The sequence below is a fragment of the Thermobispora bispora DSM 43833 genome (assembly GCF_000092645.1).
Lineage (GTDB): Bacteria > Actinomycetota > Actinomycetes > Streptosporangiales > Streptosporangiaceae > Thermobispora > Thermobispora bispora.
Map to the genome: position 1 here is coordinate 1,711,471 of NC_014165.1, position 57,671 is coordinate 1,769,141.

Sequence of the window (57,671 nt, forward strand, 5' to 3'; positions counted from 1 at the left end):
CCGGACGCCCGGAGCCCTCGGCACGCCGCGACGAGGCCCGGCCCGGGAGGCTTCGGGGAAACCCCGGCGACGGGGCCGCGGGCGGGGCCGGTGCGCCCACGGTAAGGCTCGCCCGCCATCGAGACCCCGGCTCGTGAGTCCCGCCCGGGAGGCCCGGCCACCAGCGGGTCCGGAACGCGACCGGCCCGGGCGGGGCGGCACCGCGGGCGGGGCGGCGCCGCCTTCAGCGGCGGCCCGCTCCCCGCGCTGATCGCCGCAGCGCCGCGGCGAGCGCGGCGCCGTACACCGCGTGGGCGGCCGCCATGACCAGGGGCCGGCCGGGGCGGGGGTCGCGGGAGGCCGGCGGCAGGATGTTCAGGGCGGGCAGCCAGCCCTGGTAGCTGCCGGCCCAGATCAGCAGCCCGTAGGCCACCCCGAGCGGCAGCCGGGCCGGTACCCGCCGCGTCAGCAGGCCGAACACGGCCCCGGCCGTGGCCCCGAAGCCGAGGTGGGCGAGCACGGCGAGCGGCCGCTCCCCGGCCTTGGGTCGGCGCTTGTGCCCGGGGAGCAGGGCCCGGACGATGTGCTTGGGCGGCTGGCCCGGCATGAGCCCCGTCTTCTGCCCGGCGAGCATGACGCCGCTCATCGCCGCGGTGGCGAGCGCGCCGCTGGCGGCGCCGCGGGCGAGCGTGGAGATCATGGGCGCTCCTTTCCGCACGCGATCCGGCCCCGGCCGGGCCGGCACCGCCCGGCCGTACGGCGCGGCGGCCTCCGCGGCCGCACCGCGCGCCTGGACCGCAGGCCGTGGGCCGCGCGCCCTCCGGCGGGTGCGCCGGGATGAACCGCTCACGCCACCGGGGTACTCCCCCGTGGCGCGGACGTCATTCCTCGCCCCCGCCGGCGGGGGGCTGCCGCTCCCCGGTGCCCGCGAGCCGGTCGTAGGGGAGCACCGGCCCGTCATGGCACGCGCGCAGCGAGCCGTACGGCGTGCTGATCCGGCAGCGTCCGCAGGTGCCGCTGGCGCAGCGGAGCATGGAGTGGACGGCCACCTGGATCGACGAGGCCGGCATGCCCCGCTCCACGAGCACGGCCGCGGCCGACCGGGCCATGGGCAGCGGCCCGGCGAGCAGGGCGGCGCTCCGCGCGGGGTCGAACGCCGCGGTGCGCGCGGCGGCCGCCATGTCCGGCAGCCCGTCCGCCTCGATCGTGGCGTTCGCGAGCTCCGGCCACGGGCTCCCCCCTCCGGAGCCCGGGGCGGTGCCGCCCGCCCACACCCGCACCCGGCCGCCGCCCGCGCGTTCGATGACCGGCCGGGTCAGCGGCAGGCCGCCGTCCCACGCGATCACCAGCACGTCCTTGCCGGTGACACGTTCCAGGTTCCAGCCCTTTCCCAGCGGGCCGCGCACCTCCAGGCGCTCGCCCACGGCGCCCACCGGTGGCCCGCACGGCACCCACAGGGTGAGCACCTCGATCAGGGACGCGTCCTCGCCCGAGCCGTTCCCGGCGGGGGTGACATCGACCACGGGGATCCGGGCGCCGCCGTGGGCGGGCAGCACCCAGTACTGCCCCGGGACGCTCCGGGCCGCCGCGGTGCCCGGCGTCCCGCCCGTGTCGCCGGCCAGCCGCAGCCTGACCTTCCCCGGCCCCTCCACCGAACGGCCCACGATCCGAAAGGGCCGCTGAGCCGGTGCCCTGCTCAGCGGCCGGCGCTCACCGCGCATGCCCAGCCCTCGTCACTGGTCTTCCCTCCGTCTCGATCCGGGGACTCCGGCGCCCCAGGCTGACGATCCCGCCGCCCGGGCACAAGGGCCGAAAGTCCTTGAGTGGTCTCCGATGCCGCCGAGCCGCCGCGGTCACGGCGGCTACGTCCAGGGTTCATTCCCCGGTGCCGGCGCCCCGCCGACCCGCCGGGCGCCCCGGGAACGCCCAGGCCCATGACCGCCCCGACGCCCGCCGCCCGGGCGTGGAGCACCGGTGATCCGAGGGGCGGTCGTTAGCATCGACACCGAACGATCACGTCCGACGAGACCGAGAGAAGACCATGATCTTCATTACCGCGAAGTTCCGGGTCCGGCCTGAGCACGCCGACGAGTGGCCGGAGATCACCGCCGAGTTCACCCGGGCGACCCGCGCGGAACCGGGCTGCCTGTGGTTCGACTGGTCGCGCAGCCTCGACGACCCCAACGAGTACGTCCTGGTGGAGGCCTTCCGGGACGCGGACGCCGGGGCGGCGCACGTGCAGTCCGAGCACTTCAAGCAGGCCCAGCAGACCCTGCCGCGCTACCTGCAGGAGACGCCCCGGATCATCAACACCACGATCCCCCAGGACGACTGGTCGCCGCTGACCGAGATGGCCGTGCCCGAGCAGGGCTGAGCCGGCGACCGGACGCCAGGGGCCGCGGGAACCGGGCCCCTGGCGTCACCCTGTCCGGCCGGTCAGCCGGAGTAGCCGAGCCCCTTCAGGTCGGGCTGCCGCCAGCCCGACTGCGGGATGTCCCCCCGGTACTCGCCGGTGATCACCGGCGGGACGAAGGCCTCCTTGATCGCGCGCGGGCTGACCCACCGGATCAGGTTGAAGATCGAACCCGCCTTGTCGTTGGTGCCGGAGGCGCGGCCGCCGCCGAACGGCTGCTGGCCGACCACCGCCCCGGTGGGCTTGTCGTTGATGTAGAAGTTGCCGGCGGCGAAGCGCAGCCGCTCGGTGGCCTCGGCGATCGCCTTCCGGTCCTGCGCGATGATCGACCCGGTGAGCCCGTACGGCGCGACGCCCTCCATCTGGCCGAGCACCGCGTCGTAGTCGGCGTCGTCGTAGACGTACACCGCGAGGATCGGGCCGAAGTACTCCTTGACGAAGACCTCATCGGCGGGGTCGGAGCACTCCAGCACCGTGGGCCGGACGAAGTAGCCGGTGGAGTCGTCGTAGGAGCCGGTGAGCACGGTGATCGAATCGACCCCGCGGGCCCGGTCGATCGCGGCCTTGTTCTTGTCGAAGGCGCGGCGGTCGATGAGCGCGCCCATGAACGTGCCCGGGTCGCTCGCCACGTCGCCGACCGTGAGGGACTCGGCGAGCGACACGAAGTCGTCCCGCATCCGCGTCCACAGGGAGCGGGGCACGTACGCCCGGGAGGCGGCCGAGCACTTCTGGCCCTGGTACTCGAACGCGCCCCGGATCAGCGCGGTGGTGAGCACCTCGATCGAGGCCGACGGGTGGGCGACCACGAAGTCCTTGCCGCCGGTCTCGCCGACCAGCCGCGGGTAGCTCCGGTACCGGGAGATGTTCTCCCCGACCGTGCGCCACAGGTGCTGGAAGGTGGCGGTGGAGCCGGTGAAGTGGATCCCGGCCAGGTCGGGGTGGACGAGCGCCACCTCGGAGACGGCCGGGCCGTACCCGGTGACCATGTTGATCACGCCCGGGGGCAGGCCGGCCTCCTCCAGCAGCCGCATGGTGAAGTGCGCGGCGAACTGCTGGGTGGGGGACGGCTTCCACACCACCACGTTGCCCATCAGCGCGGCCGAGGTCGGCAGGTTCGCGGCGATCGAGGTGAAGTTGAACGGCGTGATCGCGAGGACGAAGCCCTCCAGCGGCCGGTACTCCATCCGGTTCCACATGCCGGGGGCCGACAGCGGCTGCTCGGCGAGGAGCCGCCGCGCGTAGTGGACGTTGAACCGGAAGAAGTCGATCAGCTCGCAGGCGGCGTCGATCTCGGCCTGGTAGGCGGACTTGGACTGGCCGAGGATGGTGGCCGCGTTGAGCGTGGCCCGCCACGGGCCGCTGAGCAGGTCGGCCGCCTTGAGGAAGATCGCGGCGCGGTCCTCGAACGACATGGCGCGCCACTCGGCGGCCGCGCCGAGCGCCGCGTCGATCGCCGCGCGCACGTCGTCCGCGGTGGCCTCGGCGGTACGGCCCAGCAGCGCGGCGTGGTTGTGCGGCTGCACCACGTCGATGGGGGCGCCGCCGGCCATCCGCCGCTCGCCGCCGATGGTCATCGTGAGGTCGAGGGGCGACCCGGACAGCTCCTTGATGCGGCCGTCCAGCGCGGCGCGCTCCGGGCTGCCGGGCGGATAGCCGTGGACCGGCTCGTTCGCCGGGACCGGTACCTCAGTGATCGCATCCATGGCTAACCTCTCACAGCGCGCAGGAAGAAGGCGACGTTGGCCGGGCGCTCGGCGAGACGGCGCATGAAGTACCCGTACCAGTCGTCGCCGTAGGGAACGTAGACCCGCACCCGGGCCCCGGATTCGATGAGCTCCCGCTGGCGGTCCGGCCGTACCCCGTAGAGCATCTGGAACTCGTAGGCGTCCCGGTCGCGGCCGTGCTGGCCCGCGAGGACCTCGGCGATGGCGATCAGGCGGTCGTCGTGGGTGGCGACCATGGGGTAGCCCGTGCCGGCCATCAGCACGCGCAGGCACCGCACGTACGCCCGGTCGACCTCGGCCTTGCTCTGGTAGCCGTGCGACGGCGGCACCCGGTAGGCGCCCTTGACCAGCCGCACCCGTGCGTCCGCGAGGTCGCGGCAGTCGGCCTCGCTGCGGTAGAGGCAGGACTGGATCGCGACACCGGTCTCGGGGTAGTCGGCGCGCAGCGCCTGCAGGGTCTCCAGGGTGGCGTCGACGGTGGTGTGGTCCTCCATGTCGAGGGTGACCATGGAGCCGCAGGCACGGGCCGCCGCGCAGATCTGGCGGGCGTGGTCGAGCGCCATGCCCCGGTCGAGGGTCTGCCCGATGGCCGACAGCTTCACCGAGACCTCGGCCCGCTGGCCGAGCCCGAGCGGCTTGAGCGCGTCGAGCAGCGTGACGTACGCCTTGGTGGCGAGCACCGCGGTCTGCTGGTCGGTGACCTCCTCGCCGAGGTGGTCGATGGTCACGGTGAGCCCCGCGCCGGTGAGCCGCCGCACCACCGTGATCGCGTCGGCGGTGGTCTCCCCGGCGACGAACCGATCGACGACCCTGCGGGTGGCGGGGAGCTCCGACACGGCCTTGCGCATCAGCGGGCTGCGCGAGCTCGCGAGAAGCAGGGAGCGAAGCATGAGCTCAGGCTAGGTCCGCAGGTCACACGGGGCCACGGACAACCGCAACAGCCTTTTCATACAGATGTATGACAATGGTGGGGTGCAGCGGATAGCCGAGGAGATCGCCCGGCTGCTCGACGCGTCGGTCACCCTGGAGGACCGCGCCTTCCAGCTGCTCGCGTACGGCGCGCAGAGCGACGACATCGACGCCGTGCGCCAGGAGTCGATCCTGCGCCGGCGCGCCTCGCCCGAGGTGCGCGCCCACTTCGAGTCGTACGGCATCGCTACCGCGACCGGCCCGGTCCGGATCCCCGGCATCCACGGCATGCGGGGCCGGATCTGCGTGCCGCTCCGGCACGGCGGGGTCACCTACGGGTACCTGTGGCTGCTCGACTCCGGCACGATCACCGACGAGCGGCTCGCCGCCATCGCCCCGCTGGTGGACCGGGCCGCCGCGATGCTCGCCATGGAGGCCCGCGGCCGGCACGTGCCGCTCGCGGACCTGTTCTCGGCCGACCCGGCGCGGCGGGCCGCGGCCGGTGAGGCGATCGGGACCCGGGTCGACGGGCCGGTCTGCGCGCTCGCGGTGCGGACCGGGGCGGCGGGCGCCGGCTCGCTCTTCGTCGGCGCGCTGCGGACCCTGCCCCGCGGCGTGCTCATCGACCCCAGCCTGGACGAGCCGGTGCTGCCGGTGCTCGCCCCCGCCGCGCACGCGCCGCAGGCCGCGCGGATCCTCCGCGACCAGCACGGCACGGCCGCCGGGATCGGCGGGCCGCGCGACGACGTGGAGGAGGCGTGGGAGAGCTGGCGGGAGGCCCTGCTCGCGCTCCGGGTCGCCGAGCACGTCGAGCGGCACGCCCCGATCGCGGACTGGCCCGAGCTGGGGATCTTCCGGTTCCTCGCCCGGCTGCCCCGCCGGGACCTCGCCGCCCTGGCCGCCGAGTCGGCGGCGCTGCGGTCGGCCGGGCCCGAGCTGGCCCGCACCGTGGAGGCGTACCTCGACCACGCCGGGCACGTCCAGGAGACGGCGGCCGCGCTCGGCGTGCACCGGCAGACCCTCTACTACCGGCTGGGCCGGGCGGAGGAGCTCACCGGGCTCGACCTGGCCCGCGGGGAGGACCGCCTCCTGCTCCACCTGTCGCTCAAGGCCGCCGCGCTGACCGGCCCCCCGCGTCCCGGGGAGCCGGGCGGGCGCGGGCAGGCGCAGTAGCGGGCGGCGAGCCCCATCGGGCGCACCGGGGCGCCGCGCGCGGGCGGGGTGGCGGGCGACAGCGGTGTGCCGGGCACGCGGGCGGTCACCGGACGCGAACGGCGCCGGGTCACCGGCCGGCTCGTGGCGCGGCCGGGGTGTCACGCGCAGGCCTTCTCGTAGACCCGGAGCAGCTCCATGCTGATCCGCTCGAGCGAGTAGCGGGACCGGGCCCGGTCCGCGGCGGCGTAGCCGATCGCCGTCCGGAGGGTGGCGTCCCGCAGCAGCAGGCGGATCCGCTTCGCCACCTCCAGCGGCCGGTCCGGGCGGATGAGGAACCCGGTCACCCCGTCCACGATCGAGTCGAGGTGGGCGCCGGTGGCCGAGGCGATCACCGGGACCCCGCACGCCATGGCCTCGAGCGCCGCGATGCCGTTCGGCACCGTGGGGGAGAGCGAGAGCACCAGGTCGGCGCTGCGGATGAGCTTCGGCATGGTGGCGTGCGGGACCGTGCCGAGCAGCTCCACCCGGTCGGCCACGCCGTGGCTACGGGCGAGGTCGCGGAGCCGGCGGATGCTGAGCTCGTCCCCGCCGGCGATGAGCAGCTCGGCGTCCGGCACCGCGATCAGCGCGTTGACCGCGGTGTCCGCCCCGGTGTGCCCGATGTGCAGGAGCCGCGGCCGGGTGCCGCGCGGCAGCGCGGGCCCGTGCCGGCGGAAGCGCTCGACGTCCACCCCGTGCGGGACGACCGAGATGTTCGTGCGGGGCACGCCCATCTTGATGAGCTCGGTCTTCTCGTCCCCGCAGACCGCGATCACCGTCTTGGCCCGGCGGCCGATCGCGCACTCCAGGCGGCGCACCGGGCCGGGCGCCCGGTCGCCCTGGAGGATGTTGAGGGTCTGGGTGACCGGCACGTCCAAGCCCTCCGACCCCGCGATGGCGGCGAGCCCGCTGGTCCACGAGTGCGCGTGGATGATGTCGGGCCGCTTCTTGTGCCACCGCCGCCGCAGCGCGGCGCTGAAGTCCGGCAGGTAGGGGAGGAGATCGCTCTCCGACAGCTCGACGTCCGGCCCGGCCGGGACGTGTTCGACGCCGGCGCCCTTCACCTTGGCACGCGTGTACACGGTCACCCGGTGGCCGCGCGCCAATTGCCGGGCGATGGCTGGCGTTTCCGGGCTGAGCCCGTGAGCGCAGACGATCGCAATGTCCATGGCACACCTCACGGCACGAACCGCTCGTCGGGGAGGCGCTTCGCCCGGGAGTGGCCGTCAGCAGGTCATAAAGTCTCTTCCATGCCCTGATTCGCCCTAAACGTCCTTTCTGGGAAAAAGATGGAGTTCTGTCGGGAGTGCGAGGTCTGTGTCGTGCCGTAAGCCCGGGCCGTTGGGGCGCGTCAGGGTGTGCGTCACGGTGCGCGCGGAGGGTAACGGCGCCGTCGCGGGTACATACCGGGAATTTCACCGGCCGTTCGTGAGCCGGCCGTACATCTGGGTAGGAGGGGCGGTCCATGAGGAGTCAGTCGGATCCGCGGCGACCGGAACGGGGGCGTGGCTCTGGTGAGCGGGCGCGGCACCTGCGCGTGTGCCGGCGGTGCGGTGCGTGAGATCACCTTCACCCGCACCGAGCTCCGCGACGTCCGCCGGATGGCCGCGGCCGAGGCGCGCCGCCTCGGCATGGACGAGGACGCCACCGCCGAGCTCATGGTCGCGGTGAGCGAGGTGGCGACCAACGCCGTGCTCCACGGGGCACCGCCGGCCACGGCGCGCGTCTGGGATGAAGGCGGCGAGCTCGTGGTCGAAATCCGCGACGAGGGCCGCACCTGGCGGCCGGAGGCGCCACCCGGGCTGACCCGCCCGGCCGGCCTCTCCACCGGCGGCATGGGGCTGTGGGTCGCCCGCCGGCTCTGCAAGGACCTGAGCGTCGAGACCGGACCCGGCGGCACGACCGTCACCATGCGTTTCACCCTGCGGAGCGGGTAAGGGGTCGCCATGACCGTCCCACGCATCCTCATCGTCGGCGGCGGATACGTCGGCATGTACACCGCCCTGCGCCTGCAGCGCAGGCTCCGGCCCTGGGAGGCCCAGGTCACCGTCGCCGACCTCGACTCCTACATGACGTATCAGCCGTTCCTGCCCGAGGCCGCGGCCGGCAACATCGAGCCCCGCCACGTGGTCGTCCCGCTCCGCCAGGTCCTGCCCCGCTGCCGGATCCTCAGCGGGCGGGTCACCTCGGTACGGCTCGCCGACCGGGTGGCGGAGTTCAGCCCGCACGACGGGGCGGACTTCACGATCGAGTACGACTACCTGGTCTTCGCCCCCGGGTCGATCTCCCGGCTGCTGCCGATCCCCGGGCTCGCCGAGTGGGGCATCGGCTTCAAGACCGTGGAAGAGGCCATCCACCTGCGCAACCACGTGCTCGGGCAGCTCGACCTGGCCGCCTCCACCCCCGACGAGGCGGTGCGGCGCCGCGCGCTCACCTTCGTCTTCGTCGGCGGCGGGTACGCCGGCGTCGAGGCCCTCGCCGAGCTGGAGGACATGGCGAGCGACGCCTGCAAGTACTTCAAAGGCATCCGCAACAGCGACATGCGCTGGGTGCTCGTCGAGGCAACCGACCGCATCCTCCCCGAAGTGGGGCCGGACATGGGGCGGTGGACCGTGCGGCAGCTGCGCGCCCGCGGCATCGACGTCCGCCTCCGCACCCGGCTCGTCTCCGCGGAGAACGGCCACATCGTGCTCGACGACGGGGACGAGTTCGACGCCGATACCCTCGTCTGGACGGCCGGGGTGAAGCCCAACCCGCTCGTCTACGAGGGGGACCTGCCGCTCGACGACCGCGGCCGGGTCCGCGCGGACGCGTTCCTCCGGATCGTGGGCACCCGCTTCGCGTTCACCGCCGGCGACGTGGCCGCCGTGCCCGACCTCACCCGGCCTGGGGACTACTGCCCGCCCAACGCCCAGCACGCCGTACGGCAGGGCAAACGGCTCGCCGACAACCTCATCGCCACGATCCGCGGCGAAGAGCTCAAGCCGTACCGGCACCGGCAGCTCGGCTCGGTCGCCACCCTCGGGCTCTACCGCGGGGTGGCCCAGGTCTACGGCAAGGAGGTCCGCGGCTTCCCCGCCTGGTTCCTGCACCGGACCTACCACCTGGCCCGGATGCCCACGCTGAACAAGAAGAGCCGCATCCTGGCCGACTGGACCCTGGGGCTGTTCTTCCCCCGGGAGATCGTGTCCCTCGGCGCGATCCAGCACCCGCGCCAGGAGTTCACCCTCGCCGCCCGCACCACGGGGCCGGGCCGTACCGCCGGGCAGGAGGTGCGGACGCGGTAGCGGCGGGCCGGTGGCGTTGTTACGGCGCGGGCGTCCGCAAGATCAAGGTAAGGCAGAGGAAGAACACGCACAGCGGAAGCCAGGGGGACGGCACCGCCGGGCCCCTGCTCATCCTGCGCCGTGCCGTCGCGGGCCGCGAGCGGTGACGCGGCCGCGGGCCTGCGGGCCGGTCCGGGCGTGCGGGCGAGCGGCTGCGGTCCGTGAGTCGGATCGATCGTGCGGGCAAGCGGCGGCAGGCCTGTGGACCGGTCCGGTCGTGTGGGCGAGGCAGCTGCGTGCCGCGGTGCGGTGGTGGGCCTGCGCGCCGTAGGGACGGCCTGGAGCACCTTGTGAACGGAAACCGCACCCGGCGCGGGGTACCGCTCGGCCGCCGATCGGCGGTGAGGAGGAAGCGGCGGTGCCGCTCAGCCGGGCAAGGGTGAGAAGGCATCGGCGGTGCCGCCGGCCGGCTATAGGTGGGCCGGTTAGCGGTGAGGGGAAGCGGCCGCGGCCGGCACGGCGGTCAGGAGGCGCGGCCGGGGTAGAGCGCCCGGTACCAGATCGCGCTCAGCGTCTCGATCGCGGTCTCGTCGTCCGGCGGCGCCACCCCCGCGTCGCCGCCGGCGGCGAGCCACACCCAGCAGAACGACTCCAGCATCGAGACGATCGCGGAAGCGAGGATGCCCGGGTCGAGATCCAGCCGGTGGCCTGATGCCTCGGCGTCCCGGATCACCTCGAGCACCGTGCGGATGCGCGCAGCCCGCAGCTCCCGCCAGCGCTCGGCGAAAGCCGGGTCGGTCATCGACAGCTGGAACAGGCCGACCATCTCGCCGAGATGCGCGCGGTAGGTGGTCCAGTACGCCCGGACGGCCGAGCGGACGGCCTCCCGGGGATCGCCGGTGTGGGCCGGTGGCTCGGCGGGCGGCAGCCGGTCCAGGAGCGCCGTGAGCAGCTCTTCCTTGCCGTCGTAGTAGGTGTAGAAGGACCCGGAGGACTTCCCGGCCGCCCGCGTGATGTCGGAGATCTTGGCGTTGAGGAAGCCCTTCTCCGCGAAGACCCGGCGGGCGGCGTCGAGCAGCGCGGCCTCGGTGCGCCGCCCCTTCGGCGTGGCCGGCGCGAGCCGGTTCCGGCGCGCCGCCGGGCCGCTCGGTGCCTCCCGGTCTGGGCCGGCCGATCTCACGCGCCGTCCCCGGGCGAGGCCGTACCGGATGCCTGTTGCGCGGCCGTGTCGGACGCGTTCTGCTGGGCGGCCTCGAGCGCGGCACGGGCCTCGGCGAGCACCCGGGCGATGTGCGAGTCGCCGCCCGCGGGCACCTCGCGGAACCCGTGCTCGGGGTCGTAGGTGATGTCGAGATCGTTGCTCACGAGCCGGTCCGCCCAGCGGAGGGCCGTGTTGAGCTTCTCCTTCGGGATGGTGCGGCCCTGCGCCACGGCCGAGAGGTTCCTCAGGTTGGTCGCCGGCCCGCTCTGGCTGTGCTCGCGCTTGAGCTTCCACGGCAGCGCCCGGCTGTGATCGGTCATCGGCTTCGACAGCCCGGCCGCCCGTTTCGCCTGCAGCACCCCGGACTCGGTCACGCCGAAGTACTCGGCGATGCGCGCGTTCGACCAGCCCTCTGCGGTCAGGCGCCGCAGCTCGTCCTTGTCGATCCGGGGCTTCCTTCCCACGGTCGCAAGCCTAGAGGACGCGGCCGCGCCCTGATCGGCGGATGGCGCATACCGTCACGATCTGCGGGAACACCGGGAACAAGCCGCGGCTGCGGAACGCTTCAACCGCTGGGAGCGGCCTGCGGTACGCAACAGGCCGGAATCTGCGCTAAGGTTTGGTGCAGCCGGTAGTACACGCCGGACGGGACGTGGCGCAGTTTGGCAGCGCACTTGACTGGGGGTCAAGGGGTCGTCGGTTCAAATCCGGCCGTCCCGACCGCAGTTCAGAGGCCGTTTCCCACCTGGGAGCGGCCTCTCCCATTTCTCTGGATGTCCGATTTTGGGAGCAAGTCACCGGCATCGTACCGGCGGAGGAACTCGTCGCCGGACATGCCCAGCTCCGCACGCGTCACCTCGTCGAAGAACTTGCGCCCCTCTTCCTCGGTGAGCTCGACCACAGCGCACGAGCTGGCGTTCGATGTGGTGCTGGACATGACGTCGCTTCCTCTACAGCGGGCCTACTTGCATCGTCGTCGCGGATTTGCCTTTCCTGTCGAGCAAGGTGGAGTCTTCGGCCAGCCGTAATCGGGTTTTGTGCCGGTTTGATTCCCTTGCGTCGTCCTTATCGTGCCCCCCTGGTGGTGCCGGCCTGTGGGGGTGGCCCCCGATCGGCCGGTGGTTGCACCTGCTCGCACCGTTCGCCGTGTTGTCCGGCCGGCCGGGGCCTGGCACGCCCATAGAGCGTGCCTCATCGGGGGTGGATCAGGGTGGTGGTGGGATCTCCGTGCCAGGTACAGGCTGGTGCTCCCCGTACATGCGCACCAGGGTGCGCACGTGCAGGGGGCATTCCGCGCGGGTCTCTACGCGGCCGCTGGTGTCCTCCTTGGTCGCCACCCATACGTTGCCGTAGATGGTGTATCTGGCGATGATCTCCTGGTCGCAGAAGCGGCACGTGGCCCGTGTCCCGTCGGGGACCACTCGCTCGGGGGCGAGGCGGTAGAGCTCGTCCGACCGGTCCCCGCGGGGAAGCCGGTCATCGCGTTCCACCCTGCGCGTTCGCGGCCAGGCGTTCCTGCTCGGCGATGACCTCGCGCAGCTGGTCGACGGTGCGCGCGGCGCCGATCGCCTCGGCGGCCTTGGGGAACGGCTGGTGCCGGGTCGCCCACCAGCGGCCGGCGTCGGACCGCCAGATGCGCCAGCCGGGCACGGTGGCGTGGTTTGCGGTGGCGGGGTAAGCCACGGTTGCCTCCGGTGTGCTGAACGCACCGCACTGGGACCGTGCGGGCGCGTGCGTTACGCAACATCAGGGCAACGCCCTGTAACACCGGGTGGAGGGTAATCTCGAACCCCGCCGGGAAGTTGCAGGGAGGAAACCCAGCTACTACACCACGCCGATGCGGTAGGCCAGGCCGCGGAGGTCCCGCGCGCCCGTGGCCCTGCGCGCCCGCTCAAGCTGCGTCGACACCAGCTCACGTACCAGCGGGTTGTGGTGCACCCGCGGAGGATCCAGCCGTTCGGCGGCGCGCAGCTCCTGGACGAACTCCCGCGTGTTGCCGAGCATGGCGTGCGCCCGGGCGAGCTCGATATGGAGTGCGGAACGCCGCCCTTGGGGGAGCATGGACAGGTCCGCGGTCTCCACGCGCTGCAACGCCCGCCCAGGCTCCCCGGTTTCGACGGCGAGCATGCACTGCCAGACGGCCACGTTGGCCGGCCCGAACCACTGCCATGCGTCCGCGTGGTCGCCGATCCGGTCGGCGATGCGGGCGGCCTCGTCGGCCTGCTCGCCTGCTGCGGTGTGGTCGCCGTCGATCACGGCGGCGAGGGCGGCCGACAGGCGCAGCATCCCGTACACCTGGTGCGCGCGCCGGTCGTCGCCGAGGTGGGCTTCGATCGAGTCGGCGACCCGGCCGGTCTCTCGCAGGGCGCGTGAGCGGCCCACCGAAAGCTGCGCGTGCGCCGCGGGGAACGCGGCTTCCGCGGCGGCGATGGGGTCGCCGAGCATCTCGGCGGCCTGGACGGCGCGGTCGGCGGCGATCCACGCGAGCTCCCACCGGCTGTTGTTGCGGAGCAGGAAGGTTGCGGCGGCGCAGGCGTCGATCAGCAGTCGCAGCGCCCGCGCCTTGGTTTGCTCGTCGCCGGTGTTGACGTGGACGTGCAGCTCGGCGATCAGGTCCGGCAGGAGCCGGCTCTGGGCGATGTGGTCGGAGGCGCGCCGGGCGGCGAGTAGGGGCCCGTTTGCGACCGCGGTGAGCTCTTCCAGCGGGCGGGCCGGCACGTCCGGTGGGCTGGTGAGCCGGGAGCCCAGCAGGACCTCGCGCAGGCGGGTGAGGTCGCCGTACCCGCGCATGCGCGGGATCATCGACGCGCCCTCTCCGAGCAGGTCGGATGCGGACACCTGGAGCGCGTCTGCGATCGCGGCGATGTCGCGCCGCTTCTCCAGGGGGAGGACCCCGTTCTCCACCCGGGACAGCCAGCTCTTGGATCGGCCGATGAGCCCGGCTAGCTGATCGAGGGTCATGCCCCGGTAGTGGCGGGCGCGGCGGACGTTCTCGCCAATGCGTCGGTAGTCCGTGTTAGCCTCGGGCATAGCAGGCCCTGTCCTTTCCGAGGTGCTGACACCCCTCAGGCTAAGGCCAGGGCCTTTTCCATGCCATGTGTTGACCGCATTACGGTCTCGCACGTTGGCGTTGCGGCCGCCGTGCTAGTGGGTGGGGTGGCGGTTTGTCGGGTTGATGCGTGAGTATGGCACCGGGGCGGCACGCCGCAAAGTGCCGCAGAGGACACCCGGAAACCGGCCTGACCTGCGGAAGCGACGGATTACCTGGGCCGACGTTTTGACCTTTTCTTTACTGGGGGTCAAGGGGGCGTCGGTTTAAATTCGGCCGTCCCGACGCTGGTCAGAGGCCGTTCCCGAGATGGGAGCGGCCTTTCTCGTTTCTTTAGATGTCCGGTTTTGGGAGCAGAATGGGAGTGGAGGCTTGCTCCCATGGGAGCGGCACGGCTCGCGCCCACTGAACGGCCCACGCCGACCTGGCAGCCTGGACCAGGGTGACCTTGCCCCGGAGCGACTGCAGCAGCCGATCCAAGAATGGAACCGGTGATCGGCGCGGTACCCCGAACTCACAGTGCTCGTACTCCTCCAGGGCGGCCCGGGCGGTTCAGCTTCGATTACGACCCGAACCGCTGGACCGTTCCCTGGGACGCCTGGGGACGCCTGTTCGCCGAGGCGAAGAAGGACATCGGCGTGCTGGTGTACGCCGGGCTGTTCCTCGCCGACGACGCGGGCATCGTGCGCATGTTCGCCGAGAAGGCGGCCGCCGGGGTGCGGGTGCGCATCCTGCTCGGGGACCCCGACAGCCCCGAGGTCGCCCGGCGCGGCACGGACGAGGGCATCGACGAGGCCATGGCCGCCAAGATCCACAACGCGCTCGTGCTGTACCGGCCACTTCTGGGGCGGGAGAACGTCGCGATCCGCCTGCACCGCACCGTGCTGTACACCTCGATCTACCGCGGGGACGATCAGCTCCTGGTCAACACGCACGTGTACGGCACGCCCGCGGCCAACGCCCCCGTGCTGCATTTGAGAAAGGTGCCCGGCGGGAACATGGTCGCCACCTACCTGGCCAGCTTCGAGCGGGTCTGGGAGCAGGCCCGCCCGGTAGAGTCGTGACCCATGGCCGGCCGGATCGACTACTACGACGACCCCGACGCCCCCGCGCCGAACAGCCTGGTCCCGTCGGTGAACGTGGTGGTCACCAACGACGCGGGGGACATCCTGATGATCCGCCGCTCGGACAACGGCAACTGGGCGCTCCCCGGCGGGGCGATCGATCTGGGCGAGTCGCTGAAACAGGCCGCGGCACGGGAGACGTTGGAGGAGACCGGCGTCCGCTGTGAGATCACCGGCCTGGTCGGGATCTACACCGATCCCAAGCATGTGATCTTTTACACCAGCAACGGGGAGGCCCGGCAGGAGTTCTCCATCGTCCTCACCGCCCGGGCGGTCGACGGTGAGCCCACGCCGAGCAGTGAGTCCACCGAGGTGCGCTGGGTGCCCCGCGACCAGGTCGAAGGCTTGCCGATGGACCGGTCAATGCGCCTGCGGATCGGCCACTTCCTGGCCGGCACCGGTTTGCCGTACCTGGGCTAGGGGCCGCCTCCACGGCGCGGGCCGCGGCGAGGATGCACGGCGTGGCCGCGGCGATCGAGCGGCTGACCAGGTGGCCCGGGCCGTAGCGGGAATGGATCTCGGCCAGCCGCTCGGGCACGGACAGGTGCCGCCCATCGGGGCCGGTGGTCATATCGCAGTAGGTCAGCGCATCGGCCAGCAGCGACCGCTCCGGCGGGGGGAACTCGCTGAGCAGGGTCTCGGCCAGGCCGCGTTCGGTCGCCTCGAAGGTCGCACACGAGTGATGGGCCACCAGCCGGCACAGCATCGCATCCGCCCCGGCGACATCCCGCAGGTAGCGGGCGCCGTCGAGCGGGTGGAACCCGGTCGTGGCCAGGTCGGGCGCGTACCCGATGTCGTGCAGGTAGGCGGCGGCGGTCAGCGTGCCGGCCTCCTCACCGAGGATCGGGGCGAGCATGGCGGCCCGGGCCGCCACGCCCTGGGTGTGCGCCCACCGCCGGGGCAGCCGCTCGGCGAGCAGCCGCCGCGCCAGTTCCCGCGCCCACTCCACATCTGCCACGTGTCGACTGTAGGCTTCCCGGCCTGGCACCGGGCTAGGCCGGAGGGTCAGACGTCCCAGGACGTCTTGGGGGTGGGCAGACGAACCGGCCCTTCCCGTGGTGGGAGACGATCAGGCCGGCGCGTTCCAGCTCTGCGAAGGCGTGCCGTACGGTGTGGCGCGACACGTCGTACAACCAGGCCAGCTCGGCCTCGCTCGGCAGCGGATCCCCGGCGCGAGATCGCCCCGTTTGATCTTCTGCTCCAGCTCGCTGGCGATCACCTGGTACCTGTAGGAGGCGGTGACGGTCTGGGCGCCCGCCCGGACCAGGCGACCTTTGGGAGGGGACGGTCAGGATCAGCCCGTCGGCTTCCAGGGCTTCCAGCGCGCGGCGGATCGTGTTCCTGGCGACGCGGAACTCCGCCGACAAGGCGGCCTCCGACGGCAGGATCGAGCCCGCCGGGTACGCCCCGGTGGTGATGCGCTCGCGCAGCGGGCGGCGACCTGCCGGTAGACGCGCCATCCGGTCAGCCAGCCACCCCGCATCTCAGGCTCCATGGGCATCGGCGACCTTCGACAGGTCGATGCTGAGCTCGCCTTGTTCTCCCTCGCGCCAGCCGTCGCGCGCCGCCTGCTCGATCCGGTCGGCCGCCGGCCCCAGGCGCAGGCAGGATACGCGCTCGTCGTGCTGGTCGCCCCAGTAGAACCAGAAGAAGGCCGTGTGCACGTAGACGCGGCGGGGCTTGTCGGTGCGAGCGCGAAGCGTCTTCCCATCGGTGCAGATGAGTGGCCCGTTTACGCGTTGCAGCGTCCCGCCTCACCCGCACAAGGGGCGCGTCCGATCGATATCGGTCCAGGTGCAGGTCCAGCGCTTAGCCGCGGGCTACGCCTCCTGTCGCTGAAGACAGTGTCGCAGACTCGCCGGCTCACTGCTGATCCACAGAAAAACTATTGTATCGCAGAAAATCTGTGAGTACAGTCACGGGTGTACGCCACAGAAAGTGACGATCCGATGACATGCAGTTGACTGCGGAAGCAGCGGGATTCTGTACGCGCAGGTCATCGGCGATCTGGAGGTAGGCGGCCTGTCCCCGTGCAGCCACCGCGCACATCCTCCTCATGAGATCGAGATTGGGGTCGTGGATGACCGACGGGTTCGGACTGGTGGTCCGCTTTACGTGTAAGGATCAGACGAGTGCTGAGGCGTTCGATCGGCTGGTCGCGGAGACGGCGGAGAAAATCCGCGCGCACGAGCCGGGGATGCTTGTCTACGCGGTGCACCAGGTGGAGGGGCGGCCGCTGCAGCGGATCTTCTACGAGCTTTATGCCGATCGGACCGCCTTCGAATCGCATGAGGCGCAGCCTCATGTGCAGCGGTTCCTGGCAGAGCGGGAGCAGTATCTGAGCGCGATCGAGGTCGACTTTCTTACCCCGCAGGTGGCCAAAGGGCTTCCCGGCGGAGGGAGTGACAACCAGTGACCGATCTCGAAGGGCTGACCTTCGGCGCGCGCGTCAAGGAGCTGCGGCAGCGCAGGGGCATGTCGCAGAAGGAGCTGGCCGCCGAGGTGGGCCGGTCCGAGAGCTGGGTGTCCCAGGTGGAGCGCGACGTGCAGCCGGTCGAGCGGCTTTCGGTCATCCAGGCTCTGGCCAATGCGCTGGGTGTCTCCGTCCAGGTCCTCCGTCCCGAGGCGAGCTCGTCCGCCCCGGGATCACAGCAGACCGTGGAGAAGAATGATCTTGATGGTCTGCGGATGGCACTGACCGGGCACCCGGCGCTTCCCGTGCTCATTGAGGCAGAAGAACCAGCGCAGGTCATCGACGTGGATGCCTTGTCGCATGGGGTCGACCGGGCATGGGCACTGGCGCATGCGTCCCGGTTCGCGGAGCTGACGGAGACCCTTAAAGAGCTACTGCCTCGCCTGGAGGTGGCTGGCCGGCAGGCGCTTGAAGAGCAACGGACCCGGGTCCACCGGCTTCGAGCACGCACCTATCAGGCCATGGCCGCGGCGTTCGCCCAGCAGGGCGAAGCCGATGCCGCATGGGTCGCCGCCGACCGGGCGCTCGCCGCCGCGGAGCAGTCCGGCAACTCCCTTGAGGTGATCGCCGGGCACTTCCGCATGGCACACGCCTTCGTGGGACTGCGGCGCTACGAGCAAGCCGAACGCGTCGCCCAGACCGCCATCACCGCACTGCGCCCACGCATCGTACGTGAAGACTGCAGGCCGGAGGAACTGTCGCTGTTCGGCGCCATGCACCTGGTCCTTGCCGTCATCGCGGCCCGGGAAGGAGCACGAGCCACCGCACGGGCGCGCATCGACGAAGCCCGGAAGATCGCCGACCGCCTCGGGCAAGACCGCAACGACTTCAACACCGAGTTCGGGCCTACGAACGTGCGGATTCACGCCGTCTCGGTCGCTGTCGACCTTGGGGACGCCGGTGAAGCCCTTGAACTGACAGAGGAGGTAGATCCATCCGGTCTCTCCTCGGAACGACAAGCCCGTTTTCTCCTCGACGTCGCTAGAGCGCACACACAGCGGCAGCACATCGGCGAAGCGGTCGCCACACTGACCCGCGCCGAGGAACTGGCCCCGGAAATGGTCCACGGACATCCTCAGTCGCGGAAAACCATTCGCGATCTAATCCAGCTCTCCGGCCGACGAGTGCCCGCGGAGTTGACCATGCTCGCCCGCCGCGCAGATGTCGCGCCCTAGGCCAGAGATCCGTTACAGCTTTCCCTACGTCTTCAAGCCGCTGCTTGCGCGGCGGGGCAGGGCCCGAGGCACTCGAGAGAACGGGGAAGAGCGCAGCACGGCTCCGGTGCGCCACTCAGATCCACGGCCGGCCAACTTGCACGTGCCGAGCTGAGCCACCTTTGGGCCGCGCGACCTGCCTTCAGCGGGCGTGTGGCCTCGTTGGGGCCGATCCCCCTCGGCGCGCGCGCCTCGTTCTCAGGCAGCATTGCCGAGTGGGCATTGGGCTCTGCCCAAAACCCCGGGGCGTCCGGCTCCGAGAAGCCCTCAAGATCACGAAGAAGCATTCAGGTGGTGCCCATGCATGTGCCGGGGGAGAGGTCCTGATATTCCCGCCCGTCATCGACTCGGGCAAAGCCCAGAAGGACCGGCTCCTGCGGGTCAAGCCCGGCTGTGCTGGCAGGGCAACCGGCGCGCGTGGAAGGTTACGGGTCAAGTACACACGAATCGGGGCTTGACCCTCCGTCGCCGGCCTGTTGTCCCTGGGGCGGGGCGACGGCAGACGGGAAGATCAGACATGGGTGTCCCACTTAGGGTGCTGGTGACGGATCATCCCCCCGCGCACGGGGAGCACTTCCTCGACGAAGCGCGTGATCTTATAGCCACGGGATCATCCCCGCGTGCGCGGGGAGCACTCGCCGAACCGGGATGCGGCACGAATCTCGAGGGGATCATCCCCGCGTGCGCGGGGAGCACGTATGAATCGCTCCAATCGCCTACGAGCTCACGGGATCATCCCCGCGTGCGCGGGGAGCACGTCCTCGCCCCGCAGCATGATCGTCAGAGCCAGGGATCATCCCCGCGTGCGCGGGGAGCACCCTGGCGAAACGGTGCCGGGTACGACGTCGTGGGGATCATCCCCGCGTGCGCGGGGAGCACCCGCCGCCGATTGCTAACCCCAATGGGCCCTCGGGATCATCCCCGCGTGCGCGGGGAGCACCACACCCGCCCCGGTGACACCGTGCTCGACCCGGGATCATCCCCGCGTGCGCGGGGAGCACACAGGGTGGCCCCGGGGAGGGCGTACAGGCCGGGGATCATCCCCGCGTGCGCGGGGAGCACCTAGTCCTCTCCGGAATTACTCAGGATCATCCCCGCGTGCGCGGGGAGCACCGGAATCGGGCCTCTGAGCGCCACGCAGAGGCGGGATCATCCCCGCGTGCGCGGGGAGCACACGGTGGTGCTGCCCTCCCTTGTGCGGTAGAAGGGATCATCCCCGCGTGCGCGGGGAGCACACAGGGTGGCCCCGGGGAGGGCGTACAGGCCGGGGATCATCCCCGCGTGCGCGGGGAGCACGACGTCGACCTGGACCTGCGGGAGATCCAAGTGGATCATCCCCGCGTGCGCGGGGAGCACGACAAGCGCGAGTCCTCTCATCTGATCCCCCGGGGATCATCCCCGCGTGCGCGGGGAGCACACCGGCGTGCCCGTTAAGGGTGGGGGTGCCCGGGGATCATCCCCGCGTGCGCGGGGAGCACCCGCGCGCCGTCTTCGGTTTGTCCTGGCCGGCGGGATCATCCCCGCGTGCGCGGGGAGCACACGTTGACGGGTGCGAGCAGCGTGGACTTGGCGGGATCATCCCCGCGTGCGCGGGGAGCACACGTTGACGGGTGCGAGCAGCGTGGACTTGGCGGGATCATCCCCGCGTGCGCGGGGAGCACGGAATCCGCCACTTCGTCGAACCCTGCGGTCCGGGATCATCCCCGCGTGCGCGGGGAGCACGCGAGGACCTTGGGCTGCTTCCACACGCCGTCGGGATCATCCCCGCGTGCGCGGGGAGCACCTCGACGACGCCCCGGCCGGCACCCCCCAGCGGGGATCATCCCCGCGTGCGCGGGGAGCACGGGTCGTCTGGATCTGCGAGGGCGAAAAGGATGGGATCATCCCCGCGTGCGCGGGGAGCACACTCGGTAAACCCCGGAGTCTCTAAGAAGACTGGGATCATCCCCGCGTGCGCGGGGAGCACCTGCCTCGATCGCCCGCATCCAGGGAGTCTGAGGGATCATCCCCGCGTGCGCGGGGAGCACCGGTCCGGCCAAGTGGTGTCCGTGACCGCGGAGGGATCATCCCCGCGTGCGCGGGGAGCACCCGGTGCGCTGGCGTTCACCGGCTCGTAGATGGGGATCATCCCCGCGTGCGCGGGGAGCACGTGCTCGCCCGCCTCGCCGAGACCACCACCCGGGGATCATCCCCGCGTGCGCGGGGAGCACCAGGCGATCGCCGAGTTCCGTGCGGGGTACCAGGGATCATCCCCGCGTGCGCGGGGAGCACTGCGGCTCGGGGTCGTTGATCAGTTTGTATCCGGGATCATCCCCGCGTGCGCGGGGAGCACGCGAGGACCTTGGGCTGCTTCCACACGCCGTCGGGATCATCCCCGCGTGCGCGGGGAGCACTCGACGAGGATGGCGTTTTGCGCCGCCACCGCGGGATCATCCCCGCGTGCGCGGGGAGCACCCCGCATGCGCGGGGAGCAGGTAATTGCGTTGGGGATCATCCCCGCGTGCGCGGGGAGCACTCCGCCTGGAGCACCGGGACGGGGATGACGCGGGGATCATCCCCGCGTGCGCGGGGAGCACACCCCGGTCGAACCGGTCAAACCGGTGATCGAGGGATCATCCCCGCGTGCGCGGGGAGCACTTTGTGCGGGGCCTGCGGGGGGGCGGGCAAAAGGGATCATCCCCGCGTGCGCGGGGAGCACCGGGGCTTGGGCCGGCCGCAGGGTGACCGGGCGGGATCATCCCCGCGTGCGCGGGGAGCACACACTACGACAAAAGACCGACACCTGTCACGGGGGATCATCCCCGCGTGCGCGGGGAGCACGTGTCCCGGCTAGCGCCATCTCCTGCCGTCCAGGGATCATCCCCGCGTGCGCGGGGAGCACTTCGGGTCTCGGTTAAGCGGCTTGGGTGCCAAGGGGATCATCCCCGCGTGCGCGGGGAGCACGTTCCAGCACTTCGCGATCAGTCTCAGCTCCGGGGATCATCCCCGCGTGCGCGGGGAGCACCGCTACTTCGACCTCAAGCCCGCCCACCGTCAGGGATCATCCCCGCGTGCGCGGGGAGCACATCACTTGCCAATGGCACATGCAGTTTGGTGCGGGATCATCCCCGCGTGCGCGGGGAGCACACAGCCCACCCCTCACTCTCGTGGGCCCGGCCGGGATCATCCCCGCGTGCGCGGGGAGCACCACCCGGCCTCGTTCTGGTACGTCAAGGCGCCGGGATCATCCCCGCGTGCGCGGGGAGCACTGCGCGCCTGCCGGGAACGTCGGGTGCGTAACGGGATCATCCCCGCGTGCGCGGGGAGCACCTCCCTCGACGACGAGCGCTCGCCAGCCGGAAGGGATCATCCCCGCGTGCGCGGGGAGCACAGGTAGGGGGTGAGCCGCAGCCTGGGTTTGACGGGATCATCCCCGCGTGCGCGGGGAGCACGATACGCCCGTAGCCGGTGGCAGATCACCACCGGGATCATCCCCGCGTGCGCGGGGAGCACAGGTGCCGTAGCTGGTGGTGACGATCATTCCGGGGATCATCCCCGCGTGCGCGGGGAGCACACCACCTGCAACGTGGCGTGCCGCAAGGCGGCGGGATCATCCCCGCGTGCGCGGGGAGCACCGCTCCTGGCGGATCTGCTCGGCGAGCTCGTGGGGATCATCCCCGCGTGCGCGGGGAGCACAGTTCAGCTCCGGACTGAACGCTCTGGCGTGGGTGGATCATCCCCGCGTGCGCGGGGAGCACAGTTCAGCTCCGGACTGAACGCTCTGGCGTGGGTGGATCATCCCCGCGTGCGCGGGGAGCACTGGAGACCGGCAAGAGCGGGGGAACCGTCGAGGGGATCATCCCCGCGTGCGCGGGGAGCACCTCGGCCCGGACCCGGCGAAGCTCGGCCTGCCGGGATCATCCCCGCGTGCGCGGGGAGCACAGGTGCTGGGCGCGGGTCATGGCGATGGCCCCGGGATCATCCCCGCGTGCGCGGGGAGCACGACTGGGAGATGGACGATGCCGAGTTCGAGCGGGGATCATCCCCGCGTGCGCGGGGAGCACTCGTGCGGTGGATGGTGCGGACGGACATGCCGGGGATCATCCCCGCGTGCGCGGGGAGCACACCGGCGAGCGCTCGAGCGCTCATGAGCGGTCGGGATCATCCCCGCGTGCGCGGGGAGCACCACTTCACCCAATCCTGGTAGGCAGCCACCGGGGGATCATCCCCGCGTGCGCGGGGAGCACCCCCCGGCAGCCGGCCGGGTCGACGCCGAGACGGGATCATCCCCGCGTGCGCGGGGAGCACCTTTGCGCCCTCACTCCGCACAGCCGCGCCGAGGGATCATCCCCGCGTGCGCGGGGAGCACTTCGATTCCCTCGACCAGGGCCAGCAGCTCCCGGGATCATCCCCGCGTGCGCGGGGAGCACACGTCCACCGGGGAGGTGGACATCCAAGGGCGGGGATCATCCCCGCGTGCGCGGGGAGCACCCAGCTGCTGAACCGTCATATCCCTCCTCCCTGGGATCATCCCCGCGTGCGCGGGGAGCACGACCGCTGCCACTCCTCCCACTTGTCCTGGAGGGGATCATCCCCGCGTGCGCGGGGAGCACGCCCGGGCTCACGGCAGCAAACCCGCGCCGGCGGGATCATCCCCGCGTGCGCGGGGAGCACCGCGCTCCAAGAAGCAGGAGGCCGTGTACCGGGGGATCATCCCCGCGTGCGCGGGGAGCACAGGAACAGGTCGCCCGGCTGGGTGCCCGTGGGGGGATCATCCCCGCGTGCGCGGGGAGCACCCCGCTCTGAGCTGGGCAAAGACGGCGAGAAGGGGATCATCCCCGCGTGCGCGGGGAGCACGTCGACGGCACCGAGGAGGCGGCGGGCCTCGTTGGGATCATCCCCGCGTGCGCGGGGAGCACGTCGTATCGGGGGAGCCCATGAGGCGCTCCCCGGGATCATCCCCGCGTGCGCGGGGAGCACACGATCGTCCGCAAGGACGACCCCGAGTTCGAGGGATCATCCCCGCGTGCGCGGGGAGCACCTCCCGGGGCTGACTTGCCATCGTGAGCCATCGGGATCATCCCCGCGTGCGCGGGGAGCACCCGCACTGCCGCAGCGAACACGTACCGACACTGGGATCATCCCCGCGTGCGCGGGGAGCACATGACGGTGGCGCGTCTGCCCCGCCAGCTGAAGGGGATCATCCCCGCGTGCGCGGGGAGCACAGCTTGGCCGCCTGCCTCGCGGCCTTCATCAGGTTGGGATCATCCCCGCGTGCGCGGGGAGCACCGGGAACCGCTGGAGTTCACCGACCTGTCGATGGGATCATCCCCGCGTGCGCGGGGAGCACGCCGGATGCCGGACAACGTCGTAGCAATCGACGGGATCATCCCCGCGTGCGCGGGGAGCACGCTTCCCGACCTGCGCGTTTATCGCGCGCAGGCGCGGATTTCCACCACTTTCAGAGGATCGGACATTTTGGACTATTAGGAGAGGGGGTCGTAGCTGGGGGACGGTCGTTCTCGATGGGCGGCGCTGAGAGCACCGTGGACACGAGCCACTCTCCCTTAGCGTCGGCCGTATCGGTGCCGGCGCGCGGCTTTGCTCCAGCCGCTCGGGGGAGGGGTTGCGGAGACGGCGGGCTGTTCTTTCGGGCGCCGGATCAGAATGAGACCGTCGTGATCGACGGGCTGCCATTTATGATCATGAGTCTTGAAGGTGAATCCTTGCTCATTGTCCGTGGTATAGGCGAGAAGAGCCCGCCCCGTGTTCGCATACCTGCACACTTCTCGCCATAGTGCTTCCCGGATCCGGGCCGACGGCCCGCCGATGAAGACACCGGGGGAAATCTCGATCAGCCAGCGAGTCACGAAGCCTCGCAGCCCGGCCGGACAGCGGGTCAGGATCAAGACCGTCACCAGGTCACCTCGCCGCCCTCGCCGAGATCGGTGAAGAGGATGTCGTCGGCATAGTTGCGACCCGATTCCACCTCAATGCCGTGGTCGCTTTGCAGCATCACCCGGTCCATGTCCTCCTCGGTGGGATCAGCCCCGCCTTCGGGGAGAAGCAGATCCTTGATGTCCTCCACACAGCGTTGGAGCAGGCCGATTTTGTTGACCTTGTCTCGGATCGCCCGGCGGGTGCGGGAGCCCACGTCCTGTGCGCTCTCCGCGGCGACCTCGAACGCGACAGGAATGGCCACCTCGGTCTTGTAGAGATCGGCGATATCCAGCACGAACGCCAGTTCATGCCCCGAATGAATGAAGCCCAGGCCGGGAGCACAGCCCAAAGCCGCCACCGCGGTCTGCGCGATGCCGTACATGCACTGGGCGGCCGCCGTGATCGCCTGATTGACCGGATCACTCGAGCCGAAGTCTCCGGGCACGTACTCCCGGCCCTTCCAGCGGATCCCGACTCTCGCGGCCTCTCTGCGGTAGCACTCCCTGACCCGCCGCCCTTCTCGGCCGAGGAGCTCCCGCCGGGTGAATCCGGCCGGATCCTCATCCGGGAAGCGCTTGCGGTACATCTCCCGGGCCACGTCGAGCCTGGTCCGGTGGTTGGCCCACTTGGTCGCCTGCGCCTCCACCAGCGCGGAGGAACGGGTGAGGGATCTGCCGCCCGAATAGAACCGGACCCCGTTCTCCCCGACCCACACCACCCCCGCCCCGCTGTCGCCGAGCAGGCTCATCGCCTGATGCGTGACGCGGGTACCCGGGCCGAGCAGGAGTGTTCCGATCGTGGCCGACGGGATATGGATGACGCCCTCGGCGTCCTCAGCGGTGAGGGCGTTGTCCTCCCGGTGGATGGTGCAGCGCTCGAGGTAGACGAACGAGAGGCGGTCCCCGGCGCGGGTGAGCTCCCACGGGGAGGACGCACCCCGCTTGCCGACGGTGGTCATGAGTCACACCGCGCCAGGGTCAACAGGCCGCAGCCGTAGGCCTTCGCCCGGCCGAGCCCTCGGGTGAGGGTCCGGCGGAGGGCGTCCGGGTCTGTCACCTCGAGCAGCCCGTCGTAGGTGACGGTGACCAGGGTCACCCTGTCCCGGCCGTTCCGGGTGAAGGTGAGCCTCTGCCGTTCGTGGATGACCAGCTCATGCTCATCGCCCTCGGGGAGCAGCCGCTTCTCCGGGGGCTTCTCGACCACTCTGAAGCCGGCGGCGTCCTGGCGTTGCAGGAGCCAGCGCACCTGGTGGCGAGGGCTGACGTGAGCGGTGATCTTCGTGGGCTCGGCGTCCGTGCGGCGGGCGAGGTGAACCGGGTTGGCGGTGAGCCGGAACGCCCAGCGGTCGCCCTTGGCCAGCCGGGAGAGAAACGGCGCATAGTCGTAGGTCTCCCATCGGCCGGTCTCGGGCCAGCCGGCCTGCTCGACCAGATGGGTCAGATCGGGCTTCGCCGGGCTGACGATGAAGAGGTAGGTCTCGGCCCGGCTGTTCCGATCGACCCGCCACAGCACCCGCGGCCCGCCGGACGGAGCGGGTGGCGGCTCGGCGAAGGCGGACATCACCGCCGCATGCAGCCGTTGCGGGGAGGAGAGCAACCGGCGAGCCCCGACTCGCGCGGTGTTGAAGCGGAATCGGGTGAGGTACATCACGCATCCCTCAGGACGGATGTCGGGTCGTGGTCACGGCGGGCGGCCGGGTTGCGCACCGTCGCGCGCGCGTGGCGGATGCCGCGCAGCGCGTACCGGCGGTGCAGGGGGTCGAAGGTGATCGGCTGGTCGCGCAGGCTGCCGGTCTGCTCCTCGGCCACCGCGGGCTCGATGAGGAGCTCCAGATCGACCTCTGCCTCGCGGTGGCGTCGCTGGTACCAGCGCGCCGCCCGCCACTCCTCCGTTCCGAGCGCCTGTTCCAGCGTGAGCTCGTGCCGGACGCCGAGGCTGATCGGCCGGGCCGGCGGGCACGAGCGGCGCCCCAGGTAGGGAAGGAAGACCGGGTGGAGCAGGGACCGGTGGAGCTCCTCGATGATGCCGGGCTCGCCCTCGACGCCAGCGACGAACACGGCGTCCGCCAGGTAGAAGCGTTCCGAGATCGGAAGCGCGGCCCCCGTGTCGAACCGGTGGGCGGTCTGGAAGTCGCGGAGCAGCGTGCCCGGCTGGTCGATGCGCACGCCGAAGCGCAACGCGGCGAGGTCGGCCAGATCGGCGGACCGGGGACGCCCTTGCGCGGCGGCGAGCAGGCCGATCACCCCGCTCTTCGTGGGGGCCGCCTCGGTGGCTCGCCGGGCGAACCGTGACGACGACCCCCACGACTGGAGCGGGCCCGCGAGCTGCATCAGCAGGACGCTCATGCCCCACCCTGCCGCCGGACGACCTCGGCGCCGACCGCCGAGACCAGCTCCGAGATCGACGCCACCTCACGTCCCAGTGCGGACAGCTCGTGAGTGTTCTTGCCGACCCGGAGCACCCAGGCCGGGACGTCCGCCTCCCCGTAGGCGCGCTCGATCTCGGGCACGTAGGCCGCCAAGGCTTGCGATGCCGCCTTCAGGTAGCCGCCGGTCTCCGGGTCGACCGGGCAGGGCTCCTCGAAGGCGCCGACGAAGCTGATCGGCCGCAAGGAACGGATCTTCACCACGACCGCGTCGGGCAGGGTGTGGTTCCCGAAGGTGTTGATCTTGCCGGTGGGCAGCGAGGTGACGAAGCACCGGACGAATGCCTCCACCGCCCGGCGGACCGGCTCGGTCACCGGCTCGTCCTCGCGCAAGCCGGCCCCCAGGTTCGCGCGCAGCAGGTCGACGTCGACCGCCGCGTACCGGTAGAGGGTCGCGGAGTTGAACTCCACCGTGCCGATCATGCCGGCGCCCAGGTCGTCGGTCTCCTGGTGGTCGTCGACCGCCGTGAAGTAGTCGGATTCGTTGTCGACCCGGTGGACGCTGATGGCGTGCGCGACCTGAGCCGCGGCGTCGACGTTGATATCCGCGCCGTCGGCCACCATGCGGCCGAAGAGCGCGATGTCCACCGAGTGCCGGCTGTTGGCGATCTGCTTCGCCTGGTCCTTGGCGGCCTTGTCCTTGAAGAACGCCTTGATGTCGTCGCGCCCCTTGAGCGCGAGCTCCGCCAGCCCGCCGAGCTGGTGGGCGCTGAGGAACAGCAGGTACTTGGACTCCGGCGCCACCGCGCCGTCACCCTTGTCCTTGCGCTTGGGAATCTCGGTCTTGGACCCCGTGGCGGTTTGGATCGTTTCGGCGGCCAGGGCCCATGCCTCGGATGTCTCGATCGACGGGTCGAGCTCTTGGATCCGTCCGGCGAGCACCTCGGCGACCCTCCGCGTGCGGACGCCGAGCTCGCTGGGGTCGAGCAGCTCGTGGAATGCCTTACGGATCGCCCGCTTCCAGGCCTGGCTGGAGACCCGGGCCCGGCGGACCCCGCCGTACACGGCGGTCTTCGGGGTTCCGGTGTCGTCCCGGTTGACGCAGCTCGGGGGAACGGTCTGCAGGGCGTGAATGTCGAGAATGGTCCTGGTCATGCCGCTTCCTTGTCGCTGGGGGTGGGTTTGCTAGGGGTGGCGGGGGACTCGCCGGGGGAAGCGCTCTTGGCGCGGTGGGCGTGGAAGCTGCGGCCCCAGCGCTGGCGAACCTGCCGCAGCCCGTCCGGCGTCTGCGCCAGGTAGAGCTGCCCGGCGAGCAGCCCGTAGTCGAGCGGGATCGCGTCCCGGCGCAGCAGCGTGATGATCTCCCGCAGCCGGGTGGCCAGGGCGTCGCGGGTGGCGGCGGTGCCGACCCGGACGAAGCGTCGGCGGATCGGCTCGTCGATCTCGTCGCCCATGAGCCGCCGCACGGCCTCCCCGAGCTCCACCCCGGGGCGGTGCATCGGCTCGGCCTGGGACTGCTGGTGCAGGGCGTACAGGGTGACGGCGAGGAACATCGCCGTCTCGGCCTGGGCCGCCTTGGCCTCGCTCAGGGTCTCGTCCGCGAACAGCCGCTCCGCACCGGTCATGCCCCACAGCTCGGGCACGTCCTGGGGGAGCTTGCCGGCGCCCCGCCGGAGCTGGGCCAGGCTCGCGACCGCCCAGCTCTGGTCGGCGAGGTAGCCCGCCTGAAGCTCGCTGACGTACTCCCCGGTGATCCGGCCGACGAACTCCTCCACGCGCTGGCGGGGGACGGGTTTGGCCGAGGTCACGACCATGCTGCCTCCAGATGGTGCCGGTCACTCTCACCGCCGGGCGGCTCGGGCTTGGGCTCGTAAGCCGCGGCGGCGGGCAAGGCCTTGTTCAGTGCCTTCCGGAAGAGCAGGTCCGCGTGCGCTGCGGTCAGCCAGATCGTCCGGCCCTGCTCCGTCGTGATGGTGCGGCCGTCCCACGCGGCGTCACCGGCCGACCGGAGGAGCTCGTCCCCGAGCCGGCTGATGATCCGGTAGGCTCTGCGCTGCCACTCCGCCCGCTTGTCCTGCGGGTCGTCTCCGGGGCGCAGGTGGGCCAGCCAATCCCGGAACGGTCCATCGAGCGCGGCGAAGCCGCGGGTCCGTGCCTCCGCCTTCGGCGGGCCCTCCTCCGCCCCGGCGGCGCGGGCGAGGTACGCGGCGAGATCGCCCAGCGCGGTGACGGCCTCCTCGGCCTTCGTGACCGCATCGATCGCGGCCTCGCCGAGGGCTTGGTCCCGCTCATGCAGGAGCACCACCGGCATCGCCACCGCATCGTCGATCATCTCGTCGATGACGGACTGCTGGGTCCCGTAGATCGCGCCGAAGAGCCGGGCCCGGATCAGGAAGCCGGGCGGTAGATAGCCCAGGACGCAAAGCCGGGCGATCCACTCGATGATCAGCGGCCGGAGGGCCGGCGCGGCCTCCCGGCCTTGCCCGGAGGCATTCCCGTAACCGGTGATCAGGGAGGCGAGCCCGCGCCAGGCGCTCTTGCTGGGGTCGTGCGGCTGCGGCAGGTAGACCGGGGACCGGCCGAGCTTCTTCTCCAGGTTGGCGCTGCGCCGCCAGCCCGTCATCGGCTCGAGCAGGTGCTTATTGTGCGCCTCCAGCGGATCCCCGTAGGCGAGGACCACGCCGTGGACCCCCTCGGCGTCGAACACCAGACGGATCCGCCGCGACTGCCAGGTGTAGAGGTCGCGTACCCCCGCGGGGCGGCTGGCCAGCTCCGTTTCGTCCAGCTGCCGCGGGCCCAGCGGCGGGCGCCGCCATGCGGGGAGATCACGTTCGGGATCGAGATTCCGGTCCAGGAGGTCGAAGGCGATCAGGTTGAGCAGGAGGGTCTCGCGCAGGGTGTTCCCCTCGACCAGCACGCCGCCCAGGTTCCCCGCCCAGGCCACCCCGAGGGGGTACACCTTGCCGTTCTTCACCCGGGGATCCCCGACCGCACCGGTCTTGATCCCGGAGGTGTCGAACGCATGGGCGTGCACCAGCCAGCGGGCCGCCTCGGCGAAGCCGAGCCGCTCCGCGCCGCGCGCCCGCATGGTGAAGAAGAGCGCGCCGTTGGGCACGTCGGCGACCATGCGGTCCAGGGAGCTCACCTCTCCCGTGGCGGTGCGCAGCCCGGCGACCTGGTAGAAGGGCTCCTCCGGGTGCAGCAGGTCGAACCGCCCCCGGTGCCGATCCAGGTACGCGTGGATGTCGCCGACCGGAAGCCCGCTTTCCCAGAGCTCGTACCACTGGTCGGAATCGCGCGGCCCGTCGATCACGTCGTGCAGGATCGCCAGCAGCAGCCGCAGCAGGGCGAACTCCTGGGTGGGGACATCGCCCACCAGCCGCCGCAGCCGGTCCGCCTGGGCGAAGACCTCCCGCAGCGACAGCGCGCCCTCGGTGCCGTCCCGCCATTGGACGGGTAACCACGGTTCGCTGGTCAGATCGAACGAGGCCGGGGTTGGATCACTCGACACGGATCACCTCCAGACCGTCATCGGGGGTGTAGTGCAGCTCGTAGCCTGCCAGGCGGGACCGACAATTCTCGTCGAGCATGAGGATCAGCTCACCGGCGAGCCAGTGGCACTCGGCGGACTGCCAGGCCGGGATGCACAGGGCCTCGAGCTCGTCGATCGCCCGGGCGAGGGTCTCCGGATACGAGAAGTGGTGGGGCAGCCGCAGGGCGCACGCGCTCACGATCCGGGCGAGCCGGGGCTCGGGCGCCGTCTCGGTGGGCAGCTCCAGCCCACCGCGCCCCTCGCCCAGCCACGGCACCGTCGCCAGGGTGCCGTCCGCGCGGCGCTGCACGACAAGCACCTCCAGCGACTCGCGTCCGTCGCGGACCTGCGCGCGGCCGCTTCGCGTGTCGTCGGCGTCCCCGACCCCGGCCTCGACCCAGCCCAGCAGGGGACTGCCCGGCCGGCCCACGGGGGCGATCTGAAACGCCGCCGCATTCCTCCGCTGGGATTCGCGGTGAGCGTCCTCCTCCCGGTGGGCCGCCGCGATGGCCTCCTGCCACTCGGCGGGACCGACCTCATCGGGTCCGTACGCCCGCTGGATGAGCGGGCTGATGTCATGCGGGAGCCGTACCGTGTGCCCGGTCTCCGCGGTGCCGGAGAGGTACGGCTCCAGCACCGCGGCGGAGCGCAGCAGGGCGTACCGGCGGTAGACCCGCACGGAGCCGGGCACCGGTTCGGGCGGCGCCGCGCTCCAGTCCGCGCCGGTGATCAGGCAGCGGGCGGTCCGCAGGCGCGGCGGCCGCTCGCTCTGGCCCGCGCCGCGCTCATGCCGGTGCAGCCGTCCCATCCGCTGCAACAGCAGGTCGACCGGGCACAGGTCCGACACCAGCAGGTCGAAGTCGATGTCGAGGGACTGCTCGGCGACCTGGCTGGCCACCACGATGTGCGGCCCGGCGGGCCGACCGGCGCTTTCGCCCGGCGGGCCGAAACGCCGGAGCAGGTCCGCGTCCTTCGCCGCCCGGTCGAGATCCAGGAAGCGGGAGTGCGCCACCGTGACGTTCTCGGATCCGAAGCGTTTCCGCAGGTACGCGGCGGTCTCCAGCACCCGGTCGACGGTGTTGCGCACCACCAGGGCGCACCCGCCTTCGGCCAGCTCCGCTTCGAGGCGGTCACCCAGCACGATGAGGTCGTCCGCCAAGCGCTCCAGGCGTACCTCGACCTCCCGGCCCGAGGCGGCCACCGGCTCGGTCTTGACCGGGCCGCCGGGCTCGACCGTCGTGATCAGCGGATACCCGGCCGCCTGCGCCACGTGCGCCAACGCCGCATCGTCCGGGCGGGCACCCGCGTACGCCGCGGCGAGCTCCCGCCGGCGGGCGGCCGGCAGCGTCGCCGAGAGCACCACCACCGGGACCCGGTACGCGCCTAGCCACGACAGCACCCGGTCCAGGTAGGAGTTCATGTACGCGTCGTAGGCGTGCGCCTCGTCGATCACGACGACCTTGCCGGCGAGGGCCAGATGCCGGAGCGCCAGATGGCGGCTCTTCAACCCCATGAAGAGCAGCTGGTCGATCGTGCCGACCACGAACGACGCGAGCACTCCCTTCTTCCGGCCGAGCAGCCACTGATGGGCGACGAGCTCGGCGGAGGGCCTCCGCAGGTCTTCGCGGTGCCGCCATTCGCCCGCACCCCCGTCCGCATCGACACCGCGTACGGCCCGCCGACCGGCCCGCACCAGGCCGGTGAACTCCTCGTTCAGCACCGCCTTGGAATGGGCCAGGAAGACCGAGTGAGCCCCGTCCCGGCCGGTGAAGAGCCGGCGCAGCCAGCGCAGAACCCGGGAGAACATCGCGTTGCCCGTCGCCATGGTGGGGAGCGCGACGAAGCAGCCGCCCGCGCCGCTGCGCGCGGCGAAGACCTCGGCGACGGCCAGCGCAGCCTCGGTCTTGCCCTCGCCCATCGGGGCCTCGATGATCATCAGGCCGGGTGACGACATGCTCCGCGCCGCCTCGAGAGCGCGCGCCTGCACCGGGCGCACGCGCGCCTGCGGCGGCAGGCGGAAGCGAGAGGTGAAGAACCTTGCCGGCTCCTCCGTCGGCTCCCGGGCACGCCACGGCTCGGGCAGGTTGAGGCCGCGCCATGCCGCCGCCACGCGTTCGCGCTCGTCCTGCCGCGCCGCGTCGGGGAAGTACGGGAAAAGGTCGGAATTGCTGGCGATCCAGTCCGCGACGATGACCAGTGCGGTCAGCAGCACCTGCGCGGGCTGGGACAGCTTGACCTCGTGCCAATGGGACAGGTGGCCGCGAACGCCGCAGGCGTCCGCGCAGAAGTCCAGAATCTCCCACTGCACCCTTTTCCACAGCGCTGCGCAGTCCGGGGTTCGCAGCAGGTGCTCACGCATGGCGAGGTGGTGGATGTCCGTAGCGGCCGGCGGAACCCCGTGATGGCCGCCCACCATGATCGCGAACTGGATCGGGGCCCGTCGAGGCCAGCAGTACCGCTCCTCTAGCCACTGCTGGAGCAGCACCTGACCGGCCAGCGCGTGCGGGGCTTGCTTCCGATCCTGCATCCTGGCCGGCGGCATGTCCAACCCCGCGTCACGCATCCGGGCGGCGAGCGGTTCCACCTGGCAGGCGAACGCCGGTGTCGCCTTGCCGATGTCGTGCGTCGCCGCCAGCCAGATCGCCAGCCGGCGCGCCTCCTCCTCGCCGCCGGGAAGGCACTCGGCGATCACCCGGTGCACTTGGGGCGGAAGCCAGCGGTCCCACAGCAGCCGGGCCACCGCGCCGCTATCGGCCATGTGCCGCCAGAGCGGCAACCATCCGTCGGTGGATCGGTCGTACTTCGCCCATACCGTGCGCGCCGCAGCCGATAAGCGTTCGGCGTGCACGTGAAAGGACGGCTCTTCGTCCGGCATGAGGCTATTAAACGGCACACCTGAACAAATATCTTGGGATTTATCAAATTGACTAACTAGAGTGGAAAAAGTTTCCTGCTTCTGTGAAGGGTGCCGCGTATCATGCAATTTCGCTATGAGTCCGCCCGGAATCATCCCCGCGTGCGTGGGGAGCACAGCGGGGTCGGGGACCGTCTCCAAGAGGCGGGGGATCATCCCCGCGTGCGCGGGGAGCACATGGTGCCGGCCGCCGACGGGATGATCCTGCGGGGGATCATCCCCGCGTGCGCGGGGAGCACTTCGCCCAGGCCCTCACGCAGAACCCGGGGGCGGGATCATCCCCGCGTGCGCGGGGAGCACGGATGAGGCGGCATGATGCCAGGCCACATGGAGGGATCATCCCCGCGTGCGCGGGGAGCACAGGACGGTGTGGGCGGCCGACCTCGAGGAGGAGGGATCATCCCCGCGTGCGCGGGGAGCACACCCGCCGCCGCTGAGTAACCGTGATCGCCTGGGGATCATCCCCGCGTGCGCGGGGAGCACGATCAGGAGCACGACCAGCGCGGCGTAGAACGGGGATCATCCCCGCGTGCGCGGGGAGCACCCCTCTCCGATCACGCGAAGCATGATCTCCGCCGGATCATCCCCGCGTGCGCGGGGAGCACCCCACGACGAGGGCGCCCGGTGCGCCGGTCGCGGGATCATCCCCGCGTGCGCGGGGAGTACGTCACGCAGGGTCGAGGTTACGCGTCCGCACGGGGATCATCCCCGCGTGCGCGGGGAGCACGCATCCAGTCGCAGGCGCAGGGCACGGACAATGGGATCATCCCCGCGTGCGCGGGGAGCACGCGTCCTTGTCGTAGTAGGGCCCGATGAACTCGGGATCATCCCCGCGTGCGCGGGGAGCACGACCGGTTCGAGCGCATGCCCCTCGCCGAGTTGGGATCATCCCCGCGTGCGCGGGGAGCACATCGCCGGCAAGTCATTCACCGACCAGTACCTGGGATCATCCCCGCGTGCGCGGGGAGCACGCAGGGGCCTCGGGAAGGGGGTAGGGATGGGGGGGATCATCCCCGCGTGCGCGGGGAGCACGCCACTGCCACGGCCGACCGCGAGCTCCCCGTGGGATCATCCCCGCGTGCGCGGGGAGCACGTGTGGACGTACAGGAAATCGGTGTACGCGCAGGGATCATCCCCGCGTGCGCGGGGAGCACTTCGGTGACGCCTGGGTCGAAACCGGCTTGGTGGGATCATCCCCGCGTGCGCGGGGAGCACAACGTTGCTTGCTGCCACGGCAACAAGCTTGTGGGATCATCCCCGCGTGCGCGGGGAGCACTGAAACGCACGACCGCCACAGCGCCGCGGGTGGGGGATCATCCCCGCGTGCGCGGGGAGCACATGACCGAGCGCATCCCGGCCGTCGCCGCCGGGGGATCATCCCCGCGTGCGCGGGGAGCACGTACGACCCGTTGTCGATAAAGCTGTACCAGCCGGGATCATCCCCGCGTGCGCGGGGAGCACTCGGCGATCTCGTCGGCGACCGCGGCGGCCTGGGGATCATCCCCGCGTGCGCGGGGAGCACTGACCTGCAGGGAGTCACGGAGAGTATCCATAGGGATCATCCCCGCGTGCGCGGGGAGCACGCGTGTCCGCCGCTCACCACAGTGTGAAGCCGGGGATCATCCCCGCGTGCGCGGGGAGCACCGGTCGCGCACGCTCACCCGGATCGAGTGGCTGGGATCATCCCCGCGTGCGCGGGGAGCACGTAGCCCATTCGATGTCTGCCGCGGCTAAGCAGGATCATCCCCGCGTGCGCGGGGAGCACAACGACGCCAGGCCGTCCGAGCTCCGGACCGTGGGATCATCCCCGCGTGCGCGGGGAGCACCAAGCAGCAGAACACTGGCCCTGGTAAGCGCGGGGATCATCCCCGCGTGCGCGGGGAGCACGGGGGTCCATCTACTCGCCAACAACAACAACAGGGATCATCCCCGCGTGCGCGGGGAGCACCCTCGACCCGTTCGGAATACATGACAATGTCCGGGATCATCCCCGCGTGCGCGGGGAGCACTCAACGGCATCAAGGGCATGGTGTCCAAGGCCGGGATCATCCCCGCGTGCGCGGGGAGCACAGCGTGTCATGCTGCCCGAATTCGGGGTGCCGGGGATCATCCCCGCGTGCGCGGGGAGCACCTGACCGGTGCCCGCACCGAGGAGCTTCGGGCGGGATCATCCCCGCGTGCGCGGGGAGCACCGGAAGACGAGGGCGATGACCCCTTTGATCATGGGATCATCCCCGCGTGCGCGGGGAGCACCTGGACAAGATCACGCCGCGAGACGTCCGCTCGGGATCATCCCCGCGTGCGCGGGGAGCACAACGCAGCGATGTAGGCCGGGTCGAGGGCCGGGGGATCATCCCCGCGTGCGCGGGGAGCACACGCAGTTAGTCACTCAGGCATGCGAGAGGCCGGGATCATCCCCGCGTGCGCGGGGAGCACACCCCCGACGGGATCACCGCGCGGGTGCTGGAGGGATCATCCCCGCGTGCGCGGGGAGCACTGTTCGATGACGGGGTGGCCAGGCTCGACCGGGGGATCATCCCCGCGTGCGCGGGGAGCACGCAGCACGCCCTGGCCCGCCTGCGGGCCGAGGGGGATCATCCCCGCGTGCGCGGGGAGCACACCGACTGCGGTTCACCGTTGGGCCAGACACCGGGATCATCCCCGCGTGCGCGGGGAGCACACAGGTTGATATAGGTCGGCAACCCGCAGGCGGGGATCATCCCCGCGTGCGCGGGGAGCACCGCCGCTACTTCCTGGACGGCACTCCTGTCGAGGGATCATCCCCGCGTGCGCGGGGAGCACAGGAGCAGGGCATGCGGAACATCCCGGTGGACGGGATCATCCCCGCGTGCGCGGGGAGCACGTTTGCTCTATCGCCTGATGATCTCTATGACGGGGATCATCCCCGCGTGCGCGGGGAGCACACGTACGTCGACCCCCATGCTGGCAAGACGAAGGGATCATCCCCGCGTGCGCGGGGAGCACAATGTTTTCGGCCCCCTGCAGGACCCGATCCTGGGATCATCCCCGCGTGCGCGGGGAGCACCACGCGGCGCCCTACCCCCCCGGGGGGGCCGGGGATCATCCCCGCGTGCGCGGGGAGCACTACCTCTACCGCGACGAGGCCGGCAATGTGCTGGGATCATCCCCGCGTGCGCGGGGAGCACTGGACGTGTCGCACGCGCGGCATGGCGGGAAATGGGATCATCCCCGCGTGCGCGGGGAGCACTCCATGCGGCGAAGAAACCGAAGAGACCCCCTGGGATCATCCCCGCGTGCGCGGGGAGCACTCTCCGCGACCTGCGCTTTCATGTCGCGCGGCCGCGGTTTCTGACCACTTTCAAAGATTCCGACATTTTGGACTATGTAAAGCTCTAGGTTTCGTTGCCTGTCAGCTGTGATCGGCCGGGTGATGCCGTCGCAGGGCAAGAACCGATGGGCGGTGTCACCGGACGACACGGCGACACGCGGGCGCCTCACCCCCACATGCGTGGGGAGAAAGCTTCGCACGCGTCTTCCAGCGCCCAATGGAGGAGGCTCACCCCCACCGGCGTGGGGAGGAAGCCGGTTTCCGGCCGGCTAATCCTTCATACCACTTCCGATCCGATCCCGAGCCCGCGGACCGCGAATCCCGATCACCCGAGCCGGGAACGGCGCCGCCGTACGGGCCCGCGGCGCAGGCGCGCGCGGTGGCGCCGGTCGAACCGGTCGATGCTCTCCGGCACGTCGGCCACCTCGGTGACCGCGTCAGCGCCGGCGTCCGCTTCTTCCACGGCGAAGTCGGCCAGCGGCTCCTCGTCGCCGGTGAGCCGCTGGGCGGCGGGGACCCGTTCGTGCAGGTCGGCGACGGGCCGTTCGCCTCGCGCAGCAGCGGCTCGTCGGGCGGCAGGAGCGGCACCCGAGATAGGGGTGCCAGCGCGGCCGCCGCAGCGCCCACGGCGAGCTCGGCGATGCGCGGCGCGGGCCCTTCGACCGTCACGGTGAAGACGGCGTCGGCCAGGTACCGGCGCCGGGTGACGATGGTGGCCTTCACCCGGGGGCGCTGCCTGCCCTCCGGCCGCGGGGCATCCCGCCCGGCTCACCGCAACGGGCAGGGATCAGTAGGGGAGGCCGGCACGCCGTACCGGCCGGGTGCGCCGGGCCTCGAACCACTGCTCCCCGCGCACCGCTCCCACGCCGGTGAGCGACCGTACCTCCATCTCGGCGAACTTCCGCGGGTCGTACTCCCTATTGAGGATCGTGCCGAGCCAGCCGCAGAAGAAGCCGAACGGGATGGAGATCAGGCCCGGATTGCTGAGCGGGAACCAGTGGAAGTCGACATCGGGGAAGAGCGAGCCCGGAGATCCGGAGACCACCGGCGAGAAGAACACCAGGAGGACAGACGAGCCGAGCCCGCCGTAGATCGCGGCGATCGCGCCCGCGGCGTTGAAACGTTCCCAGAACAGGCTGTAAAGGATCGCGGGAAGGTTGGCGGAGGCGGCCATCGCGAACGCCAGGGAGACCAGGAACGCCACGTTGAGCCGCTGCGCGAAGATGCCGAGCACGATCGACACCCCGCCGATGACGAACGCGGCGATCCGGGCGAAGCGTACTTCATCCGCCTCGTTGATCCGGCCGCGCTTGCCCGCGTGCGCGTACAGGTCGTGCGCGACGGACGAGGAGGAGGCGAGGGTGAGCCCGGCGACCACGGCGAGGATGGTGGCGAAGGCCACGGAGGAGACGACGGCCAGCAGGACGGCCGCCCCGATCTCGCCGAAGAGCATCTCGCCGAGCCGTTCCGCGAGCTGAGCGACCGCCGTGTTGCCCCCGGGATTCGCCTTGGCGATCTCCTCGCTGCCGACCACGGCGGCCGCGCCGAAGCCCAGGATCAGGGTGCACAGGTAGAAGGTGCCGATGAGGCCGATGGACACGAGCACGGATTTGCGGGTCTCCTTCGCGGTCGGCACGGTGTAGAAGCGCATCAGCACATGCGGGAGGCCGGCCGTGCCCAGGACCAGCGCCAGGCCGAGGCTGATGAGGTCGAGCTTGCCCGCCAGGCCCTCCGCCTCGGTCGCGTACCGCAGCCCGGGCTCGAGGAACGCCTCACCCTGCCCGCTCTGGTCGGCGGCCTGCCGGAGCAGCTCGGAGATGTTGAAGCCGAACTTGGCGGCCACCAGGACCGTCACGATCGTGGCGCTGACCATCAGCAGGACGGCCTTGATGATCTGCACCCAGGTCGTGCTCTTCATGCCGCCGCCCGCCACGTAGATGATCATCAGCATGCCGACCAGGACGATGATGGCGGCGTTGGCGACCGGGCCGTCCAGGCCGAGCAGCATGGACACGAGCGCACCGGCGCCGACCATCTGCGCGAGCAGGTAGACGATCGACACGGTGATGGTGGAGACCCCGGCGGCGATGCGGACCGAACGCGCGCTCATCCGGAAGGCCACCACGTCGGCCATGGTGTACTTGCCGGAGTTGCGGAACAGCTCGGCCACGAGCAGCAACGCCAGCAGCCAGGCCACCAGGAAGCCGATCGAATAGAGGAAGCCGTCATAGCCGTATAGGGCGATCACGCCCGCGATGCCGAGAAATGAGGCGCCCGACAGGTAGTCGCCACTGATCGCCAGACCGTTCTGCATCCCGGAGAACGAGCGCCCGCCGGCGTAGAAGTCACCCGCGTCCTTGGTTTGCCGGCTCGCCCAAACGGTGATGAGCAGCGTTACCGCGACAAAGAGGATGAACAGGATGATGGCTAACGCCTGGCTCACCGCGCCACCTCCCAGTGAGATATGTCACGCACTGTAGAAAACGAGGGGCACTATTGCAGCGACACGTTCGGCCAGCGGTCACAGAGGCGCGCCGATCGTGATCACGCCGTCGACGAGCGGTCGGTTCGGCGCGACGAGCGGTCATCATTCATCAATGATTACGACGTGATCGCTATTCGATCACGATCCATTGCCAGGATTTCCGATAATTAATCTTTAATCCAGATCAGTGGCGACCGCTCAGAATCCAAGAATCGCTCCAGACCGCTTTCCGGTGAGGCTTCCCGGGTGGCTCTTCACCTGAAAAGGAGCAGAAGTCCGCTGAGGATCGGGTCCCGCTGCCGTAATCAAGATCAGGAATGGCGGCGTCGTGGCCATGGGTCAGCGGACCGTCTCCGCCGCGTGCGGCTCCCGGTCACGGTCAAGAGGGGTGGCTGGACGGTCCGCCGCTTTCGTGGCCGGTGTTCCTTGACTCAAGCCCCAGCCGTTGCGCTCAGTGCCGCTGGCCAACTTACCGGCTCTCCCACGGCGCGTCATGGCTCGCTGGGCAGCCGGTAGTAGAACAGATCGGCCGAAAAGGATGCCGCTCAGGAGGGCCTGGCGCGGTTATGGCCGGCCGCGGCAGTCGGGTGGGCCGGTCAGGTGCAGTAGATCGTGAACGTGCCAGCCGTCCCTGTCGTCCGCCATCCGCAGGGAGAGTTCCGCACGAGTGGCCAGATCCAGTGGAGCTGTTCCAGCGACGGCATGCCCATGAGCGAGCCGGTCCAGGGCTGCCCCGACCAGGGGCCCAACCGTTCTGACGGTGGCCGCCAGGGCGGCGGGCCGCGTCGAGCCGCCATGAAGGACGATGTTCCGCTGACGGTACAGGCGGCGGAACGATCCCTGGACATTGGCCTATCCAGGAGAGCGCGCGCAGGGAGTTAACCGAAACGTCAGCGCGATTTCCTGTCACGAATGCTGCAATAGGGGAATCTGGCTGGTTTGCCGTCGACCTTTGGTGCCGTTAAGCACGGGACCGTGGACCGGTCGTCGGCATTCGCGTGGTCCTGCGCCTCATCTCCCTGAGCACCCTGCTATGCGCTGGCCACCGGTACGCCACCAGGCGCCGGAGGCCAGCGCGGCGAGCCCACGGAGGGATCCGGCCAGGCGGCTCACGACCACGGCCAGGGGTCACCCGCGGCGGCCGCAGCTCACGTGCCCTACGCCATCGTCACCCGGGTGAGCGGACCCTCCCCGGTGAGCCTCCGCAGCACCTGCAAGGCCGCACCGCGCGAGAGCAGGCCGTGGTGGCGCTCATTCCTTCGGTTGCGCAGGCACCCGTAACACGAGGTCTCCTCACCGCAGTCGCACTGCGCCATCCGGTCGAGAGCAGTCTGGGCTACAACGTCGAAGCGCTCGGCGATTCGCAGTACTGCGCCGGCCCCGCCGGGCACCGTGTCGTAAATCACGAGACTCGGTCTGCCGCCGGCCCCGGTGTGGACCACACCGTCGATGTCATCGCGGCTGATCTCCAGGCCGTAGGCCGCACCTTCAAGCAGAGCGTGGAGGGTAGAGAGCCACTCGGCCGTCTCCTGGTGGAGGCCGTAGATGATGACCTCGAGGATGTCGGTCTCGTACAGGTGCCCCAGATCGCGCCACTGCAGCTCGCCGGTGCACTTCGTCCGCCTGAGCGGATCCTCATGCACTTTCTCGACCTTGCCACCGGTGCGCGGGCGAGACCAGCCACACGCTGCGCAGATCAGGAAACCGGCCCCGCCCGGCCCGTACGAGAGCGCGATCATTTCCCCACGGGCTCCGGCCCGGCAGACCACGTGGGTGCCGCGCGTCGTGCGCCAGACGACCTCTGCAGGGTCGTCGGCGAGTTTGACCAGGTAGGTGCCGCCGTGCCACGAGGTCTCGGGCGGGGACGTGGCCGGTCGGCGCGTCTGGGGCGCGGCGACGAACCCGAACTCCGGGGTGCAGTACTCCCGCGGCGGCGAGGTGACTTCCGTGCCGCACACCGGGCACTCTGGGGCCTCGGCTTCGTCGGTATGCCGGAAGTGCTGGCAGCTCGGGCAGATGGCGTACCGCTTCGGGACGAGCTCACGCCCGGGCAGGCGGTAGATCCCGGTGGACCGCCACAGGACGCCACCGGCCACCACCTCGGCACCGGGAGCGTACTCGTAGATCGCGCTGGACAGGTCTCGGGTGAGCTCCAGCTTGGCGCCCACCGGGTTGTCACAGTGGATCGTGCGCAGCTCCACTGTGTCCACCGGGAACCCGTACTTGGGGAGCACGTTTCGGTTCGCCAGGAAACCGATCAGGTCACGCCGCATCAGGGTGTTGATGGTCCGCTGGTAGCGGTCCGCCTCCCGGTATCTGCGGGCCTCGGCCGCCTTGTCTCTCTTCTCCTCGAAGAGCTCGATGTCGTGGTTGAGCTCACGCCGTACCTTCTCCAGGTGATCGCAGAGCCGGGAGACCCACTTGCCGGAGTCCACCCCGATCTGGGCCTGGACCTCGGCCGGGAGCACGTGCCGCAGCGTTTCGGTGATCTCGGCGGGGACAGGGGTGAGGAAGTCGCGGACCCGGGTGCACGGGGGTTCCTGGCCCGGCCCGGGGCGGAAGAACTCGCCGGCGGTCCGCCAGATCGTGCCACTGGTCACCTTGGCGTGGCGGAAGAACGCCGCCAGCGCCACCGAGTGGGCGTGCCGCCGATCGATCCGCTCATTGCCGAGCGGCACGTACGGCGCACGCACGTAACCGGCGATCATCTCTTCCGGCTCCTGGTAGCGCGACAGGTCATGGGAGCGCCGCTGGGCGTAGGTGAGCACGAGCGCCGCGGAACCGGTGCGCCGCCCCACCCGGCCGGCCCGCTGCACGTAGTTGGCCGTGGTCGGCGGCATGTTCCGCAGCAGCACGCTCTCGAGCTCGCCGACGTCCACCCCGAGCTCGAACGTGGTGGAGCAGGACAGGACGTTCACCTCGCCGCGCAGGAACCGCTGCTGGATGTCGGCCGCCGCCTCACTGGTCCACTGGGCGGTGTGCTCCCGGGCGACCAGCGGGATCGGCGCCATGGACCGGTACAGGGACGTATAGTGCTCGTCCGGATCCGCGGTGGCCTCCACGAGTCGGCCCGTGCACCCCATGGTCGGGCACACGCCCCGGACGTTAATCGCGGTGAACCGGCGGCACAGCTCGCACCGGTAGAGCACGTCCGCGGGGGCGATCCGCAGCCAAGTGTGGTCCAGCTGATGGACGACCCCAGCCCTGCCGTTGCTCGTGCTGCGCAGCCACCCGTCCTTCAGGTTCGTAAGGAACGTCCAGCAGTTCTCCAGGACGGTGCCGGCGTCCGCTGGGGAGCAGCCGAGCGCCGCGAACACCCGCTCCAGATAGTCGAGCCGCCGGTTGCGCCCGCGGGTGGGCAGCCAGCTCAGCACCTTGTACCTGGGTTCGGCGCCGCGGTTGCGCACATAGATCGGCCCGGTTCGTGGGCTGAACCGCTCGTCACCGGGGTGCACTGCCTCCGGCATGGTGAGAACGCCCTGGTTGCGAAGGGTGCGGACGAGCTCTGCCAGTAACGCCCAGCCCTCCTCCTCGCTCAGGCCGAGATCAAGGAGCGGGCCCGGCAACCGCCATGCAGGGTCGCGGCTGAGCGACACCCGGATGAGGCCAAGGCCCTCCAACGACTTGCGCTCGTCGAGCGCGAGCAGCTCGCGCATGATCCACAGAGCGACCTCGCGCTCGCGGGCCGAGGCATCCTCCTTGACCTCGAACACGCCGGCCCGCTCCGCCGCCTGGGTTACGTAGAAGATCAGCGTATCGACGCTCGCGTCCGGGTACTTCTTGGCCGCTTGCTGCAGTCCTTGCATGATGAGGCGCCGATGCTGCAGCTCCGCGTAGGTCGTCTCGAGGTAGGGACCGAAGAAGGCCGCCGCCTGCCGGCTGTCGTTGAAGGTGAGCAGCTTGCGGCCCTCCCCTGGGTGATCGGCGGCCTCGGGGTGCGGTGACGGAGGGATCTGCTGGTAGAGCGCGGTTGCGAGAACCGCGGTGGTGGCGTCGGTGCCGCTCTCGAACCGCCGGATCATCTCCGCACCCCGTCCGCCGCAGACGAGGCAGCCGGTCGGGGATGCGGCGGGTGTGTTCAACCTGCGGACCAGCCGGAACTCCTGCTCCGGACACCCGTCCCGGCCGCATCGAGGCGGCCGCGCGCCGTGGAGCGCGCCACAGCGGGGGCAGAGGTAGGCGCGCGGCCCTTCGGAGACGTTCGTCACGTTCTCCAGGACGAGCTCGTCTTCGTCCACGACCTCGGGCGCGTCGTCCAGCAGCAGCCACCTCCGGCGCTCTTCGCTGCGGACGCGCGGGGTGAAAATGGAGCCGCTCGAGGTCTCCTGTACCGCACCGATCAGGTGGACGGCTCCGCAGCGCTTGCACCCGGCAAGCTCGAACATCGCACCTCGGCAGGTGGGACAGGACTCGCGCCGGTTGAGCGACACGTGCGGGCCTTCCCCGGTAAGGCAGGTGTACGCCCCCTCGGTCGCCCGGGCGAACAGGTGGTAGCGGGCGGAGAGCACGGGCCGGCCGGATGCGTCGCGGACGCGGCCGCCGACGTCGACGAGTGCGGCGAGCCCGCCGCCTGGGTCTGCTTGCCCGCCGAAGACCAGCTGGGCGAGGTCATCGAAGGAGCGCGGCCCTTTCGCCAGGCTCCTGCGCAGCTCCGCCATGGCCTGCTCGTGAGCGAGGGCAGTGGCAGGGTCGCCGTACCGGCCGCCGGTCATCCGGAGCAGGGCGTGGCCGGGGTCGTCCTCCCGGGCGAGCTCCTTATAGCCTTCGGCGGTGAGTGGCCCCCAGAACGGCCCGTCCGGCAGGGCGACGCGGCTGGCGCGGACCAGATCCCGGCGGGATTCATCGCTCTCGTCCCATTCGAAGGGCGCGTTGAACAGCTTGGCGGCGAACGCCATCACCGCGTGGGGGTCGTCGCCCACGGTGGCGCTCGTGGCGATGCACTGCAGCCGCCTGCCCCGGGCGACCCGGGCGTGCAGGCGGCGCAGCAGCATGCCCAGCTCTTCCGCCTTGGCACCGTCGTAGACGTGGGCCTCGTCGAGCGCGATGAACCGCCAACGCCCGCCGTGCTCGCCCTCGAACAGGTCCATGTCGGCCGGCCGCAGGAGCAGGTACTCGAGCATCGCGTAGTTGGTGAGGAGGATGTGCGGGGGAGTGGCGCGCATCTCCTCCCGGCTGAGCAGCTCATTCGGCAGCCGCCTCTCCCCGGGGTTGAGCTCCGTGAACTGGACGGCTGCGTCCTGCCGGCGCTCCTTGGTCTCCCCGACGTACCGGCCGAAGGTGATGTACGGCACGGCGGCCAGCAGCTGGCGCAGCCGCTTGAGCTGGTCATTGGCGAGCGCGTTCATCGGGTAGAGCAGGAGCGCCCGCACCCCGGGGGTGAGCGTCCCCTTCCGGTGCTCCTCGAGCAGATGGTTCAAGATCGGCAAGAGAAAGGATTCCGTCTTGCCGGAGCCGGTTCCTGTAGCGATGACCAGGTTGCGCCCGAGTGCGGCCTTGCGGATCGCCTCCTCCTGGTGGCGGTAGAGCGGGCGGTCCAGCGGCAGTGCCGGGCCGTCGAGGTCCCGGAATGCGGGTGACAGCACGCCTTCGTCGATGAGCCGCCGGAGGGTGGCCCCGGTCGCGTAAGGCGGGGTGGCCTCCAACAGCGGTCCCTTGGTCAGCATGGGGCTCTCGTTGATCGCGGCCGTCAGGGCCTGCGCGATCTCCGCGTCTCGGATGGGGAGGATCGAGCGCAGGTAACGCCGGTAGGTGTCGGTGATCAGTTCACTCGCTTTCAGTGCATCCACGGTCGCTCCGTAAACCAGGGGAGGACGCTCATCGGTTCGAGGCCGGGGGACGGCCGCTCATCGCCCGCTGGCGTCGGACCGGCGCCGGACGGGATGCCGGGGGAGGAAGATCCATTCTCCGCCCGGATTGCTGGCGCCGAGGACGCGCCCGGGTTCGTGCAGCCAGGGGAACTCGTGCTGCAGCTCCTTGTAGCTGTCGTTCGTCACCACCACGGCGTTCTTGCGCTCGGCCAGGGTGGCGACCAGCCGATCGGCTTTTCCGCTCGTGCCCGCGGGTACTGGGGTGATGAGGCCGGAACGGATGTGCCTCTTGAGCTCGTCGCGTTCGCCCTCCTCGAGCTGGTGGATCAGGGCGGCGTCCACGATCACGTCGACGGTGGCCCCGGGGAACTGCTCCCGCAGCGCGGCCACCGCCTCGAGGAGCTGCGCCAGGCTGGGGGAGTCGTCGGCCTTCGCGTCGCGCCCCAACCAGGCGATGTTCGACCCGTCGACCACGAGCGCCCGAGGGCCGGAGCGCGCCCCGCCGCCCGGGGTGCCGGGTGTCCCGGCCGGAATGCGGCCCGGTGCGGGCGCGGCCGCCCGGGCGGCCTGGCCCGTGGTCGGCGGCCGGGCCGCGGCGGGGGACGGGTGGGCTGGGAGCCCTTCCAGCGCGGTCATCTGCCGCCGGATCTCGTCGATGGAGATGGACCCGCCGTGGGTGAAGTCGGAGATCTCCTGGTCGACCAGCACCCGGCCGTCCCGGTCGAGGGTGGCCTTTACGTGGAGCAAGCCGTCCCGCTGGTAGGTGTATTCGAGCGTGAAGGAGGCCTGATTGCGGGGGAGGGGCTCCGGGTACCGGACGTTCAGCGTGGTGAGCTGGAAGTTCTCAGGGTCAGACAGGGGCTTGTCTGGATCGGCCTCCCAGATCTCGATGTTCACCTCGGGCTGGAAATCCGTTTTGGGGGAGTAGTTCTTCTTCTCCCGGATGGGCAGCGGCGACCGCGCCTTGATGATCTCGCTGAAGACCTTCCGGTCACCGTGCTCGCTTTCGTAGACGGCGGTGCCGAGCGCGTACATGGAGGAGACCTGCAGGTAGCTGTCGAGCTTCTTGTCCAGGATCGCTGCGGCGATCGCCGCCCCACGGGCCACCGCGGTCATCGGGTGGCAGATCTCGGCCGGCACGGCCTCGGCGTCCATTAGCCGCTCGACCGCGGCGCGCACGCACGGCATCTGGCTCGTGCCCCCGATGAGGAGGATGTCGGTGATGGCGGTGGGCGCCAAGCCGAGATCGTTGAGGCACATCCGGACCGGCTGGAGGGCCTGCTCGACGAGTGGCTGGATGGCGTCCTCCAGCTCTGGCCGGGACACCTCGATCAACCGCTTGACCCCGGGGACCCGGGTGAGGACCGTCTCCTCCGTCGACAGGCGGATCTTCGTCCGCTCCACCGCGAGCGCGAACTGCCGCTCCTCCTCCAGGGACAGCTCGGGTAGGCGGCCGATCTTCCGGATGATCAGCTCGCGCAGCCGCTTGTCGATCTCCAGGCCTCCCAGCTGGGTGAGCCCACGCGACGCGCGCTCCTCGAACACGCCATCCCGGTGCTCGAGGATGGTGACGTCGATGGTGCCGCCGCCCCAGTCGAAGACCATGATCATGCCTTCGTCCTGGATGTCGTGCATGTAGGAGAGCGCCGCGGCGGTCGGCTCGTTGAGCAGGGTCTTGACCTGGATGCCCGCGGCGCGCGCGGCGGCGCGGGTGCGATACCGGGCTCCGCCCTTCGCGTTGGCCGGCACGGTGATGACCGCGCTGTCGATGGTGGTGAGGTTCTCCTCCGCCCGCTCGCGCATCGCCTTGAAAACCCCGGCGGCGGCCGCGGTCGCCGACACCCGGCGGTCGCGGAGGGCCACCGTGCCGTCGTCGCGCAGCATGCGCTTGCACGCCTCGATCACCCGGTTCGCGCGGAGCTTGGCCTCCCAGCCGAACAGCGTGCCGAGGCGCAGGGAGCTCTCACCGATGATGGTGGGGAAGAGGTATTCGAACGAGGGGTAGAACCATTCGTCTTCGAGGTGCTCGCTGTCCAGGGTGAGCACCTCGACATCCGTCCCGTTCCATTGGGCGACGACGGAATTCGTGGTGCCGAAATCGATTCCAGTGGACATCCTCATTCCCCGGACGTGCTCTCGGTCATCGTCGGTGCTGCTCGGGCAGGGGGCCGTCGGTCCAGCGCACCCGGCCGGAGCGGATCGTCTGCCCGGTCTGCACATCGATGTAGGCCGGCTCCACTACCTCCAGGCTGGGGCCTTTGCCCTTGCCGATCTGCTCGAACCGATCACGGTGGGCCTCGGGATCGTCGACGCGTTCCAGGCCGGCCCGGACGAACCATTCCGGCAGCAGGTCGGGAATGTGCTCCAGCATCCCGTCCTTGGCCAGTCTGTCCAGCTCGACGAGGTGGGTCAGGTGCAGTCTTCGGCTGCGCAGTGCCTCGAGCACGGCGCGCCGGATGATCTGCTGCACCTGGTCTTCGGTGAGCTTTAGCTTCGCCGAGCGTTTGATGTCCTTGCTCTGCTCTATCAGCTCCGACGCCCGCTCCGTGAAGGCCGCCAGCAGCTTCCCGGGCTCAAGGTGCGTGCGCTCGGCGGCGATCGCGTCCAGCCGCTCCTCCATCTCGGCGCGCAGCCGCGCATGGATCTGATCCGCGATCTCCTCGTAAATGTTCTTGTGCAAGGTTGCCCGGATGCACTCGGCGATCTGGTTGCGCAGCTCGTTCCTGACGAACTGCGTCAGCCGGAGCCGGGCCTCCTCGACGGTCTGCTCGATCTGCTTCTGGAGCAGCCGCTCGAGCCTTTCGAAGCCACCGGCGAGCTCTCGGGAGATGCTTCGCGCCGTGCCACGACTGTCGGCCGATTGGTCGGCCCGGGCGGGACGGTCTCCAGGCACGTGCGAGCCGGACGCGGCCGCACGGCCGGCGGCCGGCTGCGGGGCGACGTGGTTCTGCTTCGAGGGCACGGTTGTGCGCGGTGTGCGTCGGGATCTCATTAGGGGTTCCTTGGCTCGTGCCGGAGTTCATCGAGGAGCGTGCGGGCCGCCGCGTTGCGGAGCATGCGGAAGTCCCGGGGCTCGCTCTGCGTCCTCCGGGGAAGGGGTTCGAGCGGCGGCGCCAGGCGGGGCGAGCGTCGCCGCGGGGCCTGCAGGTTCTTCTCCTCTAACGGGAGGACGTAGAAGTCCGCGCCGTGGCGGTCGGCATGGGTGAGGCGCCGTTTCGCCTCGTTGATCATGGTCAGCCTGTCGAGGTCGTCGTCGAACTCCTTGCGCAGCCGCCGCCAGGTGGCCTCCCAGCCGGGCGCCCCGTGGGGGAGCCCCAGCATGAGGTAGGGGTTCTCCCAGTACTCCCGCCTATTCCGTGGGAGGGACCGGCGCTCCTTCAGCCGGCGGATGTTCTCCGTGACCTCCGGGTAGACGTCCGCCACCTCGTCGAGCAGCCTGATCGCGCGGTCGAGCTCCTCCGTCTCCTGGGCGAGGTAGGCGGCCATGTTGTGGATCTCGGCTCGGAGCTGCCTGCTGACGAGGTGCCGCCCGCCGCGCACCTGACGGGCGGCGTCCACGAGGAGCTCCGCTTGTTCCCTGGCCTTGCGCAGGTCGCGGGCGAGGATCCAGCGGTAGGCCTGGTGCGCGGCCCGCCAGGCGTGGAACTCGCCGGCCTTCGGGTTGATGAGACCGGCCGGTGACCACAAGGCCATCAGCAGCGCCCAGAAGCCACGCTCGGCGGTGATGTGCGCCGGCCAGTGGCCGGTCTGCGCGCCACGCATGATCTCGTCGAACAGTGGGCGCTGCTCCGGGGGTAGCGAGGCTCTCAGTCGGATGTCGGCATGCCCCTGCCAGAACCTCGCGAGCATGGCGTAGACGTCGTCGCCGTCGAGGTCCTCGCCCGCGAGGAAGGCGTGCCACCGGTCCAGCTCCGCCCATCCCAGCCGCCGGGCGTCGTCGCGGCTCAGCGACCGGGGGATCAGCCGCGCGCGGAGGTAGAGCCGCTCGCCAGCGTCCCCCCGCATGTTCCACGGCTCCTCGTCCCGGCCCACCACGCCAAGGTCGATCAGGTCGTCGACGACGGCCAGCGGAAGGCGGGGGAGTACCGGGGTGATTTCGTCCGGGCGGACGCGCGCAGGATGACCGAGCGCCGCCAGGTAGATCCGCCATTCCGCGGGTCCGTCGAGCAGGTCGGCGCCGGGCAGGGACACCTCGCCCGCCCGGGGGTGCTCGGCCGCGAGCACCTGAACCCGGCGCATGCCGGTCTCGCTCATCCAGGGCATCCCGGCCTGGAGGAGACGGTCCAGGTGCGCGATCAGGCGGGCGGGGGCGAGCGTGGCCAGCGCGGCCTTGACCGCGACGGGGAGCACGCGTGGGGGCGGGCCGGTGAGGGCGGCCCGAATGATCGCCGCGTCGTCCGCGGAGACCTTGCCCTCCTCCAGGAGGGTGGACAGCGCCCGGCGTATCCGGGTCACCGAGTCCTCGCCCTGAATTCCCAGGTCCGCCCAGGCTTTACCGATGGGATCCGTGCCGTGGTCCAGGGACTTGAGCGCCGTAAGCCGCTGCCGGCGCTTCTCGCGCCAGGCCTTGACGAGCTCAGTGCGGGAGATGGACGCGTCCAGTGTGACCTCTCATATTCCGAGGGGAGACACTGATCGGTGAGCGGGCCGTGATAGGTGGTCCGATGGTACTACCCGTGCCCTTTGCCCGGTCTGCGGTCAGGTGACCATGGACCGCTCCGCGACACCGGACGGCGGGGAGTGATCCTCGGACGCCGCGATCAGAAACTCGGCCCTGATCAAGTCGATCGCGGTGAGGTCGGGGGCGAGCTTGGCGAGCATGCGCCAGAGGGGCCGGAACCGCTCTTCGAGGTCCCGGCAGCCTTCGTGCCCGCGGGCGGCGGCTCGGGCGAGGAGGGCGCAGGCGATAGAGACCGCCGGCAGCGACACCCAGCCCTCGAGCCGGTCCGGGTCGCAGCGTTCGGTGACGTACCGCTCCAGCCCGCGCAGCCGGGTGCCGCGCAGCGCCGTGAGCGCGTGGCGGATCAGGTGCGCGGATACCTCGGCGAGGGTGCGGGCGTCCCGGCTGTTCCTCCGGTCGAACAGAGCCCGTGCCGCGGCCATGCGGGTGTCCACGTCCAGCAGCGCCTTCGGGACGACCTGGGCCGCGCTCCAGAGCTCTTCGAGCCGCTCCGGCTCGTGGCGGGCCAGCACCTCCGCGGCCCGGTCGAACTTGCCCACGTGCGGGTAGGGGTCACCGCGGCCGAGCAGGATCTCCATCGCCGCCGCCCCGCATACCGCCTCGACCTCGGCCCGCAGGTCCGGATGGTCGGCGATCTCGGGCAGGACCGGGCTCGACAGCAGGGCGGCCGCCACCGGAGCGGTGCGCCACAGCCCCACATCGGACTCCCGGAAACCGGCGGTGCGCCCGGCGGCGAGCCCTGTGGTGATCACGGCGACCACGGTCCGGTCCGGAGGCAGCCCGGCGGCGGGCAGGTGCCGGAGAGCCTCCGGGTCCCGGCGGAGCGCCGCCGCGCAGTGCCCGATCCACCGGCCGGCCGCCGCGTAGTCGACCCGGTTGGCCAGGTCGACGATCGCCCAGAGGCGGTCGAGGCGGGTCACCTCCGGGGGGAACGTCTTCGCACCGGCCAGGTAACCGGACAGCCACCGCTCCTCGGCGTCGGCTCCGCTGTAGTGGCCCGGCATCGGGCAGGCGAGCAGCTCGCTTGGCTTGGGCCACCGGGGCCACTCCGCGGGGGCCCAGGGGTCCTCCACGGCGAGCCGGACGTGCAGCGGGCCGGCGTGCTGTAACGCGGGCGGGAGCGGGATCGAGCCGTCCCGCTCGACCGGGATCAGCTCCGGCCCCCGCCACGGGGCGGTGTACAGGTAGACGCCCGCGGTGAGCCCGTCCACCCAGACGCACTCATCGAGGATGAGCCGGTCCCCGCTGGCGGTGACGCCCGAGGCGAGCCTGGCCGGCCGCACGTACCCGATGGGGAGCCGGTAACCGGGCACCGAGAGCACTAGGTCGGCGCTGCGGTACCGGGCCACCGTGTCCTGGGCCTGGGTGAGGTCGTACCGGCCGCCCTGGGGGGTGAGCCGCTGCACGCACTGGCCGCCCGCGTGGAGCTCTAGCGGCGGGAGCGTGTCCGCGCCGGGCAGGTCGACCCTCAGGGATTCGGCCTCGGCGAAGAACTCGGCCGCCAGCCGCACCGGGCGGGAGCTCCACTTGGGGCTCTCTCCCCTCCGCTCCAGCAGGACGCGCATCTGGGGCGGGGAGACGAGCAGCGGCTCGCTCTCGCTCGCCGTCGTGCAGGTGACGACATGCTCGCGCTCCCCGGGGGCGTACTCCGGGGTGGCCGGCTCCACGGTCATGCCCGGCCCGGCGGTGAGCACCGCGCGGCCCGGGGCGAGGCCCTCGGGGGTGAACAGGCGCACGCGCGGGTGGTAGGCGGCGGTGAGCCCTTCGGCGATGACCACGGTACGGCGGGTGCTCCGGCCGATCGGCCCGCGCACCGTGATCTCGAACGCGCCGAGCAGGGGCCGGGACAGGCCGGCCCAGAGCTCCTCCCCGAGCTCGACCGGTTCACCGACGGTGAAGGTGCCGGTGAAGACGGCGGGCCCGCCCGCGGCCGGCCGGATGTCGACGTGCCAGGTGAGCGTCGCCTCCGCGGGCAGCCACACGCGGGGCGGTGCGGCGTGCACGGGCGAGCCGTACGGCGTGGTGACCCCTGGGACGGGGTCGCTGGTGATCACGCGGGGCCGGCTGTACCCGCGGATCGGGCGGTGCCGGCCGCCAGACAGGCCGACCCAGGTCGCGCCCGCCGGCTCGACCAGGGCGAGGCGCCAGCCGCCCCAGCCGATGGGCAGCGGGCTCTCGGTGACCACCCGGATCTCCCCGTCAGAGGCGAGATCCCGGTCGCGGGGGTGGAGCACCCAGATCTGGTCCGGGGGCACACCGAGCCGGGGGGAGACGTGCCGCCCGTCCTCGCTGAAGATGAGCAGCGGGTCGCCGGGGTCGACGATGTCGAGGTGCGTCTCGTGCGCCGTGCCGTACAGGGAGACCTGGGCGGAGCGGGCGGGTCGCGGCAGGGGGAAGGTAGTCGCGGGCGCGCCCTCGGCGGCGCCCACCCAGAGCGCGCGGCTCTTGACCACGGTGGGCACCCCGTCGACGATCACCTGCCACCGCGCGGTGCCGTCGGGCGCCTCCCCGATGGGCGGCAGCACGATTTGGACGCCCTGCCCGTACGGGTCGATCGCGAGATGTGGCGGCTCGACCCGGCGCCGTCCCCGGCCAGGCGCGGGCTCCCGGATCAGGTCAAGTTCGCCCTCACGGGCGAGCTCCTGCGCGCGGTCGAGGAACCGCGCGGGCAGGCCGAGGCCGCTCAGGTCCGGGTCCGGCGAGTGCAGCCGGTCGAGGAGGTCCAGGCACCGGTCGATCACGTCCAGGGCGTAGTCGGTGCCGAAGCGGATGAAGTTCTGCGCGGGCTTGTCGAGCGTGCCGAGCCTGCCGGGCCGGTCGGTGGCCCAGGAGAGCAGGGTGCCGGCGTCGATGGTCGGGTCCTGGCGGCGCCGTTGCACCAGGAGGGTGAAGAAGTCCCGCAGGCAGTAGGTGGGGATGCCCGCGTGCATGAGGATCGGCCCGACGTACCGCTGCGGGTCGTCGAGCACGGGCAGGCCGAACCGTTCCAGGGTCGCCAGGTACGCCTTGCCCCAGGCGGTGGCGTCCTGGAGGTCGGGACGGCCGGCGCAGTCCAGCGCCTCCCAGAGGTAGGGCCAGTAGGTGCCCCGCTGGTAGCGGTGGGCCGCCACGCCGGTGAGGGTGACGGCGATGCAGGCGGGCCAGCGGTCGAAGAACGACCGGTGGCGGCGCTTTTCCACCCTCAGCCGGTAGAGGTGGCCGAGCGCCCGGGCGGCCGCGTCGAGCGTCCGGCGATCGACCTCCAGCTCGGTGATGAGCGACACGCTGGAGAGCTTCGGGCCCCACTCGGATTCGAGCCGGTCGAGCAGTGCCGCCAGCTCCCAGTCGGAGAGCACCGTCGTCATCAGATCCGCCCATCGGTGGAACGACGTGTCGGAGCGCCTTTCGCGCTACCGCATAGTAGTTACCAGTGGATTTGATTCACAGCAAGAGTGTTGAATATCTCGGGTGATGCGAGTATCGTTGGTTCGCGACTGCGACAGGTCGCAGGCGAACAACGGCCGCGCGCTCTGGTGGCGGTCCTGGAGCGGTACAAAACCACACGGAACCGGTGCTGACGTGCGATCTTAGGCGGGCCGGTCGGCGGTCGCCAAGAAGATCGTGGCGACAGATCCGGAATGCCGGGTGGCCGGATTGGCCGTTGGGCCGCGACGGGCCGGCCAGGACCGTCCCACCCCGTGCGGCCGGGGTGAGGCCGCATGGCCACGCGGCCGGCCCTGCCTACCGGCACCCCATTGCCCGGGGCCGGGCGCTTCGGGTATGACTTGCAGATCGCGGCCCTATCCCGCCCGGGACGCGGCCGGCCGCCGCTGAACGCGGAACCCGCCGGAAGCCGGACGAACGGAGGCGTCGGTGGAACCCGGTAGCAAGCGCTGGATCGAGGTCACCCCTTCACAGCACGCCCACGAGCGGGGCGGCCTCGCCGCCATCCGGGCACTCCTGCCGGACGCCGAGCCGTACCGCGCCTGGAGCAACTTCACCTTCACCACCAAGGGCAACCGGCAGTACGAGGTCGACCTGCTCGTCATCGGCAAGGCCGGCATCTTCCTGCTGGAGCTGAAGCACTGGTCCGGCACCATCACGGGCGACCACCAGACCTGGTTCCACAACGGGTTCGCCGAGGACAACCCGCGCATCCTGGCGGAGAGCAAGGCCAAGCACTTCAAACAGCTCCTCATCGAGACCGGCGAGCGGGCCGTACCGTTCGTCTACGCGGGCGTGGTGCTGCACAACCCCGAAGCCCAGGTACGGCTCACCGAGCGCGGCCGGGCCGGGGTCTACCGGATCGACGGTCAAGGCCCGGCCGGCCTGCCTGAGCTGATCAAAGACCTCATCACCGCCGAACCGCGCAACCCCCACCACCTGATCGACGCCAAGCGCTCCCAGGACCTCGCCAAGTTGATCAAGAAGGCGGGGGTACGGCAGAGCATGCAGTTCCGCAAGGTCGGCAACCTGCTGCTCGCCGAAGACCCGATCGCGGAAGGGCCGGGCTGGCAGGACTACCTGGCCAAGCATCCGATGCTCGACCGGCCGCGCCGCGTCCGCTTCTACCTGGTGAACAAGGCCGCCTCACCGAACGAACGGGCCGCGATCATGCGGGCCGCCCAGCGCGAGTTCATCGTGCTGGAGAACCTCAACCACCCCGGCATCGCGCGGGCCATCGAGTTCTACGAGCACGAACGCGGCCCGGCGGTGGTGTTCGATCACGACCCGACCGAGACGCGCCTCGACCACTTCATGCGGCAGAAGGGCGCGGCACTCACCGTCGAACAGCGCGTCGACCTGGTCCGCACGCTCGCCCAGACACTCCGCTACGCGCACTCCCGGCGGCTCGTGCACCGCCGGCTCAGCCCGCTATCGGTGTTCGTCCGCAACCTCGCCCAGGGCAAGTACGGCGTGCGGGTGAGGGACTGGCACACCGCCGGCCGGCTGATGCCCGGCACGCCCGGCCATCGTGCACAGGTCGCGGGCACCCGCACCCTCGACGCCCTGACCGACAAGGGCGCACATGGCTACATCGCCCCCGAGACGCTGCACAGCCCGGACGCGGACCCGATCCTCGCCGACATCTTCGGGCTCGGTGCCGTCTCCTACCTGATCTTCACTGGTGCCGCCCCCGCCGAGTCGAGCGAGCAGCTCCACCAGCGGCTCGCCCGCGAACGCGGCCTGGACGTCCGGGTCGCCCTGGACGGCGCCCCGCAGGCCATGGTCGACCTGGTCCACGACGCCACCGCCGCCGACGCCGACCTGCGCATCGCGTCCGTGGACGAGTTCGTCGAGCGCCTGGAGCGGCTCGCCCAGGAGGTCACCGCCGAGCAGGCCGCCGCCGAGCAGGTCGATCCGCTCGAGGCGGTGGCGGGGTCGCGGATCGGCCCCGCCGACGATCCGACCCGGTTCGAGGTGATCCAGCGGCTCGGCCAGGGCTCCACCGCGCTCGCCCTGCTGGTCAAGGACCCGGTGCACGGCCAGGCGGTGCTCAAGGTCGCCATCGACGAGGAGGACGCGCGGCAGCGGCTGCTCGATGAAGCCGAGGTGCTCCCCCTGGCCCGGGACCCACGCGTGGTGCGCTGCCTCGAAGGGCCGATGACGGTGGGCGGACGCACCGCCCTGCTGCTGGAGGACGCCGGGCGGGAAACCCTGGCCGCCCTCATCCGCCGGGAAGGCCGGCTCTCCCTGGACTTCCTCGCCCGGTGGGGCACCGACCTGCTCGACATCCTCGCCGCGCTCGACCTGGCCGGCATCAACCACCGCGACATCAAGCCGGACAACCTCGCCTTCCGGGAGCTGGGCAAGAACCGCGAGGTCCACCTCACCCTCTTCGACTTCTCCTTGTCGCGGGCCCCGCTGGAGCAGACCGCCGTCGGCACCCCGCCGTACCTCGACCCGTTCTTCGACCCGGTGCACCGGCCCCGCTACGACGCGGCGGCCGAGCGCTACGCCGCCGCGGTCACGCTCTACGAGATGGCCACCGGCCAGACCCCGATCTACGGTTCGGGGACCAGCCACCCGGCCGTGATCGACAGCGATGTCACGATCGATCCGGAGGACTTCGAGCCCGGGCCGGCTCGCGACCCGCTCATCGCGTTCCTCCGCAAGGCGCTCGCTCGCGATGTCAAGCAGCGCCATGACTCGATCGAGAGCATGCGCCTCGAGTGGCGGGCGGTGTTCGAGGCGGTGCCGCCCGCGGCCGCCACGCCGGCGAGCGTCAACCCGGTCACCGGCAAGGAGCTCGACGAGGCGGCCGCCCGTGCCACGCTGGACACGCCGATCGCCGCGGCCGGCCTCACCCCGCGCGCGGTCGACGCGCTGCACCGGATCGACGTCCGCACGGTGCGGGACCTGCTCGCGCGCTCGCCCTTCGAGCTCTCCCGCCTCTCCGGCGTCGCCGACCCGACGAAGCGGGAGATCAGGCGCCGGGCCAAGCAGTGGCGGGCCCGGCTCCAGCCGGCCACGCCGGAGCCCATCGGCACGGGTGAACCGGCGGACGATCTCGGGCGCGGGGTCGACGCGGTGCTCCGCTCGCTACTCCCCAAGGGGGTGAAGCCGGACACCGCGGAGGCCCAGGTGCTGCGCTGCTACCTCGGGCTGGAGGAAACCGAGTCCGCCTGGCCGACCAACGCGGAGCTCGGCGAGGCCGCCGGGGTGACCGCGGGCCGGGTGAGCCAGATCCTGCCCAAAGCTCGCAAGCGCTGGCGGCAGAGCAAGGCCCTCGCCGAGGTGCGTGACGAGATCGTCCACCTGGTGACCGAGGCGGGCGGGGTGCTCTCCGCCGAGGCGATCGCCGAGACCCTGCTCACGCTGCGCGGGTCGGCGGCCGCGGGCGACCAGCGGATGCGGCGGGCGCTGGGACTGGTGCGCACCGCGGTCGAGGTAGAGGCCGAACGGGGCGGGGAGGCACGCCTGCTGCACCGGCGCACCCGCAACTCCGCGATCGTCGCCCTGGAGGAACCCACCGACCCGGACGCGGTGGCGGGCACCGACCTGCTCGACTACGCGGTACGGCTCGGCCGGGTCGCCGACCGCCTGGCCGCCGAGGACCCCTTGCCGACGGCCGAGCAGACCGAGGCCCAGCTCCGCAAGGTCCGGCTGCCGCAGGGCATGGCGGAGCTGCCGGCCGAGCGGCTCGCCGCCCTCGCCGCGGCGGCCTCGGAGCGCGCCGCGGCAAACGGACGCGGTGAGATCTACCCCGACGGCCTCGACCCGCGGCGGGCTTTGGAGCGGCTCTCCTCCTCCTTCGGCGTGATCCGGTACGGCCTGACCCCGGACCAGCTCAAGGCCCGGATCCGCGTCCGCTACCCGCGCGTCGGCCCGCTCCCGGACGACCTGCAGGACCTCGACGCCCTGCTCCGGCTCGCCAGGGTGCCGCTCGTCTTCCAGGACGGGGTGTTCTGGCCGCGGCGGGACGTGCAGAGCAGCGTGCTGGTGCCGTCGACGCACGGGTCGTTCACCCGCCTCGCCGGTCCGGTGGCCGATCGGGACTCCGCCGACTTCGAGCGGCGCCTGACGGCGTCGCTGGAGGAGCGGGGTTTCGTCACGATCAGCGCGAGCTTCCGGGCGTACCCGGAGGCGATCCGCGCGCTGGCCGGCCGGTTCGGGGTCGAGGTGGTGGACGTGACCGCCGAGCTGCTGGTCGCGATGCGGACCACCGCTGAGGCGAACAACGTGGACTGGTCGCTCGTGCTGCGGGCCGACCGGCCGGACGCCGCCCCGCAGGACGCGGCCAACCTCCGCCTGCTGGTCGGCCTCGCCGCAACCGGCCTGGAGGAGCGCCTGCGCACCGACCCGCGGCCGTTGCTCATCATCGAGGCCGCCCCGCTCGCCCGGTACGACCGGCTCGCCGTGCTGGAGCAGCTCGCCGACAAGGCGACGGACCGGCCGGCCGCCCGTTGGCTGCTGGTCCCGGTGGAGCAGGACGGCCGGCCGTACCTCGACAACCGGCCCGCCCCGGGCGCGCTCGGCGCGGTACGGCTTCCGTCGGCTTGGCTGGTGCAGCAGCGGCGGCAAGCGGCCTCCTGACATCACCGCGGGGTCGTTTCCGGGGATGCACGGCAAACGTCGGACGCCACCCAAGGAAAGGCACACGCGGCAGGGAATCGGGGCAGCCAGGGCGAA

General features: G+C 71.1%; 37 protein-coding genes, 1 tRNA gene, 1 pseudogene and 2 CRISPR repeat arrays. Of the genes and pseudogenes, 10 read left to right on the forward strand and 29 right to left on the reverse strand.

Translation table 11 applies throughout. The features are described from left to right. Nucleotides 1–223: 223 nt before the first annotated feature. Both TBIS_RS07520 and TBIS_RS07525 read right to left on the reverse strand, forming a co-directional pair. The gene (locus TBIS_RS07520) at nucleotides 224–679 is read right to left on the reverse strand and encodes a DUF6789 family protein (RefSeq protein WP_013131757.1); all 456 of its coding nucleotides are present in this window, start codon (nucleotides 677–679) and stop codon (nucleotides 224–226) included. A 181-nt stretch (nucleotides 680–860) separates the two neighbouring features. Next, nucleotides 861–1,643 (reverse strand): iron-sulfur cluster-binding protein, encoded by a 783-nt coding sequence (locus TBIS_RS07525; RefSeq protein ID WP_158306178.1) that lies wholly within the window; start codon nucleotides 1,641–1,643, stop codon nucleotides 861–863. Between the two features lie 377 nt (nucleotides 1,644–2,020). On the opposite strand from TBIS_RS07525, the gene TBIS_RS07530 reads away from it, so the two are divergent. Then, complete coding sequence (locus TBIS_RS07530) at nucleotides 2,021–2,353, forward strand: putative quinol monooxygenase (protein WP_013131759.1); 333 nt, start codon at nucleotides 2,021–2,023, stop codon at nucleotides 2,351–2,353. 62 nt (nucleotides 2,354–2,415) lie between these two features. Here the strand turns inward: TBIS_RS07530 and pruA are convergent, their stop codons facing one another. Both pruA and TBIS_RS07540 read right to left on the reverse strand, forming a co-directional pair. After that, nucleotides 2,416–4,095 carry an L-glutamate gamma-semialdehyde dehydrogenase gene (pruA, locus tag TBIS_RS07535; protein ID WP_013131760.1) on the reverse strand — a complete coding sequence of 560 codons (1,680 nt, stop codon included), beginning with the start codon at nucleotides 4,093–4,095 and terminating at the stop codon, nucleotides 2,416–2,418. Between the two features lie 2 nt (nucleotides 4,096–4,097). After that, the gene (locus TBIS_RS07540) at nucleotides 4,098–5,006 is read right to left on the reverse strand and encodes a proline dehydrogenase family protein (RefSeq protein ID WP_013131761.1); all 909 of its coding nucleotides are present in this window, start codon (nucleotides 5,004–5,006) and stop codon (nucleotides 4,098–4,100) included. Nucleotides 5,007–5,088: 82 nt separating this feature from the next. Here TBIS_RS07540 and TBIS_RS07545 point away from each other — a divergent pair, with 82 nt between their 5' ends. After that, a complete protein-coding gene (locus tag TBIS_RS07545) occupies nucleotides 5,089–6,198 on the forward strand; it encodes a PucR family transcriptional regulator (RefSeq protein WP_241019594.1) in 1,110 nt (369 codons plus the stop codon). Between the two features lie 140 nt (nucleotides 6,199–6,338). Here the strand turns inward: TBIS_RS07545 and TBIS_RS07550 are convergent, their stop codons facing one another. After that, nucleotides 6,339–7,388, reverse strand: a complete 1,050-nt coding sequence (locus TBIS_RS07550) for a glycosyltransferase (RefSeq protein WP_013131763.1) — start codon at nucleotides 7,386–7,388, stop codon at nucleotides 6,339–6,341. Between the two features lie 384 nt (nucleotides 7,389–7,772). Between TBIS_RS07550 and TBIS_RS07555 the strand changes: the two genes are divergently transcribed. Together TBIS_RS07555 and TBIS_RS07560 are read left to right on the forward strand one after the other, a co-directional pair. Then, nucleotides 7,773–8,156 carry an ATP-binding protein gene (locus TBIS_RS07555; RefSeq protein ID WP_013131764.1) on the forward strand — a complete coding sequence of 128 codons (384 nt, stop codon included), beginning with the start codon at nucleotides 7,773–7,775 and terminating at the stop codon, nucleotides 8,154–8,156. A 9-nt stretch (nucleotides 8,157–8,165) separates the two neighbouring features. Continuing rightward, nucleotides 8,166–9,506 carry an NAD(P)/FAD-dependent oxidoreductase gene (locus TBIS_RS07560; RefSeq protein ID WP_013131765.1) on the forward strand — a complete coding sequence of 447 codons (1,341 nt, stop codon included), beginning with the start codon at nucleotides 8,166–8,168 and terminating at the stop codon, nucleotides 9,504–9,506. 502 nt (nucleotides 9,507–10,008) lie between these two features. Here TBIS_RS07560 and TBIS_RS07565 read toward each other — a convergent pair. Next, entirely contained in the window at nucleotides 10,009–10,665 is a 657-nt protein-coding gene (locus TBIS_RS07565) for a TetR/AcrR family transcriptional regulator (protein ID WP_013131766.1), read from the reverse strand. After that, nucleotides 10,662–11,150, reverse strand: a complete 489-nt coding sequence (locus TBIS_RS07570; RefSeq protein WP_013131767.1) for a hypothetical protein — start codon at nucleotides 11,148–11,150, stop codon at nucleotides 10,662–10,664. Before TBIS_RS07570 ends, TBIS_RS07565 begins: the two co-directional genes overlap by 4 nt. A gap of 182 nt (nucleotides 11,151–11,332) precedes the next feature. Between TBIS_RS07570 and TBIS_RS07575 the strand changes: the two genes are divergently transcribed. Next, nucleotides 11,333–11,406: transfer RNA gene (locus TBIS_RS07575), tRNA-Pro, on the forward strand. Between the two features lie 7 nt (nucleotides 11,407–11,413). Here the strand turns inward: TBIS_RS07575 and TBIS_RS07580 are convergent. The 4 genes from TBIS_RS07580 to TBIS_RS07595 all read right to left on the reverse strand — a co-directional run bounded on the left by TBIS_RS07580 (nucleotide 11,414) and on the right by TBIS_RS07595 (nucleotide 13,716). After that, the gene (locus TBIS_RS07580; protein WP_013131768.1) at nucleotides 11,414–11,623 is read right to left on the reverse strand and encodes a hypothetical protein; all 210 of its coding nucleotides are present in this window, start codon (nucleotides 11,621–11,623) and stop codon (nucleotides 11,414–11,416) included. 268 nt (nucleotides 11,624–11,891) lie between these two features. Next, the gene (locus TBIS_RS19290) at nucleotides 11,892–12,176 is read right to left on the reverse strand and encodes a hypothetical protein (RefSeq protein ID WP_013131769.1); all 285 of its coding nucleotides are present in this window, start codon (nucleotides 12,174–12,176) and stop codon (nucleotides 11,892–11,894) included. Then, nucleotides 12,163–12,369: a hypothetical protein gene (locus TBIS_RS07590; protein ID WP_013131770.1), complete on the reverse strand. Its 207-nt coding sequence runs from the start codon at nucleotides 12,367–12,369 to the stop codon at nucleotides 12,163–12,165. Before TBIS_RS07590 ends, TBIS_RS19290 begins: the two co-directional genes overlap by 14 nt. Before the next feature lie 141 nt (nucleotides 12,370–12,510). Continuing rightward, nucleotides 12,511–13,716 carry a helix-turn-helix domain-containing protein gene (locus tag TBIS_RS07595; protein ID WP_013131771.1) on the reverse strand — a complete coding sequence of 402 codons (1,206 nt, stop codon included), beginning with the start codon at nucleotides 13,714–13,716 and terminating at the stop codon, nucleotides 12,511–12,513. Between the two features lie 510 nt (nucleotides 13,717–14,226). On the opposite strand from TBIS_RS07595, the gene TBIS_RS07600 reads away from it, so the two are divergent. Together TBIS_RS07600 and TBIS_RS07605 are read left to right on the forward strand one after the other, a co-directional pair. Then, a complete protein-coding gene (locus TBIS_RS07600; RefSeq protein ID WP_204251908.1) occupies nucleotides 14,227–14,799 on the forward strand; it encodes a phospholipase D-like domain-containing protein in 573 nt (190 codons plus the stop codon). Between the two features lie 3 nt (nucleotides 14,800–14,802). Continuing rightward, a complete protein-coding gene (locus TBIS_RS07605) occupies nucleotides 14,803–15,279 on the forward strand; it encodes an NUDIX hydrolase (RefSeq protein WP_013131773.1) in 477 nt (158 codons plus the stop codon). A 256-nt stretch (nucleotides 15,280–15,535) separates the two neighbouring features. Here the strand turns inward: TBIS_RS07605 and TBIS_RS20165 are convergent. The 3 genes and pseudogenes from TBIS_RS20165 to TBIS_RS07610 all read right to left on the reverse strand — a co-directional run. Further along, nucleotides 15,536–15,847 (reverse strand): annotated as a pseudogene (locus TBIS_RS20165) (HD domain-containing protein); the annotation flags it as partial. Between the two features lie 4 nt (nucleotides 15,848–15,851). After that, complete coding sequence (locus TBIS_RS18585) at nucleotides 15,852–16,319, reverse strand: GntR family transcriptional regulator (protein WP_242384323.1); 468 nt, start codon at nucleotides 16,317–16,319, stop codon at nucleotides 15,852–15,854. 24 nt (nucleotides 16,320–16,343) lie between these two features. Then, on the reverse strand, nucleotides 16,344–16,523 hold the full coding sequence (locus TBIS_RS07610; protein ID WP_013131775.1) for a hypothetical protein: 180 nt from the start codon (nucleotides 16,521–16,523) through the stop codon (nucleotides 16,344–16,346). Between the two features lie 416 nt (nucleotides 16,524–16,939). Here TBIS_RS07610 and TBIS_RS07615 point away from each other — a divergent pair, with 416 nt between their 5' ends. Next, nucleotides 16,940–17,275 carry a putative quinol monooxygenase gene (locus tag TBIS_RS07615; RefSeq protein WP_013131776.1) on the forward strand — a complete coding sequence of 112 codons (336 nt, stop codon included), beginning with the start codon at nucleotides 16,940–16,942 and terminating at the stop codon, nucleotides 17,273–17,275. Further along, nucleotides 17,272–18,507: a helix-turn-helix domain-containing protein gene (locus TBIS_RS07620; RefSeq protein ID WP_013131777.1), complete on the forward strand. Its 1,236-nt coding sequence runs from the start codon at nucleotides 17,272–17,274 to the stop codon at nucleotides 18,505–18,507. The genes TBIS_RS07615 and TBIS_RS07620 overlap by 4 nt, the downstream gene beginning before the upstream one ends. A gap of 584 nt (nucleotides 18,508–19,091) precedes the next feature. Next, nucleotides 19,092–23,936: a CRISPR direct-repeat array (repeat unit 29 nt; unit sequence GGGATCATCCCCGCGTGCGCGGGGAGCAC). A gap of 156 nt (nucleotides 23,937–24,092) precedes the next feature. Here the strand turns inward: TBIS_RS07620 and cas2e are convergent. From cas2e to TBIS_RS07685, 15 genes are all read right to left on the reverse strand, one after another. Then, nucleotides 24,093–24,443, reverse strand: a complete 351-nt coding sequence (gene cas2e / locus TBIS_RS18590; RefSeq protein WP_013131778.1) for a type I-E CRISPR-associated endoribonuclease Cas2e — start codon at nucleotides 24,441–24,443, stop codon at nucleotides 24,093–24,095. Continuing rightward, nucleotides 24,440–25,423 (reverse strand): type I-E CRISPR-associated endonuclease Cas1e, encoded by a 984-nt coding sequence (cas1e, locus tag TBIS_RS07625; RefSeq protein WP_013131779.1) that lies wholly within the window; start codon nucleotides 25,421–25,423, stop codon nucleotides 24,440–24,442. The genes cas2e and cas1e overlap by 4 nt, the downstream gene beginning before the upstream one ends. Then, nucleotides 25,420–26,112: a type I-E CRISPR-associated protein Cas6/Cse3/CasE gene (gene cas6e, locus TBIS_RS07630; RefSeq protein ID WP_013131780.1), complete on the reverse strand. Its 693-nt coding sequence runs from the start codon at nucleotides 26,110–26,112 to the stop codon at nucleotides 25,420–25,422. Before cas6e ends, cas1e begins: the two co-directional genes overlap by 4 nt. Then, nucleotides 26,112–26,810 (reverse strand): type I-E CRISPR-associated protein Cas5/CasD, encoded by a 699-nt coding sequence (gene cas5e / locus TBIS_RS07635; protein WP_013131781.1) that lies wholly within the window; start codon nucleotides 26,808–26,810, stop codon nucleotides 26,112–26,114. Before cas5e ends, cas6e begins: the two co-directional genes overlap by 1 nt. Continuing rightward, nucleotides 26,807–27,985 carry a type I-E CRISPR-associated protein Cas7/Cse4/CasC gene (gene cas7e / locus TBIS_RS07640; RefSeq protein ID WP_013131782.1) on the reverse strand — a complete coding sequence of 393 codons (1,179 nt, stop codon included), beginning with the start codon at nucleotides 27,983–27,985 and terminating at the stop codon, nucleotides 26,807–26,809. The genes cas5e and cas7e overlap by 4 nt, the downstream gene beginning before the upstream one ends. Further along, nucleotides 27,982–28,644 carry a type I-E CRISPR-associated protein Cse2/CasB gene (gene casB / locus TBIS_RS07645; protein ID WP_013131783.1) on the reverse strand — a complete coding sequence of 221 codons (663 nt, stop codon included), beginning with the start codon at nucleotides 28,642–28,644 and terminating at the stop codon, nucleotides 27,982–27,984. The genes cas7e and casB overlap by 4 nt, the downstream gene beginning before the upstream one ends. Then, entirely contained in the window at nucleotides 28,635–30,341 is a 1,707-nt protein-coding gene (casA, locus tag TBIS_RS07650) for a type I-E CRISPR-associated protein Cse1/CasA (RefSeq protein WP_013131784.1), read from the reverse strand. The genes casB and casA overlap by 10 nt, the downstream gene beginning before the upstream one ends. Next, entirely contained in the window at nucleotides 30,331–33,237 is a 2,907-nt protein-coding gene (locus TBIS_RS07655; RefSeq protein ID WP_013131785.1) for a CRISPR-associated helicase/endonuclease Cas3, read from the reverse strand. Before TBIS_RS07655 ends, casA begins: the two co-directional genes overlap by 11 nt. 127 nt (nucleotides 33,238–33,364) lie before the next feature. After that, nucleotides 33,365–36,566: direct repeats of the CRISPR family, unit length 29 nt; unit sequence GGGATCATCCCCGCGTGCGCGGGGAGCAC. 345 nt (nucleotides 36,567–36,911) lie between these two features. Then, nucleotides 36,912–37,049 carry a hypothetical protein gene (locus TBIS_RS19800; protein WP_242384324.1) on the reverse strand — a complete coding sequence of 46 codons (138 nt, stop codon included), beginning with the start codon at nucleotides 37,047–37,049 and terminating at the stop codon, nucleotides 36,912–36,914. Between the two features lie 324 nt (nucleotides 37,050–37,373). Then, nucleotides 37,374–39,029: a solute symporter family protein gene (locus TBIS_RS07660; RefSeq protein ID WP_013131786.1), complete on the reverse strand. Its 1,656-nt coding sequence runs from the start codon at nucleotides 39,027–39,029 to the stop codon at nucleotides 37,374–37,376. A 1,199-nt stretch (nucleotides 39,030–40,228) separates the two neighbouring features. Continuing rightward, entirely contained in the window at nucleotides 40,229–44,857 is a 4,629-nt protein-coding gene (locus TBIS_RS07665; RefSeq protein WP_013131787.1) for a DEAD/DEAH box helicase, read from the reverse strand. Between the two features lie 57 nt (nucleotides 44,858–44,914). Then, the gene (locus TBIS_RS07670) at nucleotides 44,915–46,993 is read right to left on the reverse strand and encodes an Hsp70 family protein (RefSeq protein ID WP_013131788.1); all 2,079 of its coding nucleotides are present in this window, start codon (nucleotides 46,991–46,993) and stop codon (nucleotides 44,915–44,917) included. Nucleotides 46,994–47,018: 25 nt separating this feature from the next. Then, nucleotides 47,019–47,840 (reverse strand): hypothetical protein, encoded by an 822-nt coding sequence (locus TBIS_RS07675; protein WP_041431329.1) that lies wholly within the window; start codon nucleotides 47,838–47,840, stop codon nucleotides 47,019–47,021. Between the two features lie 29 nt (nucleotides 47,841–47,869). Beyond that, on the reverse strand, nucleotides 47,870–49,333 hold the full coding sequence (locus TBIS_RS07680) for a hypothetical protein (RefSeq protein WP_013131790.1): 1,464 nt from the start codon (nucleotides 49,331–49,333) through the stop codon (nucleotides 47,870–47,872). Nucleotides 49,334–49,576: 243 nt separating this feature from the next. Beyond that, the gene (locus TBIS_RS07685; RefSeq protein ID WP_013131791.1) at nucleotides 49,577–52,903 is read right to left on the reverse strand and encodes a hypothetical protein; all 3,327 of its coding nucleotides are present in this window, start codon (nucleotides 52,901–52,903) and stop codon (nucleotides 49,577–49,579) included. A gap of 508 nt (nucleotides 52,904–53,411) precedes the next feature. On the opposite strand from TBIS_RS07685, the gene pglW reads away from it, so the two are divergent. Then, the gene (gene pglW / locus TBIS_RS07690; protein WP_013131792.1) at nucleotides 53,412–57,575 is read left to right on the forward strand and encodes a BREX system serine/threonine kinase PglW; all 4,164 of its coding nucleotides are present in this window, start codon (nucleotides 53,412–53,414) and stop codon (nucleotides 57,573–57,575) included. The last annotated feature ends 96 nt before the right edge of the window (nucleotides 57,576–57,671 follow it).

Bases quoted from the DNA above. Each gene is read 5' to 3' on its own strand.
- TBIS_RS07560 (WP_013131765.1), top strand. From the start codon at position 8,166: ATGACCGTCCCACGCATCCTCATCGTCGGCGGCGGATACGTCGGCATG.
- casB (WP_013131783.1), bottom strand. From the start codon at position 28,644: ATGGTCGTGACCTCGGCCAAACCCGTCCCCCGCCAGCGCGTGGAGGAG.
- TBIS_RS07540 (WP_013131761.1), bottom strand. From the start codon at position 5,006: ATGCTTCGCTCCCTGCTTCTCGCGAGCTCGCGCAGCCCGCTGATGCGC.
- TBIS_RS07530 (WP_013131759.1), top strand. From the start codon at position 2,021: ATGATCTTCATTACCGCGAAGTTCCGGGTCCGGCCTGAGCACGCCGAC.
- TBIS_RS07685 (WP_013131791.1), bottom strand. From the start codon at position 52,903: ATGACGACGGTGCTCTCCGACTGGGAGCTGGCGGCACTGCTCGACCGG.
- pruA (WP_013131760.1), bottom strand. From the start codon at position 4,095: ATGGATGCGATCACTGAGGTACCGGTCCCGGCGAACGAGCCGGTCCAC.
- TBIS_RS07615 (WP_013131776.1), top strand. From the start codon at position 16,940: ATGACCGACGGGTTCGGACTGGTGGTCCGCTTTACGTGTAAGGATCAG.
- TBIS_RS07550 (WP_013131763.1), bottom strand. From the start codon at position 7,388: ATGGACATTGCGATCGTCTGCGCTCACGGGCTCAGCCCGGAAACGCCA.
- TBIS_RS07670 (WP_013131788.1), bottom strand. From the start codon at position 46,993: ATGTCCACTGGAATCGATTTCGGCACCACGAATTCCGTCGTCGCCCAA.
- TBIS_RS18585 (WP_242384323.1), bottom strand. From the start codon at position 16,319: ATGGCGCGTCTACCGGCAGGTCGCCGCCCGCTGCGCGAGCGCATCACC.
- TBIS_RS07605 (WP_013131773.1), top strand. From the start codon at position 14,803: ATGGCCGGCCGGATCGACTACTACGACGACCCCGACGCCCCCGCGCCG.
- TBIS_RS07520 (WP_013131757.1), bottom strand. From the start codon at position 679: ATGATCTCCACGCTCGCCCGCGGCGCCGCCAGCGGCGCGCTCGCCACC.
- TBIS_RS07595 (WP_013131771.1), bottom strand. From the start codon at position 13,716: ATGCCCGAGGCTAACACGGACTACCGACGCATTGGCGAGAACGTCCGC.
- TBIS_RS07655 (WP_013131785.1), bottom strand. From the start codon at position 33,237: ATGCCGGACGAAGAGCCGTCCTTTCACGTGCACGCCGAACGCTTATCG.
- cas7e (WP_013131782.1), bottom strand. From the start codon at position 27,985: ATGACCAGGACCATTCTCGACATTCACGCCCTGCAGACCGTTCCCCCG.
- cas5e (WP_013131781.1), bottom strand. From the start codon at position 26,810: ATGAGCGTCCTGCTGATGCAGCTCGCGGGCCCGCTCCAGTCGTGGGGG.
- cas6e (WP_013131780.1), bottom strand. From the start codon at position 26,112: ATGTACCTCACCCGATTCCGCTTCAACACCGCGCGAGTCGGGGCTCGC.
- cas1e (WP_013131779.1), bottom strand. From the start codon at position 25,423: ATGACCACCGTCGGCAAGCGGGGTGCGTCCTCCCCGTGGGAGCTCACC.
- TBIS_RS07580 (WP_013131768.1), bottom strand. From the start codon at position 11,623: ATGTCCAGCACCACATCGAACGCCAGCTCGTGCGCTGTGGTCGAGCTC.